Origin of the sequence: Leucobacter sp. cx-42 (assembly GCF_014529985.1) — a bacterium.
In the GTDB taxonomy this organism is placed as follows: domain Bacteria; phylum Actinomycetota; class Actinomycetes; order Actinomycetales; family Microbacteriaceae; genus Leucobacter.
This window is the reverse complement of record NZ_JACVMU010000008.1, coordinates 57,672-115,189: the sequence shown is the minus strand read 5'-3', so window position 1 is coordinate 115,189 and position 57,518 is coordinate 57,672. Positions and strand designations below refer to the sequence as shown.

General features: G+C 61.8%; 48 protein-coding genes, 1 tRNA gene, 1 other RNA gene and 1 riboswitch (2 of these 51 cut by a window edge). Of the genes, 25 read left to right on the top strand and 25 right to left on the bottom strand.

The features are described from left to right. Together ICM05_RS09575 and ICM05_RS09570 are read left to right on the top strand one after the other, a co-directional pair. On the top strand, nucleotides 1–1,006 hold the 3' portion of the coding sequence (locus ICM05_RS09575; protein ID WP_223160421.1) for a thiolase family protein. Its footprint begins 188 nt before the window's first position; only the last 1,006 of its 1,194 coding nucleotides appear in the window; the start codon falls outside the window, past its left edge; its stop codon occupies nucleotides 1,004–1,006. 5 nt (nucleotides 1,007–1,011) lie between these two features. Further along, nucleotides 1,012–3,144, top strand: coding sequence for a 3-hydroxyacyl-CoA dehydrogenase NAD-binding domain-containing protein (locus tag ICM05_RS09570; protein ID WP_188024359.1), 2,133 nt, complete (start codon nucleotides 1,012–1,014; stop codon nucleotides 3,142–3,144). Nucleotides 3,145–3,397: 253 nt separating this feature from the next. Here the strand turns inward: ICM05_RS09570 and ICM05_RS09565 are convergent, their stop codons facing one another. The 7 genes from ICM05_RS09565 to dut form a co-directional block, all read right to left on the bottom strand. Next, the gene (locus ICM05_RS09565) at nucleotides 3,398–4,576 is read right to left on the bottom strand and encodes an acyl-CoA dehydrogenase family protein (protein WP_188024358.1); all 1,179 of its coding nucleotides are present in this window, start codon (nucleotides 4,574–4,576) and stop codon (nucleotides 3,398–3,400) included. A 50-nt stretch (nucleotides 4,577–4,626) separates the two neighbouring features. Then, the gene (gene dxs / locus ICM05_RS09560; RefSeq protein ID WP_188024457.1) at nucleotides 4,627–6,531 is read right to left on the bottom strand and encodes a 1-deoxy-D-xylulose-5-phosphate synthase; all 1,905 of its coding nucleotides are present in this window, start codon (nucleotides 6,529–6,531) and stop codon (nucleotides 4,627–4,629) included. A 150-nt stretch (nucleotides 6,532–6,681) separates the two neighbouring features. Further along, a complete protein-coding gene (locus tag ICM05_RS09555) occupies nucleotides 6,682–6,918 on the bottom strand; it encodes an antitoxin (protein WP_188024357.1) in 237 nt (78 codons plus the stop codon). Between the two features lie 259 nt (nucleotides 6,919–7,177). Further along, nucleotides 7,178–9,847: an aconitate hydratase AcnA gene (gene acnA / locus ICM05_RS09550; RefSeq protein ID WP_188024356.1), complete on the bottom strand. Its 2,670-nt coding sequence runs from the start codon at nucleotides 9,845–9,847 to the stop codon at nucleotides 7,178–7,180. Between the two features lie 125 nt (nucleotides 9,848–9,972). Beyond that, nucleotides 9,973–10,719 carry a DUF3159 domain-containing protein gene (locus ICM05_RS09545; RefSeq protein ID WP_188024355.1) on the bottom strand — a complete coding sequence of 249 codons (747 nt, stop codon included), beginning with the start codon at nucleotides 10,717–10,719 and terminating at the stop codon, nucleotides 9,973–9,975. Between the two features lie 5 nt (nucleotides 10,720–10,724). Next, nucleotides 10,725–11,372, bottom strand: coding sequence for a DUF3710 domain-containing protein (locus tag ICM05_RS09540; protein WP_188024354.1), 648 nt, complete (start codon nucleotides 11,370–11,372; stop codon nucleotides 10,725–10,727). A 101-nt stretch (nucleotides 11,373–11,473) separates the two neighbouring features. Next, a complete protein-coding gene (dut, locus tag ICM05_RS09535) occupies nucleotides 11,474–11,911 on the bottom strand; it encodes a dUTP diphosphatase (RefSeq protein WP_188024353.1) in 438 nt (145 codons plus the stop codon). Nucleotides 11,912–12,012: 101 nt separating this feature from the next. On the opposite strand from dut, the gene ICM05_RS09530 reads away from it, so the two are divergent. Continuing rightward, a complete protein-coding gene (locus ICM05_RS09530) occupies nucleotides 12,013–12,459 on the top strand; it encodes a DUF3093 domain-containing protein (RefSeq protein WP_188024352.1) in 447 nt (148 codons plus the stop codon). A 901-nt stretch (nucleotides 12,460–13,360) separates the two neighbouring features. On the opposite strand, the gene ICM05_RS09525 is transcribed toward ICM05_RS09530, so the two are convergent. Further along, nucleotides 13,361–13,654, bottom strand: a complete 294-nt coding sequence (locus ICM05_RS09525; protein WP_188024351.1) for a DUF4193 domain-containing protein — start codon at nucleotides 13,652–13,654, stop codon at nucleotides 13,361–13,363. Between the two features lie 216 nt (nucleotides 13,655–13,870). Here ICM05_RS09525 and sepH point away from each other — a divergent pair, with 216 nt between their 5' ends. Then, nucleotides 13,871–15,337, top strand: coding sequence for a septation protein SepH (gene sepH / locus ICM05_RS09520; RefSeq protein WP_188024350.1), 1,467 nt, complete (start codon nucleotides 13,871–13,873; stop codon nucleotides 15,335–15,337). Nucleotides 15,338–15,412: 75 nt separating this feature from the next. Here the strand turns inward: sepH and ICM05_RS09515 are convergent, their stop codons facing one another. Further along, nucleotides 15,413–16,666: an alkaline phosphatase family protein gene (locus ICM05_RS09515; RefSeq protein ID WP_188024349.1), complete on the bottom strand. Its 1,254-nt coding sequence runs from the start codon at nucleotides 16,664–16,666 to the stop codon at nucleotides 15,413–15,415. Between the two features lie 10 nt (nucleotides 16,667–16,676). On the opposite strand from ICM05_RS09515, the gene ICM05_RS09510 reads away from it, so the two are divergent. After that, nucleotides 16,677–19,145 (top strand): DNA topoisomerase (ATP-hydrolyzing) subunit A, encoded by a 2,469-nt coding sequence (locus ICM05_RS09510; protein ID WP_188024348.1) that lies wholly within the window; start codon nucleotides 16,677–16,679, stop codon nucleotides 19,143–19,145. Between the two features lie 87 nt (nucleotides 19,146–19,232). On the opposite strand, the gene ICM05_RS09505 is transcribed toward ICM05_RS09510, so the two are convergent. Both ICM05_RS09505 and ICM05_RS09500 read right to left on the bottom strand, forming a co-directional pair. After that, on the bottom strand, nucleotides 19,233–20,117 hold the full coding sequence (locus ICM05_RS09505) for a hypothetical protein (RefSeq protein ID WP_188024347.1): 885 nt from the start codon (nucleotides 20,115–20,117) through the stop codon (nucleotides 19,233–19,235). 76 nt (nucleotides 20,118–20,193) lie between these two features. Next, nucleotides 20,194–22,287 carry a DNA topoisomerase IV subunit B gene (locus ICM05_RS09500; RefSeq protein ID WP_188024346.1) on the bottom strand — a complete coding sequence of 698 codons (2,094 nt, stop codon included), beginning with the start codon at nucleotides 22,285–22,287 and terminating at the stop codon, nucleotides 20,194–20,196. 191 nt (nucleotides 22,288–22,478) lie between these two features. Here ICM05_RS09500 and ICM05_RS09495 point away from each other — a divergent pair, with 191 nt between their 5' ends. Further along, nucleotides 22,479–22,724 carry a hypothetical protein gene (locus ICM05_RS09495; RefSeq protein ID WP_188024345.1) on the top strand — a complete coding sequence of 82 codons (246 nt, stop codon included), beginning with the start codon at nucleotides 22,479–22,481 and terminating at the stop codon, nucleotides 22,722–22,724. A gap of 8 nt (nucleotides 22,725–22,732) precedes the next feature. Beyond that, complete coding sequence (locus ICM05_RS09490) at nucleotides 22,733–23,746, top strand: sugar-transfer associated ATP-grasp domain-containing protein (RefSeq protein WP_188024344.1); 1,014 nt, start codon at nucleotides 22,733–22,735, stop codon at nucleotides 23,744–23,746. 362 nt (nucleotides 23,747–24,108) lie between these two features. On the opposite strand, the gene ICM05_RS09485 is transcribed toward ICM05_RS09490, so the two are convergent. The 3 genes from ICM05_RS09485 to ICM05_RS09475 all read right to left on the bottom strand — a co-directional run bounded on the left by ICM05_RS09485 (nucleotide 24,109) and on the right by ICM05_RS09475 (nucleotide 27,318). Continuing rightward, entirely contained in the window at nucleotides 24,109–24,804 is a 696-nt protein-coding gene (locus ICM05_RS09485; protein WP_188024343.1) for a coenzyme F420-0:L-glutamate ligase, read from the bottom strand. A gap of 62 nt (nucleotides 24,805–24,866) precedes the next feature. Continuing rightward, complete coding sequence (locus ICM05_RS09480) at nucleotides 24,867–26,240, bottom strand: RNA polymerase sigma factor (RefSeq protein ID WP_188024342.1); 1,374 nt, start codon at nucleotides 26,238–26,240, stop codon at nucleotides 24,867–24,869. A gap of 58 nt (nucleotides 26,241–26,298) precedes the next feature. Beyond that, on the bottom strand, nucleotides 26,299–27,318 hold the full coding sequence (locus ICM05_RS09475; protein WP_353055874.1) for a PAC2 family protein: 1,020 nt from the start codon (nucleotides 27,316–27,318) through the stop codon (nucleotides 26,299–26,301). Between the two features lie 179 nt (nucleotides 27,319–27,497). Between ICM05_RS09475 and lpdA the strand changes: the two genes are divergently transcribed. Further along, nucleotides 27,498–28,871 (top strand): dihydrolipoyl dehydrogenase, encoded by a 1,374-nt coding sequence (gene lpdA / locus ICM05_RS09470; protein ID WP_188024340.1) that lies wholly within the window; start codon nucleotides 27,498–27,500, stop codon nucleotides 28,869–28,871. A gap of 49 nt (nucleotides 28,872–28,920) precedes the next feature. Continuing rightward, nucleotides 28,921–30,582, top strand: coding sequence for a 2-oxoglutarate dehydrogenase, E2 component, dihydrolipoamide succinyltransferase (gene sucB / locus ICM05_RS09465; protein WP_188024339.1), 1,662 nt, complete (start codon nucleotides 28,921–28,923; stop codon nucleotides 30,580–30,582). A gap of 115 nt (nucleotides 30,583–30,697) precedes the next feature. Here sucB and ICM05_RS09460 read toward each other — a convergent pair whose 3' ends face one another. After that, on the bottom strand, nucleotides 30,698–31,165 hold the full coding sequence (locus tag ICM05_RS09460) for a hypothetical protein (RefSeq protein ID WP_188024338.1): 468 nt from the start codon (nucleotides 31,163–31,165) through the stop codon (nucleotides 30,698–30,700). A gap of 142 nt (nucleotides 31,166–31,307) precedes the next feature. Between ICM05_RS09460 and ICM05_RS09455 the strand changes: the two genes are divergently transcribed. From ICM05_RS09455 to glnA (ICM05_RS09445), 3 genes are read left to right on the top strand one after another with little or no spacing between them, the layout of a single operon-like run. Further along, nucleotides 31,308–32,003 (top strand): DUF4191 domain-containing protein, encoded by a 696-nt coding sequence (locus ICM05_RS09455; protein ID WP_188024337.1) that lies wholly within the window; start codon nucleotides 31,308–31,310, stop codon nucleotides 32,001–32,003. Between the two features lie 6 nt (nucleotides 32,004–32,009). Next, the gene (locus ICM05_RS09450; RefSeq protein WP_353055873.1) at nucleotides 32,010–32,435 is read left to right on the top strand and encodes an RDD family protein; all 426 of its coding nucleotides are present in this window, start codon (nucleotides 32,010–32,012) and stop codon (nucleotides 32,433–32,435) included. Between the two features lie 47 nt (nucleotides 32,436–32,482). Next, nucleotides 32,483–33,907, top strand: a complete 1,425-nt coding sequence (gene glnA, locus ICM05_RS09445) for a type I glutamate--ammonia ligase (RefSeq protein ID WP_188024336.1) — start codon at nucleotides 32,483–32,485, stop codon at nucleotides 33,905–33,907. 252 nt (nucleotides 33,908–34,159) lie between these two features. Here the strand turns inward: glnA (ICM05_RS09445) and ICM05_RS09440 are convergent, their stop codons facing one another. From ICM05_RS09440 to ICM05_RS09430, 3 genes are all read right to left on the bottom strand, one after another. Beyond that, a complete protein-coding gene (locus ICM05_RS09440) occupies nucleotides 34,160–37,210 on the bottom strand; it encodes a bifunctional [glutamine synthetase] adenylyltransferase/[glutamine synthetase]-adenylyl-L-tyrosine phosphorylase (RefSeq protein ID WP_188024335.1) in 3,051 nt (1,016 codons plus the stop codon). Nucleotides 37,211–37,215: 5 nt separating this feature from the next. Further along, complete coding sequence (glnA, locus tag ICM05_RS09435; protein ID WP_188024334.1) at nucleotides 37,216–38,553, bottom strand: type I glutamate--ammonia ligase; 1,338 nt, start codon at nucleotides 38,551–38,553, stop codon at nucleotides 37,216–37,218. Nucleotides 38,554–38,628: 75 nt separating this feature from the next. Further along, a complete protein-coding gene (locus ICM05_RS09430; RefSeq protein WP_188024333.1) occupies nucleotides 38,629–38,835 on the bottom strand; it encodes a methionine aminopeptidase in 207 nt (68 codons plus the stop codon). A gap of 50 nt (nucleotides 38,836–38,885) precedes the next feature. On the opposite strand from ICM05_RS09430, the gene map reads away from it, so the two are divergent. Next, on the top strand, nucleotides 38,886–39,755 hold the full coding sequence (map, locus tag ICM05_RS09425; protein ID WP_188024332.1) for a type I methionyl aminopeptidase: 870 nt from the start codon (nucleotides 38,886–38,888) through the stop codon (nucleotides 39,753–39,755). Nucleotides 39,756–39,881: 126 nt separating this feature from the next. On the opposite strand, the gene rnpB is transcribed toward map, so the two are convergent. The 6 genes from rnpB to ICM05_RS09395 all read right to left on the bottom strand — a co-directional run bounded on the left by rnpB (nucleotide 39,882) and on the right by ICM05_RS09395 (nucleotide 44,599). After that, an RNA gene (rnpB, locus tag ICM05_RS09420) (RNase P RNA component class A) lies at nucleotides 39,882–40,255 on the bottom strand. Nucleotides 40,256–40,315: 60 nt separating this feature from the next. Further along, nucleotides 40,316–41,047 (bottom strand): zinc ribbon domain-containing protein, encoded by a 732-nt coding sequence (locus ICM05_RS09415; protein WP_188024331.1) that lies wholly within the window; start codon nucleotides 41,045–41,047, stop codon nucleotides 40,316–40,318. Between the two features lie 41 nt (nucleotides 41,048–41,088). Then, nucleotides 41,089–41,919, bottom strand: coding sequence for a Nif3-like dinuclear metal center hexameric protein (locus ICM05_RS09410; RefSeq protein ID WP_370566780.1), 831 nt, complete (start codon nucleotides 41,917–41,919; stop codon nucleotides 41,089–41,091). Continuing rightward, the gene (locus ICM05_RS09405) at nucleotides 41,919–42,584 is read right to left on the bottom strand and encodes a methionine ABC transporter permease (protein ID WP_188024329.1); all 666 of its coding nucleotides are present in this window, start codon (nucleotides 42,582–42,584) and stop codon (nucleotides 41,919–41,921) included. Before ICM05_RS09405 ends, ICM05_RS09410 begins: the two co-directional genes overlap by 1 nt. After that, complete coding sequence (locus tag ICM05_RS09400) at nucleotides 42,584–43,615, bottom strand: methionine ABC transporter ATP-binding protein (RefSeq protein ID WP_188024328.1); 1,032 nt, start codon at nucleotides 43,613–43,615, stop codon at nucleotides 42,584–42,586. The genes ICM05_RS09405 and ICM05_RS09400 overlap by 1 nt, the downstream gene beginning before the upstream one ends. A gap of 93 nt (nucleotides 43,616–43,708) precedes the next feature. Beyond that, nucleotides 43,709–44,599, bottom strand: a complete 891-nt coding sequence (locus ICM05_RS09395) for a MetQ/NlpA family ABC transporter substrate-binding protein (RefSeq protein ID WP_188024327.1) — start codon at nucleotides 44,597–44,599, stop codon at nucleotides 43,709–43,711. Between the two features lie 257 nt (nucleotides 44,600–44,856). Here ICM05_RS09395 and ICM05_RS09390 point away from each other — a divergent pair, with 257 nt between their 5' ends. The 4 genes from ICM05_RS09390 (at nucleotide 44,857) to pnuC (ending at nucleotide 49,088) form a co-directional block, all read left to right on the top strand. Beyond that, complete coding sequence (locus tag ICM05_RS09390; RefSeq protein ID WP_188024326.1) at nucleotides 44,857–46,296, top strand: glyceraldehyde-3-phosphate dehydrogenase; 1,440 nt, start codon at nucleotides 44,857–44,859, stop codon at nucleotides 46,294–46,296. A 40-nt stretch (nucleotides 46,297–46,336) separates the two neighbouring features. Beyond that, entirely contained in the window at nucleotides 46,337–47,182 is an 846-nt protein-coding gene (locus ICM05_RS09385; RefSeq protein WP_188024325.1) for a universal stress protein, read from the top strand. Nucleotides 47,183–47,366: 184 nt separating this feature from the next. Beyond that, nucleotides 47,367–48,014: an MBL fold metallo-hydrolase gene (locus tag ICM05_RS09380; RefSeq protein WP_188024324.1), complete on the top strand. Its 648-nt coding sequence runs from the start codon at nucleotides 47,367–47,369 to the stop codon at nucleotides 48,012–48,014. A gap of 77 nt (nucleotides 48,015–48,091) precedes the next feature. Further along, a riboswitch (FMN riboswitch) is annotated at nucleotides 48,092–48,220 on the top strand. Between the two features lie 88 nt (nucleotides 48,221–48,308). After that, entirely contained in the window at nucleotides 48,309–49,088 is a 780-nt protein-coding gene (gene pnuC / locus ICM05_RS09375; RefSeq protein WP_188024323.1) for a nicotinamide riboside transporter PnuC, read from the top strand. Nucleotides 49,089–49,176: 88 nt separating this feature from the next. Here the strand turns inward: pnuC and ICM05_RS09370 are convergent, their stop codons facing one another. Continuing rightward, nucleotides 49,177–49,710, bottom strand: coding sequence for a flavin reductase family protein (locus tag ICM05_RS09370; protein WP_188024322.1), 534 nt, complete (start codon nucleotides 49,708–49,710; stop codon nucleotides 49,177–49,179). A 164-nt stretch (nucleotides 49,711–49,874) separates the two neighbouring features. Between ICM05_RS09370 and ICM05_RS09365 the strand changes: the two genes are divergently transcribed. The 8 genes from ICM05_RS09365 to ICM05_RS09330 form a co-directional block, all read left to right on the top strand. Next, nucleotides 49,875–50,336 (top strand): peroxiredoxin, encoded by a 462-nt coding sequence (locus tag ICM05_RS09365; protein WP_188024321.1) that lies wholly within the window; start codon nucleotides 49,875–49,877, stop codon nucleotides 50,334–50,336. Between the two features lie 71 nt (nucleotides 50,337–50,407). Then, nucleotides 50,408–50,484: transfer RNA gene (locus ICM05_RS09360), tRNA-Val, on the top strand. Nucleotides 50,485–50,834: 350 nt separating this feature from the next. Continuing rightward, nucleotides 50,835–53,561 carry a pyruvate dehydrogenase (acetyl-transferring), homodimeric type gene (gene aceE / locus ICM05_RS09355; protein WP_188024320.1) on the top strand — a complete coding sequence of 909 codons (2,727 nt, stop codon included), beginning with the start codon at nucleotides 50,835–50,837 and terminating at the stop codon, nucleotides 53,559–53,561. 15 nt (nucleotides 53,562–53,576) lie between these two features. Next, nucleotides 53,577–54,770, top strand: coding sequence for a CdaR family transcriptional regulator (locus ICM05_RS09350; protein WP_188024319.1), 1,194 nt, complete (start codon nucleotides 53,577–53,579; stop codon nucleotides 54,768–54,770). Between the two features lie 79 nt (nucleotides 54,771–54,849). Then, nucleotides 54,850–55,764: an ACP S-malonyltransferase gene (locus ICM05_RS09345; RefSeq protein ID WP_188024318.1), complete on the top strand. Its 915-nt coding sequence runs from the start codon at nucleotides 54,850–54,852 to the stop codon at nucleotides 55,762–55,764. Nucleotides 55,765–55,797: 33 nt separating this feature from the next. Next, complete coding sequence (locus ICM05_RS09340; protein WP_188024317.1) at nucleotides 55,798–56,802, top strand: beta-ketoacyl-ACP synthase III; 1,005 nt, start codon at nucleotides 55,798–55,800, stop codon at nucleotides 56,800–56,802. 88 nt (nucleotides 56,803–56,890) lie between these two features. Beyond that, nucleotides 56,891–57,139 (top strand): acyl carrier protein, encoded by a 249-nt coding sequence (locus tag ICM05_RS09335; protein WP_188024316.1) that lies wholly within the window; start codon nucleotides 56,891–56,893, stop codon nucleotides 57,137–57,139. 144 nt (nucleotides 57,140–57,283) lie between these two features. Next, nucleotides 57,284–57,518, top strand: partial view of a beta-ketoacyl synthase gene (locus ICM05_RS09330; RefSeq protein ID WP_188024315.1) — the 5' portion only. It continues 1,007 nt past the right edge of the window; 235 of the gene's 1,242 nt are visible here — the first part of the coding sequence; the start codon lies at nucleotides 57,284–57,286; its stop codon lies beyond the right edge, outside the window.

Genomic DNA, 57,518 nt, shown 5'->3' with positions numbered 1-57,518 from the left:
CGACCAGGGCCTCACGCTCGGTCGCACGGCGGCGATTCTCGCTGGCCTCCCCCAGACCGTGCCCGGCTTTGCGCTTGATCGCATGTGCGCAGGTGCAATGACGGTCACCTCGTTCCTGAGCGCAGCGATCATCGCCGGCCAGTACGACATCGCTGTTGCTGGCGGCGTCGAACACATGGGCCGTCACCCGCTCGGTCTTGACGCGGATCCCAACCCCCGCTTCATCGCCGAAAAGCTCGTGAGCCCGGATGCCCTGAACATGGGGGTGACTGCGGAGCGCCTGCACGATCGTTTCCCGCAGCTCACCAAGGAGCGCGCGGATCGTTTCGGCATGCTCAGCCAGCACAAGGTGCAGGCTGCCTACGATCGCGGTGACATTCAGGCTGACCTCATTCCTGTTGCCACCCGATCCGCCGCCGGCTGGGGCCTCGCCACCGAAGACGAAGGCCGTCGCCCAGAGACTTCGATGGAGGGACTCGCGGGCCTCAAGACCCCGTTCCGTCCGCACGGTCGTGTGACCGCAGGCACGTCCTCTCCCCTCACCGACGGCGCAACCATGTCGCTCCTCGCGGGCGCAGATACCGCAAAGGAACTCGGCCTCGCGCCGAAGATGCGCCTGGTCTCGTTCGCCTATGCTGGCGTGCAGCCAGAGGTGATGGGTCTTGGACCGGTTCCGTCCACAGAGAAGGCACTCAAGAAGGCCGGACTCACCATCAGTGACATCGGCATTTTCGAGCTCAACGAGGCGTTTGCGGTGCAGGTGCTCTCGTTCACCGATCACTTTGGTATTGCTGACGACGATCCGCGCGTGAACCCCTGGGGCGGCGCAATTGCGCTCGGTCACCCGCTCGCGGCATCGGGCACGCGCCTGATGATTCAGCTCGCGCGCCAGTTCGAGCAGCGACCCGACGTGCGCTTCGGCCTCACCGCCATGTGCGTCGGCCTCGGCCAGGGCGGCTCAATGATCTGGGAAAACCCCCACTACAACGGCAAGAAGGGCAAGTAAGCGCGATGACTGACTACAGCAAGATCGACTTCTCGCCGATCATCGATGCCTCGGCAGACGAGGTCGTCACCGAATCGTTCGTACGCGACGTGCTGCTCCCCTCGGGCGGCACCCTCGCGCTCATCACGCTCGACAACGGCCGCGATCACACGCGCCCGAACACTCTCGGCCCGCGCACCCTGCAGGCACTCGGTGCCGTGCTCGACGCACAGCGCGACCGCGCTGCGGCAGGTGAGATTCAGGCGGTCGCAGTGACCGGCAAGCCGTACATCTTCGCAGCAGGCGCGGATCTCTCCAAGGTCTCCACACTCGCCACCCGCGAGAACGCCCTGCTCATGGCGCAGCTCGGCCACCACGTACTCGGCAAGTTCAGCTCGCTCGGCGTTCCGTCGTTCGCGTTCGTCAACGGGCTCGCGCTCGGCGGTGCGATGGAGATCGCACTCAACTGCGACTACCGCACGTTGGACTCTTCGGCGGCTGCGCTCGCGTTCCCAGAGGTCTTCCTCGGCATTATTCCCGGCTGGGGCGGCGCAACGCTTGTCCCCAACCTCATCGGCATTGAGAACGCAATTGAAGTCGTTATCTCGAACCCGCTGAAGAATAACCGCATGCTCAAGCCGGCGCAGGCGCACGAGTTCGGCCTCTTTGATGAAATGTACGGCCCAGGTCGATTCTTGGAAGAGTCCATCGCGTGGGCGGATCAGGTCATCACCGGCGCAACCAAGGTTGAGCGCCCGCATGCCCCTGGCAAGCTCGAACGTCTCACCAAGTGGAACGTTGCGATAAAGATCGCGCGTGAGCGGCTCAAGGCCAAGATCGGCACCGCCGCGAAGTCGCCCTACGTGGCACTCGATTTGCTTGCTGCCGCGCGTGACAACGACCGCGTGCGCGGGTTTGAACGCGAAGACCTCGCGCTCGCTGAGCTCATCTCAGGCGACCAGTTCGCTGCTTCGATCTACGCGTTCGATCTCGTGCAGAAGCGCGCGAAGCGTCCCGCTGGCGCTCCCGACAAGGAGCTTGCCCGCCCCGTCCAGAAGGTCGGCGTCATCGGCGCTGGACTTATGGCGAGCCAGTTCGCGCTGCTGTTTGCGCGCAAGCTCCGCGTGCCAGTCCTCATCACCGACCTTGATCAAACGCGCGTTGACCGTGGCCTCGATTACATTCGCGGCGAGATCGACAAGCTCGCGGCCAAGGGTCGCCTGTCTGCCGACGACGCGAACCAGGTGAAGGCACTCGTGCAGGGCACGACCGACAAGGCCGACTTCGCTGACTGCGACTGGGTCATCGAGGCTGTCTTCGAAGAGCTCTCGGTCAAGCAGCAGGTCTTCGCGGAGGTTGAACCGCACATCTCCCCCGAAGCGATCATTGCGACCAACACGTCGTCGCTCTCGGTAGAAGAGATCGGCGCGAACCTCGCTCACCCCGAACGCCTTGTTGGCTTCCACTTCTTCAACCCGGTCGCGGTCATGCCGCTCATCGAGGTCGTTCGTACTCCCGCGACGAATGACGCATCGCTGTCCACAGCAATGGTCATCGCGCGCAAGCTCGGCAAGAGCGCGGTCATCACCGCCGACCGTCCCGGCTTCGTCGTGAACCGTCTCCTCGCAAAGGTGATGGGCGAGGCAGCTCGCGCGCTCGACGAGGGCACTCCGATGCCGGTCGTCGAGCGTTCACTCGCGCCGCTCGGCTTGCCTATGGGCCCGTTCGAACTCATCGACCTCGTCGGTTGGAAGGTCGCAGCCCACGTGCAGGACACCATGGTTGCCGCATTCCCCGAGCGTTTCTACGCGTCAGAGAACCTGCACAAGCTCGCTGATGTGACTGATCCACTCGTGAAGAGCAAGATCGGCAAGGTCGAGGATCTCTCAAAGGCAGGCCGCAAGGCCCTCACGCTCGGTAAGACGGCGGTGACCGAGGAGGTCATCCTGCAGCGCGTCGAGGATGAGCTCGCTGGCGAGATCAAGATCATGCTCGATGAGGGCGTCGTGCACGCCGCGGAAGACATCGATCTGTGCCTCATCTTGGGCGCTGGCTGGCCGTTCCAGGCTGGCGGATCGACGCCGTATCTCGACCGCGTTGGCGCGAGTGAGCGCGTATTCGGTGGGGCCTTCCATACGCCGCGCGTCGCCGGAGCGTAGGGCTTAGCCGCGGGCGCCCGTGCTTTTAGCCTCGGTAGCAAATCGAGCGTTGGTCAGACGTTTTCTCACGAATTCGTCTGACCAACGCTCGATTTCTGCGTTTAGGTCAAATCTCGGATGCGGGCGACCTTTGGCCACTCGTCGCAGATCTGGTTTCGCGCGTAGGTATGCTGTTTGGGGCCTAATTCGGCATATTTACGGTGGAAAGCATATCTGCGACAAATGCGGGCGCGGGGCGGGCGCCCCCGCGCGCCTAACCCTCGAACAACGCCGCCGCAAACATCGGGCGCGCAGCGTCCACTCCGGGCGGGTGGAACAGCGACGCTGCCGCATCCCGATACAGGCGACTCGCCTCATGCATCGCCCCGAACCCCGCGCCACCGGCACACGCCAGCGCTACCTCGGCGTTCCGCCGTGCAACATCGCCTGCGTTGATTCGCGCGTGAACGAGCAACAATGGCCAGCGCTCACCGTGGTTCGTGAGCTCATCGATGTCACGCGTGTACGCATCGAGCTGCGCGGCCACGGGCAGGAGAGCCATGTGCGCGTCTGCGATCCGCGCCCGGAATTCAGGTACTTCGGCAAGCGTGGTGCCAGCCTTCGCAGAGTTGCGATGCGCCAGTCCGGCCGCCGCGACCTCGAGCGCGCGGGCGGCAACACCGGCGTAGACCGATCCGACGAGCAACTGGAAGTGGCTCGCGATCGCAAAGACCAGCACATCGGCCGTGGGCCCGATGGGAAGTGTGCGGATCACCTGATCCGCCGCCATGACCGCGCCAGAGAGTCGCGTCGCGCGACTGTGGGACGCGCGCATGCCGAGGACATCCCAGTTTCCTGCCGACTGCACACCCTCGTCGGCGCGATCAAGGAAACCGAAGACGAGCTGCGGCTCCTCCCCTGACTCGTCGCGGCCATGCACGATGAGTTTGGTCCACGCGGGCGTGAGTGAGGTGAAAATCTTGGTGCCGGTGAGTGCGAATCCACCGCCGTCAGCTGCTGCGCGTGGGACCGCAACGGTCTTTGAATCAGCGAGCACGAAGTCATTTCCAGGCTCGCTGATACCGAAAGCGAAGATTTCTCCCGCGAGCGCCTGTTCAAACACGTAGTCGAGCGAATGATCGCCACGCTCGTACAACGCGCGTGCAACACCAACACACAGCAGGTGCATGTTGATACCCAATGCGGTCGCGGGTGCGGCGCCGGCGAGACGCTGCTGCAATCGCGACACCTGATTGAGGGTTAACCCGGGCCCGCCAAGCGATGCTGGAACAAACGTGGTCAGGTACCCCGTGTCGCGGAGTGCCGCGAGATCCGCCGCAAAAAACTCGTTCGCTCGATCGTGATCTCCCGCGCGCTCCCTGATTGCAGCTATGAGCTCATCGGGCAGAAAACGCTCGGCAAGCGTACGGTGCAGGGCTTCACGATCGGTCACAGAAAATCACCTCTCAGGTGTGAACGGGTCCTGCCGCCAGACTACTCCGGTTACTCAGGACGCGCGATGGGAATTCGCGTGCCGCGCACCTGATCGATGACGTTCGCGGCGATGCGCTCTGCCGTGAGTCCAGCGTCCGCAAGGAGCTGATCACGCGTCGCGTGCGGCGGGAATTCATCGGGTGTACCGAGTTCGCTCACAGCCGTGTCGACGGCACCGTCGCGGAGCGCCTGGCGGATCCGCGTGCCAACGCCACCCACACGAATGCCGTCCTCAATGCTCACAAGCAAACGATGCGAGCGCGCCATCTCAACGACGGAATCAGCGACCGGGACCACCCAGCGCGGGTCAATCACCGTGGCAGAAATTCCTTCGCCCGCCAGGATGTCGGCGGCATCGAGCGCGACGCGCGCCATCGGGCCGACCGTCACGAAGAGCACGTCGGCGGATCCCTGCGCTTCGCGCAGCACATCGACACCGTCGTGGGTGCGACGGATTGCAGGCAGGTCGGAGCCAACCGAGCCCTTGGGATAGCGGATCACGGTGGGCGAATCTTCGACCGCGGTTGCCTCGCCGAGGAGCTCGGTGAGCGTATCTGCGTCGCGCGGTGCGGAGATACGAATGCCGGGAACGATCTGCAGCATTGCGAGGTCCCAGACGCCGTTGTGGCTCGCGCCATCGGGGCCGGTGATGCCGGAGCGGTCAAGCACGAAAGTTACGCCCGCGTGGTGCAGCGCGACATCCATGAGCACCTGGTCGAACGCACGGTTCATGAAGGTCGCATAGAGCGCGACCACCGGGTGCAAACCGCCATACGCGAGACCCGCTGCAGAAGTGACCGCGTGCTGCTCGGCAATGCCCACGTCGTACACACGGTTCGGGAAGCGTTCGAGCATCGGCACCAGACCGACTGGCTCAAGCATTGCAGCCGTGATCGCCACAACCTTTTCGTTCTTCTCGGCGATGTCGACAATGCTCTCGCCAAACACCGAGGTCCAGGTGCGCGATGACCCGTTCGAGATCGGCTCGCCACTGTCGCGGTCAAACTGGCCGATTGCGTGGAACTGGTCACCAACATGATTCTCGGCGGGCGCGTAGCCACGACCCTTTTCGGTGATCACGTGCACGAGGGCGGGACGACCGTACTCGCGGGCCTGCGTCAGTACGGCCTCGAGCCCCGGCTCATCGTGACCGTCAACCGGGCCAAAGTACTTGATATCGAGGTTCGAGTACAGATGATCGTTGTCGCTCGCGCGGCTCAGGAAGCCGTGCAGCGCGCCGCGTGTACCGCGGTAGAGCGTGCGACCGGGCTTGCCGAGGCGTGAGAAGAAGCGCTCGCTCCCCTCCTGCAGATCACGATAGGTTGCGCGGCTCCGCACCGAGTTGAGGAAGCGAGCCATGCCACCGATGGTTGGGGCGTAGGAGCGACCGTTGTCGTTCACCACGATCACCAGGTTGCGATCGTTGTCATCGGTGATGTTGTTGAGCGCTTCCCAGGTCATTCCACCGGTGAGGGCCCCGTCGCCAACGACCGCCACAACGGTGCGATCCTGCTGACCGGTACGTGCGAAGGCTCGTGAAATTCCGTCTGCCCAGCTGAGCGAGCTCGAAGCGTGCGAGCTTTCGACGATGTCGTGCTCGGACTCCGAGCGTTGCGGATAGCCAGCAAGGCCGTCCCGCTGGCGGAGCTGTGAAAAGTCTTTGCGACCCGTCAAGATCTTGTGCACGTAGCTCTGATGACCCGTATCGAAGATGATCGGATCACGCGGGGAATCAAACACCCGGTGCAATGCAATCGTCAGTTCAACGACGCCGAGATTCGGGCCCAGATGGCCGCCGGTCTTCGCTACCTCACTGATGAGGAATTCGCGGATCTCTGCCGCAAGCTGAGCGCACTGTTCTGCGCTCAATGACGCAAGGTCTGCAGGGCCTTCGATTTGATCGAGGATCGCCACTCGCCACCCGTCCCTTCTCTCGCCGACGTGAACGCCGGGCATCCCCACAGTCTACCCGTCGGCAATGAGTGATTCGGTACATGGCGCACATAAGCGGGCTCCCCGCGCGATTCGCGTGGGGAGCCCGCTTACCGTCTCAGAACTCAGCGATTATTCATTGCCGATCGAGCCGTCGAGCTTTTGCTTGATCTCATCGATCTTGTCAGCGTGCTCGCCGCCCGTGACCTTGTTGGCAAAGCCAGCAAGCCCATCGAGCACCTTGTCGCTCACTGACTCAGCCTGTTCACTCTTCAGGGCATCCTTGACCTTGTCAGCGTTCTCAGACAGAAAAGCCTTTGCCTTCTCTGCAGCATCAGCGGCCTGCTTGCCCAGATCTTCGTTCGCCATGCGTTGATCCTTCCAGATTCAGCACCGAGCCATTCGGCACTGTCTGAATTATGCGCCAGTTTTTAACAGCCTGCAAGCATCCAATGTGTTACCAATTTGAGCGCGTGCCCTGGCCCCTGTGATCCCCACGAGCATTGGCCCCAAGTTTCAGTACACAGAACTGTGCCCCGTCCAGAAATCCACTGGACGGGGCACAACTCTTTCACACCGTTGAGCGCGGAAGCATCACTCGTCAGCTTCCGTGCTCAGCACGAGGTGCTTAGACGAGCGAACGCAGCACGTACTGGAGGATGCCACCGTTGCGGTAGTACTCAGCCTCACCCGGGGTGTCGATACGAACGACTGCGTCGAACGAAACGACCGAACCATCAGCCTTGGTTGCCTCAACTGCAAGAGTCTTCGGCGTGACGCCCTCGTTAAGCTGCTCAATGCCGGTGATCGAGAAGGTCTCGGTGCCGTCAAGGCCGAGGGTGTCAGCGTTCTGACCTGCGGGGAACTGCAGGGGCATGACGCCCATGCCGATGAGGTTCGAGCGGTGAATACGCTCGAAGCTCTCGGTGATCACTGCCTTCACGCCAAGGAGGCTGGTGCCCTTTGCAGCCCAGTCACGCGACGAGCCCGAACCGTACTCCTTACCGCCGAGAACGACGAGCGGGATACCCGCTGCGCGGTAGTTCTCTGCCGCGTCGTAGATGTACGACTTGGGAGCGTCAGCCTGGGTGAAGTCACGCGTGAAGCCACCCTCGACATTGTCGAGGAGCTGGTTACGCAGACGGATATTCGCGAAGGTACCGCGGATCATGACCTCGTGGTTACCACGACGCGAGCCGTAGGTGTTGAAGTCCTTCGGCGCGATACCGTTCTCGACCAGGTAGCGGCCTGCGGGGGTCTCAGCCTTGAAGCTGCCCGCGGGGCTGATGTGGTCAGTGGTGACCGAGTCGCCGAGCTTTGCAAGAACGCGAGCGCCCTTGATGTCGCTGACGGGCTCAGGCTTGAGCTTCATGCCGTCGAAGTACGGTGCCTTACGAACGTAGGTCGACTTCTCGTCCCAAGCAAAGGTGTTGCCATCGGGGGTGGGCAGCGAATTCCAGTGCTTGTCACCATCGAAGACGGTTGCGTACTTCGAGTTGAACATGTCGCTGTCGATCGAGTTGTCAGCGATCTGCTGCACCTCAACGGGGTCGGGCCAAATGTCGCGGAGGAAGACGTCGTTGCCGTCTGCATCCTGACCAAGCGCCTCGTTGTCGAAGTCGAAGTCCATCGAACCCGCAAGAGCGTACGCAACGACGAGCGGGGGGCTCGCGAGGTAGTTCATCTTGATGTCAGGGTTGATGCGACCCTCGAAGTTACGGTTACCCGAGAGCACTGCGGTGACAGCGAGGTCGTTGTCGTTGACAGCCTTCGAGATCTCCTGGTTGAGAGGACCCGAGTTACCAATGCAGGTCACGCAGCCGTAGCCAACGAGGAAGAAGCCGAGATCTTCGAGCTCAGTCTTGAGGCCCGACTTCTCGTAGTAGTCAGTAACGACCTTCGAACCGGGAGCAAGCGTGGTCTTCACCCACGGCTTCGCCTTCAGGCCCTTTGCGTTTGCGTTACGTGCAAGCACGCCAGCCGCAAGCATGACTGAGGGGTTCGAGGTGTTGGTGCACGAGGTGATCGATGCGAGGCTGACTGCGCCGTGATCGATCGTGAACTCGCGGCCCTGCTCGTCAACAACAGTTGCGGGGTTCGACGCGGGAGCGTAGTTCTTGAGGTCAACCTCGAACTGTTCCTTCGCGCTGGTGAGCTCGATGCGGTCCTGGGGACGCTTCGGGCCAGCGATCGAAGCAACCACCGTCGAGAGGTCGAGCTCGAGGTACTCGCTGAACTCAGGCTCAACTGCGGGGTTGTGCCACATGCCCTGCTCCTGGCTGTACGCCTTGATGAGCTCAAGCTGCTCTTCGGTACGGCCGGTGAGGCGGAGGTAGTCGAGGGTGACATCATCGATGGGGAACATCGCCGCGGTCGAACCGAACTCGGGGCTCATGTTGCCGATGGTTGCACGGTTAGCGAGCGGGACCGAGCCAACGCCCTCACCGTAGAACTCAACGAACTTGCCGACAACGCCGTGCTTACGGAGCATCTGCGTGATGGTGAGCACAACGTCGGTTGCGGTCACGCCAGCGGGGATCTGACCCGAGAGCTTGAAGCCAACAACGCGCGGGATGAGCATCGAGATGGGCTGGCCGAGCATTGCTGCCTCAGCCTCAATGCCGCCGACGCCCCAACCGAGAACGCCGAGACCGTTCTCCATGGTGGTGTGCGAGTCAGTACCGACACAGGTGTCGGGGTATGCCTGGAGCACGCCGCCAACCTCGCGAGCGAAGGTGATGCGTGCGAGGTACTCGATGTTCACCTGGTGAACAATGCCGGTCCCGGGGGGAACAACCTTGAACTCGTCGAATGCACCCTGACCCCAACGGAGGAACTGGTAGCGCTCACCGTTACGGACGTACTCGATCTCAACGTTCTTCTCGAACGCTGCAGCGTTGCCGAACGAGTCCGAGATGACCGAGTGGTCAATGACGAGCTCTGCGGGAGCGAGCGGGTTGATCTTGTCGGGGCTGCCGCCGAGATCAACAACTGCCTCACGCATGGTTGCGAGGTCAACGACACAGGGAACACCCGTGAAGTCCTGCATGATCACACGTGCGGGCGTGAACTGGATCTCGGTGTCGGGCTGTGCCGACGGATCCCAGTTGCCGAGCGCCTTGATGTGCTCTGCCGTAACGTTCGCGCCATCCTCGGTGCGAAGCTGGTTCTCAAGCAGCACCTTGAGGCTGAAAGGCAGGCGCGCCGCGCCCTCAACCTGGTTGATCTTGAAGATCTCGTAATCTTTCCCACCAACGGTGAGGGTGCTCTGTGCACCAAAGCTGTTTACCGAAGCCATGAGTCCTCCCAAAGTCTCTCGATGTCGAGATACATCTTACACTGTTTATACACGCGACAGAACGCGACGCGCGAGCGCCACTCCCCTGACTTTTCAAGGAAGTTCGGCGCAAATTCATCCGATGATTAGTCGGCGGATCGCGATTCCACCTCATCGGGTTTCGGCAGCTTGCGCAGCACAAGCCAAGTCACGACAATGCAGGCCGCAAACAGCGGGATGCCCATGACGATCCGCGCCACCCCAAGCATCTCGACCTGATTGGCCAAATACATCGGGAACTGGACCGCAAGTCGCCCGAGGAAGAGCAGCAGCCAGAGGGTCGTCAACCAGACGGCCGCGCGGCGGATGAACTTATCCTTGCGCCAACCGGTCATGTCCCCGCGAAGGAATCCGAGAATCAGCCCGATTGCCGGCCACCCGGCAATGATCGAAATCAGCAGGCCGAGCGACCAGGCCGCATTCACAATGAACCCAGACAGGAAGTAGTCAACGCCACGGCCCGTAATGAGCGTGATCAGCACAGCGATGCCAACGCCGAGCGCGCCAGAGAGCGCAGCGACAATCGTCTCGCGCTGCACGAGGCGAACGATGACCGCCACAATCGCGAGCGCGCCCGAACCCAGCGCTGCGGTGCGCGCCTCCTTGGTGATCGCGAAGACCACAATGAAGACAAACGCGGGAATAACGGTCTCCGCTACGCCTCGCCAGCCACCAATCGTGCGCATCACACTCTCAGCAGTGAGCTCCTCACCACTGGTTGCAGCTGCGACGGCGCGACCCATTGATCCGCCAATTTGACGTGGTTGACCAGTGGCCGAGGCCAGCTCGGGCGCAGCGTGGTCGTCGCCTGGGGTCTGCGCCTCGTCAGCCATGAACCTTACGCCTGCGTCTCGGTGGCACCGGCCTGGGCACCAGCGGGAACCTTGAGCGCCAACATCTCCCCGGGAGGGAGCGGCTGCTCGCCGCGAATCACAACGGTCTCACGGAACAGCTCAATGAGCTGGTCGTACGCCTCGAGATCCGAAGCGCCCTTACCCATGATGAGGCCGCGCAGCATCCAGCGAGGGCCGTCAACACCAATGAATCGAATCTCACGGGAGCCACCCTGGTCGGCAGCAGCAGGAGTCTTCACGAGAAGATCAGTGCCAAGTGCACCCTCAAGCTCAACAACCCTTGCGCCCTGCTGGGTCAGCTGCGCAGCAAGCTCCGCGCGGGTCTGATTCCAGAGACCGGTCGTCTTCGGGGCGGCGAACGCCTGGAGCTGCAGCTGCGACTCCGCGTAACCCAGCGTTGCGGCGACCACTCGCTTTGCGCGCTCGTCAACTTCAAGACGCATCTGCAGCCCCTCGCGAGGAGCCACCTTGATGCCCCCGAGGTCAACATACGGCCGCATTGCCGGAACCTCAGTGAAATCAAACGGGCCAGCCGTATCGCGGTCTGCGGGGGCAGACTTGCTGCGATCGATCTCGGCGGCCACCTGGCCTTCGACAGCCTCTACGGCGCCGCTCTGTTCTGCGTCAGTCATGCGACATCTCCTTTAATTACTTCAAAACTTTCGAGTGCGGTGAGCGGTGAGCTACTGAAGCAGTCGCGATCCGCCGCCACACCCGTGAGGCGCTGTGTGCGTTAGGCACTCACACCCGTGGAACCAAACCCACCGTCGCCGCGGCCGCTCTCCGAAAGCTCGGCAACGGGCGTGAACACTGCCTTCGAAACAGGCATAACGATGAGCTGCGCAATGCGGTCGCCAGCGACAACTTCGAATGGGGTCGCTGTGTCCGTGTTCAGCAGAACGACCTTGATCTCACCGCGGTAGCCGGCGTCGATCGTGCCGGGCGAGTTCACCACAGTGATGCCGTGCTTTGCAGCTAGACCACTGCGGGGCACCACGAACGCCGCGTATCCCTCGGGAAGCGCGATCGAGACGCCAGTGCCGACCATGGCGCGCTCACCAGGGCCAATGACCAATGACTCCGAGGCGCGCATGTCTGCGCCAGCGTCATCATGGTGCGCGTACGTAGGGACGGAATCACCGAGCAGGGGAATAGAAACGACATCAGTCACACGGCCAGGTTAGCGGATCGAGCGGTTTATCTGCCGATGCCACTCACATCTCCCAGGAGCCAACTTCCCATCTCCCAGGCGCGAAAGAGGATAATGGGGCTATGGTCACCTACCGCGAACGTCTTCTGCCCGGAATCGGGATCCTCACCGCGTGCTTGCTCTTCATCCCGGCAACCGCGCTCGTGCTCACCCCCGTGAATTCCGACATCGCTTGGCCGGTGGCCATTGCGCTGTACCTCATCATCGCTGCTGCGCTCGTGCTCATGAGTCCAGTCGTGCGGATCGCAGACGGCAAGCTCTACGCGGGTCGTGCAGCGATCCCGCTTGCCGACCTCGGCGACATCGAACTCCTCGGCGCAGACGCACTCCGCGACGTCATCGGCGCAAAGTCTGACGCGCGCAACTACCTGGTGGTGCGCGGCTGGATCCACCGCGGCGTACGCATTGAGATCACCGACCCCACCGACCCGACTCCGAACTGGATCATCACGAGCCGCAAGCCCGCAGCGCTCGCCGATGCGTTGCAGGCCGCACGCGTCGCTGCGTAGTTTGGCGCCCTGACTGCGGCGTCGCAGTCAGGTTGGTGCAGAAAGGCGCGCACTCCTCACGGTTGAGGAGTGCGCGCCTTTTTACTTGCCCAGCCCTGGTCAGGGGGTGGTTTTGCTTATTTACGTGTCATTTTGGTTCGCCACGGGGGCATGTAACAGTGAGGCTCTGTAATCATGTTGCGGGGTAAATATAGGGTTGTTGATACTTCAACCGCCACGGCTGGTGCGGCCTTGTTTTCAGGTGCTTTGGCAAGGCACTCGACAGGTACATTTTCTGCCGAAACGTACACCTCTAGTGCGCAGAGACTATGACTTCCAGGGGGAACAGAGCCGTCTCGCGAGGGTGCAGGCAGGATGCCAGCCCCCCCCATCATTCGAGAACCATCCGCTCCCCATCCCGATCGTGAACAAATTGGAAATCCGTGGCGCTTCTCGCCGCGCCTCACGGGAGACAGCCGCGCGATGCGCGCCCGTCAAACCGAAAACCCATTGCCGGGAGTTGGGGCATTCAAGGGCGACACCCAATTTGGCGCCTCCGCGCAGAGTTCACCGATAACTCGCCATCAAGCTCAAGCGTGAGCACTTCCCCTGCAGTGACGACGCAGGCCAGTAAGCGAGCGCACGCAAAGCCCACCCCAAAGTTGAGCCATAGTGAGCGCCATTGCTCGCCGTGTCATCGGAACCAGGGCCAAATCACGAAGCAAAAACCCCGCAAGAAGAGCCCTTTCTGCCGAAAAGGGCAGTTTCAGCGCGTAGAAACTATCGATCTCGGGGGAAAGGGCCGGTTTCGCGGAGTTGAGACCAAAACAGGAAACAACACCCCCGAACACACAAAAGGTCCCCGCCCCCGGCCCGAAGGCCGAGTCGCGGGGACCCGATGGTTTACGCTCTGAGGCTTAGATTAGCCAGCGCATTCGGCGCAAATCCAGCCGAATTCGCCCTTTTCTGCCATCTGCGAGCGGTGACGCACGAGGAAGCAGCTGGTGCAGGTGAATTCGTCAGCCTGCTGCGGAAGCACGACAACGTCGAGCTCGACGTCAGACAGGTCTGAGCCGCCGAGATCAAAACTCGGGTTATCTGCATCTTCCGAGTCGATGGAAGATGCGCCCTTAGCCGGACCGCGTTCCTTCAGCGCCTCGATTGAATCAGTCGCTTCTTCGTCACCCTTGCGCGGGGCGTCGTAGTCGGTAGCCATGATCTCCTACGGTTTTTGGTGGGAAATTACTCCTATTGAGCGGCCATAGTCTGCCTCATTAACGCACCCTGACGCAAACTCAAATGAAACTTTTCGAGCCTGTTCACAGCAAGCGAACACCTCATGACTCGGTTTGACACTCGCCCATATCAATACCGCGCGTGTCTATTTCGGTATGGCACCCTGTGATGAAGTGTGCCGAAGGGAGCCTCTGAAATGGATGAATTGCGCGTAGTACGCAGCGAAGAGCAAGCGCTCATTATCGCGGCGGACGACGGTACAGAATTCCGACTCGTAGTCGACGAAGTACTGCTCGCCGAAATTCGCCAGGTCTCCAAGCGGGAGCGCCGCAACACTGGTGCGCGCCCGCGCGAGATCCAGTCGCTCCTCCGCGCAGGCAAGAGCCGCCTCGAGGTGGCTCGTATTACCGAGCTCGACGAGCAGGACGTTGCTCGCTTCGAGGAGCCCGTGCTCGCTGAGCGCCGCTACATCCTCGACCTCGCCAAGGAAGTTGCCGTCCGTACGGATGGCGAACAGGGCGAGCAGAGCGCATTTGGCGATGCGGTCGAAGCCCGCCTCACGACGCTCGGTGCCGACGAAGTTGAGTGGCGCAGCTGGAAGGGTGACGGCGGCTCTTGGCACATCGGTCTCGCGTTTGCGACGAGTGATGCGATCCGAGATGCGGTGTGGGAGTTCGACCACAAGAAGAGCACCCTCCGTCCGCTGAACCCCGACGCAACCCACCTCTCCAAGCAGGGCGATGTTGCCGCACAGCTCATCCCGAAGCTGCGCGCTGTTGATGCACAGGCTCCCGAGCCTGTCGCTGCCCCCGAGCCCGAGTTTGTCGATCACGCTGAGGGCCTCAAGGAGACTCGCGAGATCACTCCTGTGTCGCCCGCACCTGCGGCGCCACTCGGCGACAGTAGCCCAACGCACCCAACGGCCGTCATCACCCCGGTGATCCCGCCCGCGGCACCCGCGCCTGCCAGTACCCAGACTGGCCCGCAGGACACCCCCGAGAACGACTATGAGCGCCGCCGCGAGATCGAAGACCGGGCGATGAACATGCCTGGCCGATCCGCGCCAGAAGAGCGCATCGATATGAGCCAGACTGCCGATCTCCTTGACGCGCTCCGTCGTCGCCGTGGTGATCGCGAGCAGAGCGCGCGTGAGGCCGCCCAGAACGAGGCGGCAAACGTCGCGGAGCTCGTGAGCGAGTTGCCCACCCCAGCCGTCGACGAGGGCGCGGATCAGCCCGAATCGCTCCCTGCTCCCCCGGTACTTCGCCCGGTTCCGCCGGCTCCCGATGCGCCGAACATCAGTGCCGCGTTCACCGGCCGCCCGAACCCCGCGGAAGAAGGCATCTCGCGCCCGGAGCCCGTTCCGAACGATCCGTATCTTGAGCTTCCCCCGCCCCTCTTTGATGACCCCATCGGCGGCCCGGTCGAACCCGCTCCCGCGCCAGCTCCTGCCGCGCCAAAGAAGTTGCGTCCCGCGAGCATCTGGCAGTCGAAGGGCGTCACTGACGACCCCAACGCAGCAATGGGCGAGCCTGCTGCGCTGCAGAACCTGTCGACGGACGAGCCCGAGAAGACCGATCGCGCAGCGAAGAAGGGTCGCTCGTCGATCCCGAGCTGGGACGACATTCTCTTTGGCACCCGCAGCGAGGACGATCCGGCGTAACGATCGCTGAGCGCATAACAGAGGCGGTGAGCACCTGATTTCTCAGGGCTCACCGCCTCTGTTATGTACTGGCATTTACTCGCTGGTAAACCGTGCGGCCGCAACCTTCTCAACGAGCTTCGCAAAGGAGGTTCCCGCGAGCGCGCCAGCGAGAATCAACGGAACACCGCGTTCCTCATCGGTCAGGCCACCGTGCTGACCGACCATTTCGAGCATGGCCGGATCCGCGGCGTCATCAAAGTACGCAACCTGCTTGCGCGCAATGAGCAAGACCTCGCCGAGGCGTTCGGCCACGCCTGGCGCGAGCGTCGGACCGAACATTCCGGTGGCGATGGCTTCGTCTCGCGTGAGCACGAGCGCGCGCTGACCCTCGTGCTCGCGAATGGCGCCTGCTACGGCCGCGGGATCAGCCCCTTCACGCAGATACAGCGAGCGGAAGCGTGGCTCACCGCCAATCTCCGTCACTTCAGCAAGCATCTCGTCATCTCGCTGCAGAATGATGCGCTGGTGTGGTTCGATATCAACCATGCCGTGATCGGCCGTGAGCGCGACACCTACGCCCTTTGGCAAGGCGGTCAGGAAGTCATGAAGTGCGCGGTCAAGTTGCTCGAGGCGCCGCGTCCACTGGTCGCCTTGCCAGCCGTCTCGGTGCGCGGCACGGTCGAGTTCGTCGACGTACACGTAGATGAGCGCGGGTGTCTCGTCCCGCAGCAAGTTTCGCGCGGCAACGAAGCGATCCTCAATGCGATCGCCATCGACGTACTCAGCGCCAGAAAGAATCGCCTGACTGAGCCCGCTGCCTGCGTGCGCGGCGCGACCGACCGTGTAGGTGCGAATGCCAGCCGTTGCTGCAGCGTGGAACAGCGGTTCGCTGAGCTGCCACGAGCGATGATCGTCGATCCCGTCCCACTCACGCAGCGGGCTGAGGATCCCGAGCTCCGGGTGGCGGATCCGATAGCCAATCATCCCGTGATCACCAGGCAACGTGCCCGTCGTAAACGAGGTCAGCGCTGCACTTGTCGTCGACGGGGCGACGGTGGTGATGCGGCGCTGCGCGAGCGAGGTCAGCGTCGGCGCGTGGCCGGCGCGAGCCTTGAGATTCGAGCTGCCGAGACCGTCCACAAGCACGACGACGAGCGACTGCAGTGCGGGGGTGAGATCGGCGAGCTGCACGGAGGCCGCCTGATCCGCGCGTGCGGCGCCGCTCGCACCGAGCGCGGTGGCCGTCATTTCGGCCGTGTCGGCCCCTCGTCCCTTGGCGAGTGCGGCAAGTCCACTTGGGAGAATTGCGGCAAGCCTCGCACCGTTGTCAGTGGCAGTCGGTAGCATGATTTCCATTATGACCGATGCCCCCGTGATCCCTGACACCGCAGGCGTGGCACACGAAGCTGCCAACGAACGGATCGAAGAAATCGACATCTCTCAGGAGATGGAAGGTTCGTTCCTGGAGTACGCCTACTCGGTGATCTATTCGCGCGCGCTCCCCGATGCGCGCGACGGCCTCAAGCCCGTCCAGCGACGCATCCTGTACATGATGACCGACATGGGGCTGCGCCCCGAAAAGGGTCACGTGAAGTCCGCGCGCGTCGTCGGCGAGGTCATGGGCAAGTTGCACCCGCACGGCGACTCGTCAATTTACGATGCGCTCGTGCGCCTGGCGCAGTCGTTCGCAATGCGTTTGCCGCTTGTTGACGGTCACGGCAACTTCGGTTCGCTCGATGACGGCCCAGCCGCATCGCGATACACCGAGGCTCGTCTCGCTGGCGCAGCACTCGCCATGACCGAGTCGCTCGATGAGGACGTCGTTGACTTCGTCCCCAACTACGACAATCAGCTCATGCAGCCCGAGGTGCTTCCTTCGGCGGTTCCGAACCTGCTCGTCAATGGTGCGGCTGGTATCGCAGTCGGTATGGCGACGAACCTCGCACCTCACAACCTCATCGAGGTGGTCGAGGGCGCGAAGCACCTGCTCTTCAACCCGAAGGCGACCGTTGAAGAACTCATGGAGTTCATTCCCGGCCCTGACCTTCCCGGCGGCGGCACCATCGTCGGTCTCGACGGCATCACCGAGGCGTACCAGACGGGCCGCGGCGCGTTCCGTACCCGCGCAAAGGTTGCGATTGAGCAACTGAGCCCCCGTCGCACCGGCCTCATCATCACCGAGCTGCCGTACCTGGTCGGCCCAGAGCGCGTGATCGAGAAGATTAAGCAGGGCGTCGACGCAAAGAAGCTTTCCGGCATCACCGATGTGGTCGACCTCACTGATCGCAAGAACGGCCTGAAGCTCGTCATCACGCTCAAGACCGGCTTCTCTCCCGAGGCCGTCCTCGAGCAGCTGTACCGCTACACCCCGCTCGAAGACTCGTTCAGCATCAACTCGGTCGCACTCGTCAACGGTCAGCCACAGACGCTCGGCCTCCTCGAGATGCTTCGCGTCTTCCTCGACCACCGCGTTTCGGTGGTTACCCGCCGTAGCGAGTTCCGCCTGCGCAAGCGTCGCGATCGCCTGCACCTTGTTGAGGGCCTCCTCATCGCGATCGTCGACATCGACGAGGTCATTCAGCTGATCCGCACGAGTGACGACGTTGACGGTGCCCGCAAACGCCTGAAGCAGGTCTTTGAACTGTCAGAGGCACAGGCCGAGTACATCCTTGAACTCCGCCTACGTCGCCTCACGAAGTTCTCGCGTGTTGAGCTCGAGACCGAGCGCGACCAGCTCAACGCAGAGATTGAAGAGCTTCTCTCGATCCTCGGCAGCAAGGTACGCCTGCGGAAGGTCGTCGCACAGGAGATGGACGACGCGGCAGCCGCCTACGGCACCCCGCGCCGCACGATGCTTACTGGCGCCGTTGCACGCCCCTCGCGCGCAGCCTCGTCGCCCGACGCGCTCCAGGTCGCTGATTCGCCCTGCACCGTCATGCTCTCGGCAACCGGTCGCGCCCTGCGCATCGACCGCGACCCCGAAGCGGAAGACCAGACTCGTCGCCCCGCACGTGCCACCAAGCACGGCGCGATCCTGTCACAGGTCGACACGACCGTACGCGGCGAGCTCGGCGCGATCCTCGAAGACGGTTCACTGCACCGCTTCTCCCCCGTTGATTTGCCGCTCGTGCCCGCGGCGTCGATCGCGTTCTCGGCTGGCGTGCGCCTGACCGAGTACCTCGGCCTGCCGAACAAGAAGGCAAAGATCGTTGGCATCGTGCCCCTCGAAACTGAGGAGCCGATCGGCCTCTTCACCGCAGCTGGCGTCGTCAAGCGCGTCGTACTCAACGAGCTTCCCGCAAAGCCAGACCTCGAGGTCATCACCCTCAAAGCTGGCGACCGTCTCGTCATGGCCGCGCCAGCTCCCGATGGCGCCGAGTTCGCCGCGGTGGCAAACAATGCACAACTGCTCCGCTTCCCGACGACCGCGGTCCGCCCGCAGGGTCGCCCTGCCGGCGGCATGGCGGGCATGAAGGTCGCAGCGGGCGCAGAGATCATCTTCGCGACGGCGGTACCCGAAGGCGCCGACGCTCACGTGGTGACGATCGCTGGCAGTTCGATCGCGCTTGAAGGCACTGAGTCTTCCTCGGCCAAGATTTCCGAGTGGGCAGAGTTCCCAGCCAAGGGTCGCGCCACAGCTGGCGTTCGCGCGCAACGCTTCCTGAAGTGGGAAGACCAGCTCACCGCGGCCTGGGTAGGTGTCGGCAACCCGCGCGCACTTGCCGCAGACGGCACCGCACGCGTGCTTCCGACCGAGATCGGCAAGCGAGATGGTTCGGGCCTGCCGCTCGACGGCGCGGCAGCCTGCGTCGGCCTCGCGCCGTAAGCTCTCCTTTACATTCAAGGCCGGGTGTGGATCAGTGATCCGCACCCGGCCTTGAATGTTCCTACCAGAACATCGCCAGACAGCCTGCTAGAAGCCGATCAGCACGACACCGGCCACAACCACGAGCGCAGCGAGAACGCGGGCCACAGGACGATCCTGGCCGAATCTGATCACGCCATAGAGACTCACGAGCACCACACTCACCTCGCGCATGGGAGCGACGAGCGAGACCGGTGCCATCGTGTTTGCGGTCAACACCAGGATGTACGACAGCGGCGAAATAATGCCGAAACCGAGGAGCTGCTTCCAGCTGCTCTTGAATGTCTCGCCGAGCTGCATGTAGCGCTTGTCGCGCAACAGCAACAGCGAGAAGAACGGCAGTTCTGCGACCAGGAAGCCAACCATGTACGGCACCGGCGGCAACGCGAGCTCGTTCACGGAATACGCGTCCCACAGCGAATATGCCGCGATGGCGACACCGGTCAGCAAGCCATACAGCAAGCCTGGATCGATCCGCCGTCGCTTACTTATCTGCGCGCTCGCGGTCTTCGGGCGACCGATCAGGCCGATCGCGACCACGCCAGCGACAATAAGCGCGACACCACCGAGCGCGATTCCCGAGGGCCGCTCGCCGAACAGCACCAGCGCGACGATGACAGTGAGGATCGGACCCGATCCGCGTGCCGTCGCGTACACGGTCGCAAGATCCCCCGCTGCGTACCCGCGTTGCAGTACGAGCATATAGATGACGTGAACAATGCCGGAGATGCCGACGCCAATCAGAAAGTCAGTCCAGCTCGCGCCGCGCAGGCCACCCGTCAGCGGGATCACGCCCACCCAAATGGTCGACGCGAACACCGCACCCCACCAGAGGAACGGTAGACCCGACTTACTCTTACCCGCGGCGATAATGTTCCACGCAGCGTGGGCCACGGCGGCCCCGAGAACGAGTACAAGAGCAAGTGTGGACATGCGCCCCTCCTGGCGTGCGAGCCGCTGCGCTCGCGGTCAGCGTATGAGCCCGACACCGAGGCGCCGTGGCCTGCAGTTATGCGTCGATGCGCTCGCGGTCGAGACCGTCAGCGTTCTCGACGATGAACTCCTTACGCGGCGCAACCTCGTTACCCATGAGCAGCTCAAACACGCGCGAAGCCGCCTGAGCGTCTTCAACCCGGACACGACGCAGCATGCGATGCTCGCGGTCCATCGTGGTCTCTGCGAGCTGATCTGCGTCCATTTCACCGAGGCCCTTGTAGCGCTGGATCGGCTCCTGGTACTTCTTGTTGCGACGCTTCAGGTCAGCAAGCAGCTCCTGAAGTTCACGCTCACTGTAGGTGTAGATCACGTCGTTGGGCTTGCGGCCAGCGTTCTGGACGATCACGCGATGCAGCGGAGGAACAGCAGCGTAGACGCGGCCGGCTTCCACCATCGGGCGCATGTAGCGGAAGAACAGCGTCAGCAGTAGCGTACGAATGTGCGCACCATCAACGTCCGCATCACTCATGAGGATGACCTTGCCATAGCGCGCCGACGCGAGATCAAAGTCACGGCCAGAACCGGCACCAACGACCTTGATAATCGCGCCACACTCGGCGTTCGAGAGCATCTCAGCAAGCGACGCCTTCTGCACGTTGAGAATCTTGCCTCGGATCGGCAGCAGCGCCTGGAACTCGCTGTCACGTGCGGGGCGCGCAGTACCGAGCGCGCTGTCACCCTCGACGATGAAGAGTTCGGTGCTCTGCACGTCCTTTGAACGGCAATCGATGAGCTTCGCGGGCAGCGACGAGCTCTCGAGCGAGCTCTTCCGGCGCGCGGTATCACGCTGCGTGCGCATCGCGATGCGCGACTTCATCTCAGACACCATCTTCTCGAGGAGAAGTGCCGTCTCAGCCTTGTCTTGCTTCTTGGTTGACTCAAAGCGCTCAGTCAGCGCGGCGTTCATTGCCTTCGAGACGATAGAGCGGATCGGGGCAGTGCCCAGAACCTCCTTCGTCTGCCCCTCGAACTGTGGTTCGGGGAATCGGACGGTCACAACGGCGGTGAGGCCGGTGAGGATGTCGTCCTTCTCAGGTTTATCGCTGCCAGCCTTGAGCTTGCGTGAGTTCTGCTCAATCTGCTTACGGAAGAACTTCGTCAGACCCTGCTCGAAGCCACTCAGGTGGGTGCCACCCTTTGGCGTCGAGATGATGTTCACGAAGCTCTGGATCTCGGTGTCATAGCCGGTGCCCCAGCGGAGCGCGACGTCGACCTCACACTCACGCTCGACCTCGCGGGACACGAGATGACCCGTTTTCTCGTCCATGACGGGAACAGTCTCGGTGAAGGTGGCCTTACTGATAACGCGCCAGGTCTCGGTGACGGGGGCGTCGGGTGCAAGGAAATCTACGAATTCGGAGAGGCCACCCTCGTACTGGAAGCGATGTACGGGCGCTTCGCCAGTTTCGCTCAGCGACTCCGGGCGCTCATCAGTGATGTCGAGCGCAAGGCCGGGTACAAGGAACGCGGTCTGGCGCGCGCGTGCAACGAGCGACTCTGGTTCGAAACGCGCGGTGGGAAGGAAGATCTGCGGATCCGCCCAGTACCGAACACGGGTACCGCTGACAGCCTTCTTGACCTTGCCGACGACCCGCAGCTCAGATGCGTTCTCGTACGGCGTGAACGTGCTGTCGGGACCATCGCCGTCGAACACGCCCGGCTCGCCGTGCTTGAATGACATCGCCCAGGTCTTGCCATCGCGATCAATCTCGACGTCGAGACGCGAGGAAAGCGCGTTCACCACCGATGCACCAACGCCGTGCAAACCACCAGAGGACGCATAGCCCCCGCCGCCGAACTTGCCGCCTGCGTGCAGCTTGGTGAAGACAAGTTCAACGCCGGTCAGGCCACTCTTCGGCTCGATATCAACCGGGATACCACGGCCATTATCGGCCACCGTGACGCTCCCGTCAGCGTGCAGGGTGATACCAATCTCGTCACCATGACCAGCCAGTGCCTCATCGACAGAGTTGTCAATGATTTCCCAGAGGCAATGCATGAGGCCGCGTGAATCAGTCGTACCGATGTACATACCGGGACGCTTACGTACCGCCTCAAGACCCTCGAGTACGGTCAAATGCCTCGCGGAGTAACTGGATTCAGCCACGCATAACCTCGTTTCACTTCGTACCCCATCAACTGTAGGCCACCCCTCCGACACTCGACACGATCCAGCCCGGCGATTACGATCTCGGACCCAATTTGCTACGCGTACAGCGAAACCGAGAGCTCCCAGGGAGACGAGTCTCCGGGAAGGTGGTTGGATAGATGGGAATACACCTATTGAAGGAGGCCACCATGACGACACTTGAGCAGAACCCTTCGCTCAATGCCGACGCGACCGCCACTGATTCGGCAGCGGATCGGCCCCTGAGCGCACTCGATCGTTGCGATAGCTGTGGCGCACAGGCGTACGTCCGCGCAATTCTCGGTGGTAGTGAACTGCTGTTCTGCGGCCACCACGCAAAGCGCCACGAAGAGAAGCTTCGCCCGATGGCTGAGGCTTGGCACGACGAGACCTCGCGTCTCTCAGAAACTCGGTGAACCGCACAATGGGACTCGGAGCTCGCCGCCGCCTCAACTACTTTTTTGACCGCGTAAAAGCGGTTGACATGCCCCGCCTCTGGGGGCTTGCAGGGTCGATGTCTAAGGACGCGCGTAAGCCGCGCCTCGTCATCCTCTGCGACATGATGTACAGCTCAGCGCGGTACGAGGTTGCGTTCCAGGACTACCAGGACTGGGACTTCTTCATGCTGACGCGCGCAGAGCGCAGCACCTTCATGACTCACCCGAAGTCGAATCACCTCGCTCAGAAGCTCAACCAGCCTGAGCACCGTGCACGTTTCGCGGACAAGTCGAACTTCAACCGAGAGTTCAACGACTACATCGGCCGTGAGTGGCTCGACCTGCGCGAGTCAACCCCCGAGCAGCTCGAAGAGTTCGTGACGCGCCAGGGTGCGGTCATGGCAAAGGTTCCTGACAGCCTCGGCGGCCAGGGCATCGGACGCCTCGAAGCGTCTGACATCACCGACTACCCGAAACTGCATGCTGAGTTGCTTGCTGGCCGCCAGTTCCTTGTCGAGCAGGTCATTCCCCAGCATCCCGAGATGTCTCGCCTCTACGACCGCAGCGTCAATACCTTGCGCGTCGTGACCTACTTTGACGGCACTGACGTTCACGTGCTCGCCAGCGTACTCAAGGTTGGCAACGGCGGCGCCGTTGATAACTTCAGTCACGGCGGCATGTACACGATGCTCGATGACCACGGCAAGGCACACTACGCCGCGTTCGACGGCGAGAACCGCACCTTTGAGACCCACCCCATTTCGGGTGTGTCTATTGTCGGTTTCCAGGTACCGGACTTTGACAAGGTACTGCAGCTCGTCGACCACCTTGCGCGCATCGTGCCCGAGATTCCCTACGTTGGCTGGGACATCGCGATCTCCCCTGATCGCCCCGTCGTCATCGAAGGCAATTACAACACCGGCGTCTTCCAGTCGAAGCCGAGCGTCTCAGGCGTTCGCACTGGCCTGCTCCCCCGGTACCGCGAGGCTATCGGGTTCTAGGCCGCCTAGGCCGCCTGCGGGCCCAACCCCGCGAGAATGGCCCTTCCTCTCGAAAACCCCCGTTTCATACGCATGAAGCGGGGGTTTTCGGCAACAACGGGTCTTTTTACAGGGTTGAGGGCTTGCGACGTACACGGGGTGCCGCGCGCAAGGGCTCACGCCCGCAAGATCGACGCTTTCCCCTGAGAACGAACGTTTCACGCGGATGAAACGGCCGTTCTCGGCAGGAGTTCCCCTGTTCGCGAGGCTGGGCGCACCGTAACACCCTGCACGCAAAAGCCCCCGTTTCACACGTATGAAACGGGGGCTTTGAGCAACAGATCCCCCGTTCGAGGGGTGCGGCTACTGGGCGATCGTTCAGCTTATGCTTCGCGAATGATGCCCATCGGGGTGCTCTGGGTACCCTGGCCGAGCGGGTTGTCGCCAAGGATCTTGGCAACGAGCAGCTCGTGCTCGGGGGTCGAGTTCGAACCGAGGATATTGCCACCAAAGTCGTTGATGTCAGCAATCATGACGGTGATGTTCTTACCGAGCTCACGCTGTACCGAACGCGCTGCGTTGTCGGGGTCAAGCGGAACCAGCACGACACGGTTGTCATACGGCGGGATGGTGCCGTTCGTCGGACCATCGATGCCACGTGCCTTCGGGCCGGCAATGCGGTAGAAGTCACCTTTGCGACCGAACGCCTTGGTGATCGCTGCCACAACAGCTGCAAACACAATGCGCGGGGTACCGCACTCGCGAAGCGCCATCTCCATGGTCTCAGGCATACCGAGGCCAATCCCGTAAGCGGTCTTCGTTACATACTTCGACAGGAACGTCGCCAGCTTCCGCGGCTTGATGTCGTCGAGCTTGTACGAACGACCCTGCATGATCGCAACGATCTTCTCGGTGATGAAGAGGGTGTCCCCATCCTCAACAACGTCCTGAGCGTACTGCTTCACCACCGGAAGAAGCTGGTCATCAGGCATGATGACGTGCGTCTTGATGGGGATGCGCAGGTACTCAGTTCCACCGACAGTCGTCGTGAGCTGCTTGCCTTCATTCGGCTGGATCATAAAAGGTTTCTCGTTTCGCGTAGTGAGATCGCGGCGTTGCGGTCAGCGTCGATGTTGTCGATTTACTCGAGGTAGTCGCGCAGCTGCTGGCTACGCGACGGGTGACGAAGCTTCGCCATCGTCTTCGACTCAATCTGGCGAATACGTTCACGGGTCACACCGAAGGTGTCACCGATCTGGTCGAGCGTCTTCGGCATACCGTCGCCGAGACCGAAGCGCATCTTGATAACGCCTGCCTCGCGCTCCGAGAGCGAGTCAAGGAGCTGCTCGAGCTGCTGCTGCAGCATCGTGTAGCCAACAGCGTCAGCGGGAACAACTGCCTCGGTGTCCTCAATGAGGTCACCAAACTCGCTGTCGCCGTCTTCGCCAAGCGGCGTGTGGAGCGAAATCGGCTCGCGGCCATACTTCTGCACCTCGATGACCTTTTCAGTGGTCATATCGAGCTCGCGGCTCAACTCTTCAGGAGTTGGTTCGCGACCGAGGTCCTGGAGCATCTGACGCTGCACACGTGCAAGCTTGTTGATGACCTCAACCATGTGCACGGGGATACGAATCGTACGCGCCTGGTCAGCCATTGCACGGGTGATTGCCTGGCGGATCCACCACGTTGCATAGGTCGAGAACTTGAAGCCCTTGGTGTAGTCGAACTTCTCGACCGCACGAATCAGACCCAGGTTGCCTTCCTGAATAAGGTCAAGGAACTGCATGCCGCGGCCGGTGTAACGCTTTGCGAGCGAAACCACGAGACGGAGGTTAGCTCCGAGCAGGTGGCTCTTTGCGCGCTGGCCATCACGGGCAACCCACTTGAGCTCACGGGTGAGCTTCTTGGGCAGGTTGGGCTCGGTAGCGAGCTTCTCCTCTGCGAACAGACCGGCCTCGATACGCATTGCGAGCTCGACCTCTTCGGCCGCGTTGAGCAGTGCAACCTTGCCGATCTGCTTGAGGTAGTCCTTCACCGGGTCAGCGGTAGCACCCGGAATCGCGGTCGTGACCGCAGGGACATCCTCTTCGTCGCCCGCCTTCAGCACAATCGCGCCAGTGGGCAGCGGCTCGATGGTGACCGGCTTGGTCTGGGTGTCTTCTTCGGGGACGTCCGGCGTTGCCTCAGCCTCGGCAACCATTGCGTCTACTTCATTCACCTTGCGGCGACGCACTGGCTTCTTAGCGGCAGGAGCCGTTTCGTCAGCGGCAGCAGCCTTCGTCGCGGTAGCCTTCTTGGCTGCCGGCGCCTTCTTAGCCGCGGTCGTGGTCTTCTTCGCGGCAGCGGTCTTCTTAGCCGCTGCCGTGGAGGTCGAGTTCACCTTGTCGGTCGTCTCAGCGCTCTCAGTAGGGTCAGTGCCCTTCGTGGATGCAGTTGCCACGCAACCCGCCTCTCTCGATGTCGTCTGAGGTCTGCACGTTCTCAACGAGAATGTGCATACAGTGCGAAAACCCATGTCAAGTCCGTGAGCCAATTTCTTGGTCGCGAATCAATGAATGGGTATACGCGTCCTATTATTGCACGTCCCCGGGCGACCCGTCGCCATTGGGTGGTTCTGGTGGGTTGTGGCCCAGATTCCAGGTTTCCCCCGGTTCGTCATCGGGTCCAGGAATCTGTCCGGCAAGGAACTGTTCGAGTTCACTCGCAAGCTGATCCGCCGTGGGTAGGCCGTCGATATCGTCGCCAGTCACTTCCTCGCCATCAACACTGACTGAGCCCGCGCCTTTCTCAGCGTCACGCACATACTGGTCGTAACGCTCTTCAAGGTTCTGCACCATCGAAACGGTCTCGTCGTTTTCGCCGATCTGTTCGTCAACGCGCGTGCGGAACTTCTGGGCTTGTTCGCGTGGCGCCTCCGTGGAGAAGAGTTTTCCCGTCGCTGCCATGAGGTAATCAAGCGCGCCAACGAGTCCGGCCGGGTATTCATTCCCCGCCAAATAGTGAGGAATCAGCAACGTGATTCCCGCCACACCCTCCCCCATGCCAAAGAGTCGATATTCAAGCAGGTGGACCGCAGTTGCCGCGATGCGGGAAGTTGGCTGCCAAATCGAGTGCTCCTCGATGAGGTCTTCTCGCGATCCGCTGATGGTTGCGCGCAAGTCCCGGGTATGCGGAACCGGCATCGGCAACGCATGCACCCAGGCAGTCGTAGAAACTTCGAACTCATCGACGAGGAACAACATCGTGTCGACCCAGCGTTCCCAGCGGAAGTCGGGCTCAAACCCACTGAGAAGCAAGAATGGCTCACCAAGGGCATCACTCGCGAGACTGAGCGTGAGCGTCTCCGGCTGATAGTCCTCGAAGTGGTCCTTATTAAAGGTAATTACCGGCCGGCGCGCACGATAGTCCAGCAGCACGTCGGTATCGAAGCGGATCACCTCACGGGGCGAACTGTGTTCGTCGAAGTATGCACCTAGTTGACTCACCACACCACCGGCATCGCTCACGCCGGATAGGACGACAACCATGGGCAGGCCGCGGGGAACTTCCGCGCGCAGCTGCGCGTTGTCCTCAGAAATTACAGACTCGCTCACAGCCCTCATTCTACGGAGGCTTGCCTCAGAACGACCGAGCATCCGCCACCGGCGAACACCCTGCAATCAATCTCCTCCCCGAAGGCACTGCGAGTAGTAGGCTGAGAGGGTGCGCGCTTACCCGGCGCAATCGATACACGAAGATGTAGTACACGAACGCTTTTATAAGGAGTGCCCACGTGACCGAACAGCAATTTGACGTCGTCGTTCTCGGCGGTGGCAGCGCAGGATACGCAACCGCGATCCGCGCACGACAGCTGGGCATGACCGCAGCGGTCATTGAGAAGGACAAGCTTGGTGGCACCTGCCTCCATCGTGGCTGCGTGCCAACGAAGGCTCTCCTCCACTCGGCTGAGATTGCTGATGTGGCTCGCGAAGGCGCGGCATACGGCGTCATTTCGAACGTTGCTGGCATCGACATGGCTGGCGTGAACGCATTCCGCACCAATCTTGTGGCAGGTAAGCACAAGGGCTTGCAGGGCCTCCTCAAGGCAAACGGCGTGACCGTTATTGCCGGCGAGGGTCGCCTGGTTGCGGCGAACACCGTACAGGTGGGCGCGGATCAGATCATCGGCAAGCACGTTGTTCTCGCCACTGGCTCGTACTCACGCTCGCTCCCCGGCCTCGAAATCGGCGGCCGCGTGATCACCAGCGAGCACGCACTCGAGCTCACAGAGGTTCCCAAGAAGGTCATCGTCCTTGGCGGCGGTGTCATCGGCGTTGAATTCGCAAGTGTCTGGCGCTCGTTTGGCGCAGAGGTCACCATCATCGAGGGACTTCCCCGCCTCGCTCCGAACGAGGAGGAGTCGGTATCGAAGCAGCTCGAGCGCGCATTCCGCAAGCGTGGTATCGATTTCAAGACCGGCATTCGCTTCCAGTCGGTAACGCAGGACGCTTCGAGCGTCACCGTCACCCTCGAAGACGGCTCGGCAATCTCGGCCGACTACTTGCTCGTCGCCGTGGGCCGTGGCCCCGCCACCGCAGGTCTTGGCTTCGAAGAGGTTGGCGTTGCAATGGATCGCGGCTTCGTGCTCGCAAATGAGCGCCTCGCGACCAACGTCCCCGGCGTCTACGCAGTTGGTGACATTGTTCCCGGGCTGCAGCTCGCACACCGCGGCTACCAGCAGGGCATCTTCGTCGCAGAAGAAATCGCTGGCTTGAACCCCGTCATCGTCGAAGACGTCAACATCCCGAAGGTCACGTACTGCGACCCCGAGATCGCATCTGTCGGCCTCACCGAAGCAGCCGCGAAGGAAAAGTACGGCGCTGACAAGGTGACCAGCTACGAGTACAACCTCGCAGGCAACGCGAAGAGCTCGATTCTTGGCACCGCCGGCTCGGTCAAGGCAGTTCGGGTCATTGACGGCCCCGTCGTTGGCGTTCACATGATTGGTGCTCGTGTCGGCGAACTCGTTGGCGAAGCACAGCTCATCGTGAACTGGGAGGCGTACCCCGAGGACGTCGCTCCCTTCGTTCACGGTCACCCGACACAGAACGAGACCATCGGCGAAACCATGCTGAAGCTCGCTGGCAAGCCCCTGCACGCAATCTAAGCGTCGCACCACAAACTTTTACGAAGCATTTTTAGAACGGAGAATCACGATGAGTGAATCGGTAGTCCTCCCCGCACTGGGCGAGAGTGTCACCGAGGGTACTGTTACCCGTTGGCTCAAGAACGTTGGCGACACTGTTGCAGTTGACGAGCCGTTGCTCGAGGTCTCGACCGACAAGGTCGACACCGAGATTCCCTCGCCCGTTGCGGGCGTAATCGAGGAAATCCTCGTACAGGAAGACGAGACCGCAGAGGTCGGCGCCGTACTCGTACGCATTGGCGACGGCAGTGGCGCGGCTGCGCCTGCAGCTCCCGCACCGGCCGCTGCAGCACCGGCGGCAGCCCCCGCCCCCACAGCTCCTGCAGCAGCAGCCCCCGCCTCCGCGGCAGCAGCTCCCGCAGCAGCGAGCGCAGATGCACAGGACATCGTGCTCCCCTCGCTCGGCGAGAGCATCACTGAGGGCACGGTCACTCGCTGGCTGAAGGCTGTTGGTGAGACCGTTGCAGTTGACGAGCCACTCCTTGAGGTCTCGACCGACAAGGTTGACACCGAGGTTCCCTCGCCCGTTGCTGGCGTACTCCAGGCAATCCTCGTGGAAGAAGATGAGACCGTTGAGGTTGGCGCAGTGCTCGCACGCGTCGGCAGCGGTGCTCCCGCACCTGCAGCAGCACCCGCCGCACCCGTAGCAGCGCCTGCGGCACCTGCAGTCGCTGCTCCCGCAGCAGCACCCGCGCCCGCAGTGGCACCCGCGGCAGCAGTTGCGCCTGCACCCGCAGCAGCAGCAGCGGCACCCGCATCAAACCCGAACTACGTAACGCCGATCGTGCGCAAGCTCGCATCTGAACTCAACGTAGACCTCGAGCAGGTTACTGGCACTGGCGTTGGCGGCCGCATCCGCAAGGAAGACGTCATCGCTGCCGCGCCCAAGCCGGCTGCAGCTGCGACTCCTGCAGCCGCTGCCCCCGTCACGGCACCCGCAGCTCACGAGGTTTCGGAGCTTCGCGGCACCCGTCAGAAGATGACCCGCCTCCGTAAGGTGATCGCAGAGCGCGCCGTAGCTTCGCTGCAGGCAACCGCTCAGCTCACCACCATGGTCGAGGTTGACGTGACTCGCGTCGCTCAGCTCCGCCAGGCTAAGAAGGATGAATTCCTGCAGAAGACGGGCAACAAGCTCTCCTTCATGCCGTTCTTCGCCATTGCAGCAGCAGAGGCCCTCCAGACCTTCCCGATCATCAACTCGACCGTTGAAGAGAACGAGATTGTCTACCCCTCGACTGAGAACATTGCGATCGCAGTTGACACCGAGCGTGGTCTCTTGACTCCCGTCCTCCGTGACGCAGGTTCGAAGAACATCTCGGCAATTGCCGCTGATATCGCTGACCTTGCTGCGCGCACCCGCGACAACAAGCTCACCCCGGACGAGCTCAGCGGTGGCACCTTCACCCTGACGAACACCGGTTCGCGCGGCGCACTCTTCGACACCCCGCTCGTCTTCCTCCCCCAGTCGGCCATCCTTGGCACCGGTGCGGTTGTGAAGAAGCCCGGCGTTGTATCGACTCCCGAGGGCGATGCAATCGCGATCCGCTCGATGGTGTACCTCGCACTCTCGTACGATCACCGCACCATCGACGGCGCAGATGCCGCACGCTTCCTCAGCCAGATGAAGCAGCGCCTCGAGGCAGGTAACTTCGAGAACGACCTCGGTATCTAATACCCCCGTTCTCTCACTTGAGCCCCCTGGAACCCCAGGGGGCTCAAGTGTTTTCTCGGGAGACTATGTGCCGCGTGCCTCCTCCCTGCACATGTGGCACGCATACACTCACCCCTTACCAAGTGAGTCGTGAGCACACCTCGTGCGACAGCAACTCAAACAGTCCACAACCGTGCGGCACTCCCCCAGAATCAGCAAGCTCGGAGACGCACACACGCACGCCCTCAAGCAGGAATTCAGTGACATCGCACTCGTCGTGGATCGCGAGGAACCGTTCAAGTTCTGCAAGCGACACTCCGATAGCCTCACATCCAAGGTCATGCCCCGACCGAATGTGAGCAACACTCATCTGGGTGATCCGCGCCCATCTCCACCAGCCACGCATGCCGGCTGAGGAGTTGTGCTGTAGCAACCGCGTTCCCTCGGCTGCTGCACCCTCGCGCCGGCTCCGCACACTCAACCGCAGCTCGAGACGCGCACCCAGACACTGGTCGCGCTCTGCCGCCGCTGCCGCGAGCCGCAACACCTCGAGAATCAGCCCCGCGTGCCACGCTGCGGCCCCCTCACGCGACTCACCAGCCATGATGCTCTCCCTTCACGAAAGCGCCCAGTTTCGCGAAATTCAAGTCACTTGGCAACGAGTAAAAACCAGCGCTGTGGAAAGAACCGGCGGCTCGGAACGAACGTGTCAAATCCGTGCACGATTACGCGGTACTCTAGAAGGTATGGCAAAGGAAAAGCAGCAGAAGGCACCGGGCCGCATCAAGCAAATGGTGCAGGTTTACCAGAACACGCGCGTGCATGATCGGGCGCTGACGCCCCTCATGATCGTGTCGTTCGTTGGCCCGATCCTCGCAGGCGTGCTTGTCGCACTCCTCCTGCACTCGAACTGGATCGGTTGGATCCTCTGGTGCGTCACCGGCGCGCTCGTTGGTCTCCTCGTCGCGATGATCGTGCTCGGTCGCCGTGCAGAGGCAATGGCATACAGCCAGATCGAGGGCCGCGCAGGTGCGGTCGGCGCAATCGTCCAGAGCGCACTTCGTCGCAGCTGGCGCGGTTCTGAGGTTCCCGTCGCTATCAACCGCCAGCAGGACGCGGTCTACCGCGTTGTTGGTCGCGGTGGCGTCGTGCTCATTTCTGAAGGCTCGCTGCAGCGCACCCGCCGCATGGCTCAGGAAGAAGAGCGCAAGGTCAAGCGCGCACTCATGAACGTTGAGGTGGTACACCTCTACGTTGGCCCCGATGAGGGTGGCATCCCTCTCGCAAAGCTCTCAAAGACGCTCACGAAGCTGAAGCCGAAGCTGAACCGCAACGAGGTCCAGGCAGTCTTCAACCGTCTCTCGTCGCTTCAGGCGTCGCCGGTTGGCATCCCCAAGGGCATGGACCCGAACCGTATTCGTTCCGCAGGCCGTCCCCGCTAAATCGTCGTGGCACAGCAGCAGAAGTTCGGCGACCTCGCACCCAGTACGTGGCCCGGTGAACGGCTCGGTCTTCCCGAGTCGGGCCCCAGGTCGGTTGGGCGCGTAGGTCGCCGTTTGCTTGCAATCTGTATTGACTGGGTGCTTGCAGCTATCCCCGCTTACCTGCTTATCGGCGGCGAGCTTGCAAGTGTCTGGAACCTTGTGTTCTTCGCACTCATTCAGATTGTTTTCATTCCCACTATTGGCGGATCCCTCGGCCATCGCCTTACTGGCATGCGGGTGGTTTCGCTCAATGGGACCTGGGTAGGACTTTGGCGCCCCATCGTGCGTACGGTCTTGCTCGTCCTCGTGATTCCCGTGCTGGTTTGGGACTCAGACCAGCGTGGATTCCACGACAAAATCGCGGGCACGGTACTCATCCGTACCGCGTAACTGTAAGCTAGTACCGACGCGTACGTCTTCAGATGCTAAGGAACCACATGTTCAAAACGCCCCAAGAAGTCATCGATTACATTCAGGAAACGGACGTCAAGTTCCTCGACATTCGTTTCACAGATCTCCCGGGCGTGCAGCAGCACTTCAACATCCCCGGCGTAGCTGTTGATGAAGACTTCTTCGAAGTTGGACAGATGTTCGACGGTTCGTCGATTCGCGGGTTCGTAGGTATCGCAGAGAGTGATCTGCAGCTGATCCCCGACGTCACCACCTGCTACATCGACCAGTTCCGTGCCGAGCGCACCCTCATCATCCTCTGCGACATCTTCAACCCCCGCACGGGTGAGATCTTCTCGAAGGACCCCCGTCAGGTTGCGAAGAAGGCGGAGCGCTTCCTCGCTTCGACCGGCATTGCAGACACCGCGTTCTTCGCGCCGGAGGCCGAGTTCTACATCCTCGACTCGGTTCGTTACGAGACCAAGCCCAACCGCACGTTCTACGAAATCGACTCGGAAGAGGCGTACTGGAACTCGGCAGCTAAGGTCGAGGGCGGCAACCTTGGTAATACGACTCGCCTCAAGGGTGGCTACTTCCCCGTGTCGCCCGTCGACAAGCAGGCTGATCTGCGTGACGACATCTCGGTTCGCCTCATCGAGGCTGGCCTGAAGCTTGAGCGCGCACACCACGAGGTTGGTGCTCCCGGCCAGGCAGAGATCAACTACCGCTTCGACACGATGGTGAACTCGGCAGATGACCTGCTCAAGTTCAAGTACATCGTCAAGAACACCGCAGAGCTCTGGGGCAAGACCGCGACCTTCATGCCAAAGCCCGTCTTCGGCGATGCAGGTTCGGGTATGCACACCCACATGTCGCTCTGGAAGGACGGCGAGCCGCTGTTCTTCGACGAAGAGGGCTACGCTGGCCTCTCCGACATCGCTCGTTGGTACATCGGCGGCATTCTGCACCACGCACCGTCGCTCCTCGCGTTTACGAACCCGACCATCAACAGCTACCGCCGTCTGGTGAAGGGCTACGAGGCTCCCATCAACCTCGCGTACTCGGCCGGTAACCGTTCGGCAGCAGTTCGTATCCCCCTCACCGGCTCGAACCCGAAGGCAAAGCGTATCGAGTTCCGTGCGCCTGACGCGTCGGGTAACCCCTACCTCGCGTTCGCAGCTCAGCTCATGGCTGGCATCGACGGCATCCGCAACCGCATTGAGCCGATCGCTCCGATCGATAAGGACCTCTACGAGCTGCCTCCCGAGGAAGCTCAGAGCATCCCCCAGGTTCCGCAGAACCTTGAAGCAGCACTCAGCGCGCTCGAGGCAGACCACGCGTACCTGCTCGAGGGTGGCGTGTTCACCGAAGAGCTCATCAAGACTTGGATCGATCTCAAGCGCGAGACCGAGATTGTCCCGATGACGCTCCGCCCCCACCCCTACGAGTTCGAGATGTACTTCGGCTGCTAAGTAGGGTGCGCTCTCACGTAGCGCATAACGAGAAAGCCTCGTGGTTCACTTCACTGTGAACCACGAGGCTTTCTCGTTTGTCGGGAGAGCGTTCACGCTCAGGCCTCTGCTTCGTCGGCGACCTCATAGTCCGTTTCCGCGAGCAGCGCTTCTAGGATTTGCTGCAAATACTTCATGCTCCCCACAGTAGGCGGCACACGGAGGAAAGACCAGACCCCGAAGGTAACTGGTCGCCAAACAACTGGTGTCGGTTCAGTACGCCGTATAGAGCGGCGGCTCGGCATAGCCGAAGAACTCGCGCTCGAACACGACTCGTGCACGCCGTGACAGTGAGAGCCAACGTTCGCTCAGCTCCGAGGTTTGGTCACGTGGGTGCCCGAGGATTCCCGCAACACCAACGAGCTGTCCCCAGTCGACCGGCAACACGTCACTTGCCCGTCCAGAGGAGAGCTTGAGCGCGGATCGCACCGTGCTCGCGTACTCCCAGGCTTCCCGCAGAAGCTCGGCGTCGCCCGCCTCGATGAATCCGGCGTCAACCGCCGCACTCAGCGCTTCAAGCGTCGCAGAGGTTCGCATTGCCGGGGTTGCGGCGCCATGCTGCAGCTGCAGCAGCTGCACAAGCCATTCGACGTCGGAAATACCACCGGGGCCGAGCTTCAGGTGCAGCTTCGGGTTAGCTCCCTGCGGCAACCGTTCCGCCTCGACGCGCGCCTTGATGCGACGCACTTCGCGCACCTGAGCATCGGTGAATACTTCGGGGTATCGAATCTCATCGGCGAGTTCGATGAAGTCCTGACCAAGATCGGCATCACCGGCGACCGCACGAGCGCGCAGCAGCGCCTGGGCCTCCCAGTCGACCGACCACCGCGTGTAATAGCTGCGGTAGGCGCTCAGGCTGCGCGCAAGTGGGCCGTTCTTGCCCTCGGGACGGAGGTCAAAGTCAAGATCGACTGAGAACCGCGGATCGGACACCAGCTGCTTCATCTCGGTTACAAGCTTGATCGCCGCGCGCTGTGCTTTGTCCCCCGGCATGCCCTCGGGTGCACGGTACACCGCAAGCAGGTCGATATCTGAAGCGAAGCCGAGTTCACCCCCGCCGTATCGACCCATTGCGATGAGCGAGACTTCGAGCGAAGCGGCAGTTTCATCGCTGTGCTCGCGCACTGCGAGCAACAGGCTGTCCAGCAGTGCGGTGTGTGCCGCGTCGAGTCCGAGTGATACCTCGCGTTCGGTGAGCACGCCAACCGTGCGCCCCATTGCGATGCGAAGCACCTCGCGACGGTGCACGTTTCGAAGCGCGCGGCCGGCATCGTCGAGTGTTGCCCGTCGCGACGTCAGGGCACGCATTTCCCCGCGTAACTGATCGAGCATGAGCGGTTTCAGTTGCTCGTCGCGTTCCAGCCACGAGACGGCATCAGGTGTCGTTTCGAGGAGATCCGCGATGAATCGCGAGTTGGAAAGCACACCCGTCAGCCGTTCAGCTGCCTCGTAGCCATCACGCAGCAGTCGCAAATACCACTGCTTGTCTGTGTTGGCCTCACTCACACGTCTGAACGCGAGCAGGCCAAAGTCAGGGTCGGTGCCGTCTGCGAGCCACTGCAGGAGCACCGGTGCGAGGTTTCGGTGAATCTTTGCGCGCCGCGATGTACCGCGGGTGAGCGCAGCGAGGTGACGGAACGCCCCGTCTGGATCGCGGAACCCAATGCTCTGCAACCGGGCACGAGCCTCGTCCGAGCCAAGCACGAATTCTTCGTCTGGCAGCTCAGACACCGCACTGAGCAGCGGCGCGTAGAAGATCTTCAGGTGCAGTCTGCGTACGTCGCGCTTGACCTGCTCCCACGACTCGATGAGCGCGTTTGCGCCATCTGCGAGCCCGCTCGCGCGGGCGAGCACACGCAACTCGTCCTCATCGCGCGGCATGAGTGCGGTTCGACGCAGATCCCGAAGCTGCAAGCGGTGCTCGAGCACCCGCAGGAACTGGTACGCCTCGCTGAGCCGATCCCCGTCGCTTCGCGCAACGTATCCACCGGCGACGAGTGCGTCGAGCGATTCAAGTGTGCCGCTCAGCTGCAGTCGATCGTCATACTGCCCGTGGACGAGTTGCAGGAGCTGCACACTGAACTCAATGTCACGCAGGCCACCTGGACCGAGCTTGAGCTGGTGTTCAACGTCTTCAAGCGCGATGTGTTCAGTGACGCGCTCGCGCATTCGCTGCACTGAGCCAACGAAGTCTTCGCGACCGCCTGATGCCCACACCATCGGCCGCGTGAAATCAACGAAGGCCTGGCCAAGTTCGCGGTCGCCAGCGATCGCGCGCGCTTTCATGAGCGCCTGGAACTCCCATGCCTTTGCCCACCGTTCGTAGTACGCGCGCATCGATCCGAGTGTGCGGACGAGCGCGCCCTGCCGCCCCTCGGGACGCAGGTTCGGGTCAATTTCCCACAACGCCGGTTCGAGTCCGGGTTCGTGGATCACCCGCATGAGCTCACTCGCGAGCTTCGTGGCGACGCGGATCAGCGCGTCGCCGTCCAGCGTCTCTTCATCTGCTGTGCCCGCGACGTAGATGACGTCCACATCGGAAACGACGTTGAGCTCGCGTGCTCCGCACTTTCCCATGCCGATGACCGCGAGCTGCAGTGCATCGAGCCGTTTCCGTGAGACCGGTGTACTAGTGGAGCCAGCTTCGAGCGCAGCACGCGCAACGAGTAGGCCGGTCTCGATGGCTGATTCCGCCAGAATCGTCAGCCCCTCGGAGGTCGTGCGTGATGCCTCGAGTGCGCGGCCCGCTGCGCTTTCGCACAGGTCCCAGAGCATGAGTTCTGCGAGGAGCACCCGGTAGGCGATGCGCAGGGCGCTACTCCCCTGCTCGCCTTCCAGAATCGTCACACTGTCTGGTGACGTCACCGCCGCACGCAGCTCGCTGTTCGCCTGTTCGAGCGTCGGTCGCGCCCCGTCCTGCTGGGTCACCCTGGCGATGTGGCCTGGCTGCCGGTAAAAGAATTCACCGAGCGCAGCCGATGCGCCCGTCAGCATCCACCAGCGCCGCCACCGATCCGCGTCATCTCCGAGGCAGTCGAGTGCCCCGGGCTGATCGGTTGCGAGCCGCTCCGTCAGCGCGAGCGCGCCATCAGGATCAGCTGCCCATGACGCGCCATCGAGCAGCGCAGGCACATCGACCTGCACCGCCTCAGCCACTTCGGTGAGCCGCTCACGCGCCTCGCTCAATCGGTCAAAGCCGGCTTTCGCGAGCGCGCCGAGCGTTACTCCGGTGGTGCGGCCACGGGCAGGATCCTGCGTGCTCATCGCGCTTAGATCGTGTCCAACATGGTCTTGAGTTCGTACTGCGTCACCTGACGGCGGTACGCCTCAACCTCTTGCCGGCTATCACGCAGCAGGTACGCGAAGACTTGCTCGCCGAGCGTCTCGGCGACGAGCTCTGAACGCTCCATAACCGCGAGCGCGTGCTCGAGGCTTTGCGGCAGCGGGTCAAAGCCCATCACGCGACGCTCACCCTGGCTCAGCTCCCAGATATTCTCCTCGGCCTCCGGCGGCAGCTCGTACTCCTCGCGAATGCCCTTCAGACCTGCCGCGAGCAGCACCGAGAAACCGAGGTAGGGATTCACGGCGGTGTCCATTGCGCGATACTCGATCCGCGCCGCGTTGCCCTTGCCCGGCTTGTACAGTGGGACGCGCACGAGCGCGGATCGGTTGTTGTGACCCCAGCTCACGAACGAGGGGGCCTCATCGCCGCCCCACAGGCGCTTGTAAGAGTTCACGTACTGGTTCGTCACCGCGGTGATTTCCGGGGCGTGCTTGAGCAGGCCAGCTACGAATCGGCGTGCGGTCACCGACATCTGGTACTTCGCGCTCGGGTCAAAGAAGGCGTTCGTGTCGCCTTCGAAGAGCGAGAGGTGCGTGTGCATGCCAGAGCCCGGCTGACCCGCGAGCGGCTTCGGCATGAAGGTCGCGTGCACGCCCTGCGCGATTGCCACCTCCTTCACGACCGAGCGGAAGGTCATGATGTTGTCGGCGGTCGTGAGCGCGTCTGCGTAGCGCAGATCGATTTCATTCTGGCCGGGCCCGGCTTCGTGGTGACTGAATTCGACAGAGATGCCAAGCTCTTCGAGCATGTTCACGCTCTCACGACGGAAATCGTGCGCCGTTCCGCCTGGCACATTGTCGAAGTAGCCTGCGCGATCGACCGGGATGGGACCGTCGGGACCAAATTCCTTCGATTTGAAGAGGTAAAACTCGATCTCAGGGTGCGTAAAGAACTTGAACCCCATGTCTGCCGCTGCTTCAAGCTGTCGCTTGAGGACGTTGCGCGGATCGGCAACTGACGGCTCACCGTTCGGCGTATGGATATCGCAGAACATGCTCGCGGTTGGTTCGGCCTCACCGCGCCACGGCAGCAGCTTAAATGTTGAGGGGTCAGGAATCGCGATGAGGTCAGACTCATACGCACGCGTGAGTCCCTCAATCGCAGAACCGTCAAAGCCGATGCCCTCGGTGAAGGCTACCTCGACCTCTGCGGGAGACAGCGCGACAGATTTCAGCGCGCCAGCGACATCGGTAAACCACAGACGCACGAACTTTACGCGTCGCTCTTCGATTGTGCGCAGGACGTAGTCACGCTGCTTGCTCATATTGATTCCTTGCAGTGTCTCAGTGCGGGGTGCGGATCGCCGCTGCGCGACCCACGAAAACTCTTGGCGGGCGCCTTAGAAGTTGTCTTCCTCTTCTTCAGCTGCCCACTGACGAGCGCGTTCCGCGAGGGTCTCCTTCGCGTGCGCAGCCTCTTCAGCTGTCCTGAACGGGCCGACGCGATCGATTCCCATCGACTGCGGTCCGAATTCAACTTCACCAGTCTTGTCGTTGAACCAGTAGGTGTCGCCCGAATCGTCGACGCCCCAGTCTTTCTTGCTCATGACAGTCTCCTCTGAGTCGGTTGTGGATCCTTAACTCCTAGACTAGAGCCATGCCGTTCGATAGTCATGGTCATATTATTCCCGGCGCGTATCCTGCTCCGCGCACCGTTCCCGCAGATATTCAGCGCCCGCCGTACGTGGGCCTGAAGACGCCGCCCGCATACACGGGCGACAATACGTACACCGAGGCCGAAATCGACCTCATTCGTGCAGCTGGTCGAATCTCGTCTGGTGCGCTTGACGCGGTCGGCGCAGCGATCCGCCCCGGTATCACGACCGCAGAAATCGATCGCATTGCGCACGAGTATGTCGTTGCTGCTGGCGCGTATCCGTCGACGCTCGGCTACCGCGGCTATCGCGCATCGTCATGCACCTCGGTCAACGAGGTCATCTGCCATGGCATCCCCGATGACACGGTGCTGCGTGAGGGCGACATTGTGAACGTCGATGTCACGTCTTACCTCGACGGGTACCACGGCGACACGAACCGCACGTACCGCGTTGGTGAGGTCTCGGAAGAGGTCGATCTCCTTATCGAGCGCACCCACGAAGCAATGATGCGCGGCATTAAGGCCGCACGGCCCGGTCGCGAGGTCAACGTCATCGGTCGCGTCATCGAGACCTATGCGAAGCGCTTTGGCTACGGCGTCGTGCGTGATTTCACCGGCCACGGGGTTGGCTCGTCGTTCCACTCGGGCCTCATCATCCCCCACTACGACTCGGCACCCAGCTACGCAGACATCATCAAGCCGGGCATGGTCTTTACCGTTGAACCGATGCTCACGCTCGGTACGCACGAGTGGACCCAGTGGAATGACGGCTGGACCGTCACCACGCGCGACAAGTCGATCACGGCACAGTTCGAGCACACCGTCGTCATCCGCGAGGACGGCTTCGAGCTGCTCACGGTTTCGGAGTAACTCCCGAACCGCAGGCACAAAAATAGCGCGGGAGTCGACTTCGGTCGGCTTCCGCGCTGTTGTTTCTCCACGCACACGTCGTGCACTGCACCCACCGGGGGCGGGTCCGCCACACGCGATGAAAAAAGGAATGGGCCGACTATAAGCCGGGTCCTGTACTGCGCCGAAACGCGGTGACGGTCATCTCTCTCGACCGGCCGTTGCCGACCGGCTCTAGCAGCCTACCCGTAGACTCAGCGGGACGCCTCATCGCCTACTATCTGGCCTTGCTCCGAACGAGGTTTACCTGGCCGCCCATGTCACCACAGACGCCGGTGGTCTCTTACACCACCTTTTCACCCTTACCCGAACTGGTGAACCAGTCCTGGCGGTCTACTCTCTGTTGCACTTTCTCGCGGGTTGCCCCGAGTGGACGTTATCCACCGTTCTTCCCTGTGGAGCCCGGACTTTCCTCGGCACATGGCGCAAGCACCACATGACGCGACCGTCCGTCGGCCCATTCCAGGAGTCAGTTTACTCCACCTGGCGGGCCGATGCGGACGGTCGGTACAGCGTAAGGCTTAGTCTTCGTCGGTGACGCGCACGAGAATCGCACCCGAACCGGGGCAGAAGATGACATCGTCAACCTGCGCCGCATGCACGTTGCTCATCTCTGCAGGCGAGAGCGCCATGTTGCTGCCCTCAGAGACATTGCCACGCAAGCGCGCCGCGCCGATTCCTACCTGGGCACGAGTCTCTTCGTACAGCGCAAGGAGGTCACCCTGTACTTCGGCGGCGAGGCCGGCACGCGCCTCCTGTGCCTCCGCGAGATCTGCGGCAATCTGCTGCTCAGCTGCGGCGAGTCGCGCCTGTACCGCGGCACGACGCTCATCAATGCCGTTGTACGCTGCCTCAGCAGCAGCAAGCGCATCAGCGGCAGCCTCAGCAGCCTCAGTTGCAGCAAACTCCTGCTCCTCGAGTGCAGCCTGACGACGAATCAGTGCATCGATCTCACTCTGGATCGCAACCGCGTGCTTCGGGTCGGTCGCCTCTGCGAGCAGCTTCTCGTCGTGCGCGCGACGCTCAGCAGCGAGCTTGACGTCAGAGGCGAAGCGCGTGAGTTCAAGCGCTACCGTGTCAGACTCGCGCTGTGCTGCGAGGTACGCGTCACGTGCTGCGACGCGCTCCCCCTCGATCGCTGCGAGCTCTGCACGTTCCGGCAACTGGCCGGGCATACGATGCAGTCGAGCGAGATTGTGGTCAAGAGTCTGGAGATCGAGCAGCAAGTGCTGCTGACGCGGGAGAGCCTTCATGCGGTCAATCCTACCGCGCCAGCGGCAAAGTGCCTGGAAGATTAGTGCTCTGCACCCACCGCAAAGGTCCACGGATCGGTGCGCAGCGTGCTCACCTTGAACTCCACACCGGGGAGTCGCTCCCCCAAACGCTCGGCTGCGCCAGCGAGCCACAGGGACTCACTCGCCCAGTGCGAAACGTCAATCAGTGCCGGACCTCCGACCACCGCAGCTGCCTCGACGGCCTCCTGCACCGGATGGTGCCGCAAGTCACTCGTCACATACACGTCGGCGCCGAGCACCGCGGGGTGACTCAGCAGGCTGTCGCCTGCACCGCCGCATAGCGCAACACGGCTGATCTTGCGCTCCGGATCGCCAGCAACGCGCACGCCGCTCACGGTCTGGGGCATGACGTTGTTCACGCGATCCGCGAACTCACGCAGACTCACGGGAGCGACGAGATCACCAACACGACCAATGCCAGCTGTCGGATCCGCTCCCGGTTCAATCGGTGACACGGCAAGCAAGCCCAGACGCTGGGCAATCACATCGGACACCCCGTGCTCGGGAGCGTCGGCGTTCGTGTGCGCCGCAATCAGCGCACATTCGGCGCGAATCAGCCGAGCCAGCAGGGCGCCCTTCGCCGTGTCTTCTGCGACGGTATGGATTCCGCGCAGCAGAAGCGGATGGTGCGTGATGAGCGCGTCAGCACCCCACGCAATCGCCTCATCAACGGTTGCCGCAACGGCATCAACCGCGAGCAAGACGCGCCTCAAGGGCTGCGCGTCGCGACCGGTCACCAGACCGACCTGGTCCCAGGACTCGGCAGTTGCAACGGGCCAAAAATCTTCTGCGACCGCGCGCAGATCGGCAAGAACGGGAACCGACATCATTACCTCCTGAGGAGCTTGCGTGCGAGCCAGTTACCCAGCAACTGCACGACCTGTACGAGCGCAATGATAATCAGCACAGCGGTCCACGTCACCCACGGGTTGAACTGACGATAGCCGTACTGCAGGGCAAGCTGACCGAGGCCGCCACCGCCAATTGCACCGGCCATTGCCGTCATATCAACGATCGCGACGAACGCGAACGTGTAGCCAAGGATGAGCGGACCAAGGCCCTCAGGAATCAAGACCGTGAAGATGGTGCGGATCGGGCCAGCACCCATTGCGCGGGCAGCTTCGATGACACCGGGCGACACCGTGAGCAGGTTCTGCTCAACGAGACGGGAGATACCGAACGTCGCAGCAAACGACAGCACGAAGATGAGCGCTTTGTCGCCAATGCCGACACCGACCACCAAACGCGCAAGCGGCTGGAGGGCCGCAATCAACACGACGAACGGGATCGGACGGAAGAAGTTCACGAGGAAGTTCAGCACCCAGTAGACCGGGCGGTTCTGCAGCAGACCACCCTGGCGGGTGACCGTCAGGAGCACGCCAAGCAGCAGACCAAGGAAACCACCGACACCCAGCGCGATCGAGACATACGTCAGGGTTTGGACGACAGCTTCGAGGAGCTTGCCGTCAGAAATCAGATCAAGAAGCCGATCCATTAGACAAGCACCTCCAGTTCAGCAACCTGGCCGAGCGCGGCCACAGCGTGTTCGACGCGAACATCGTCACCGATAAGTTCAAGGGTGAGGCGACCGAAGCTCCGGCCACCAACGTCAGTGATGCCGCCGTGAATGATGTTCACGCCGACGCCGCGATCTGCGAGCGTCTGGAAGACGACGGGCTGATCCACATCGCCATCACGGAACTTCAGCGAAACGATACGGCCACGGTGCCGCTCTTTCAGTTTGTCGAGGTGCGCCTGATCGGGCAGCGTCGGCAGCGCGGTCGACACAAATCGTCTCGTCGTCTCAGCCTGCGGGTTTGAGAAGACCTCGTACACCTCGCCCTGCTCAACGGCGACGCCGCCAGACATGACCGTCACTCGGTCGGCGATCTCGCGCACCACTTCCATCTCGTGCGTGATGAGGATGATCGTGATGCCAAGTTCAGCATTCACACGCTTAAGGAGCGCAAGGACCTCCTGCGAGGTCTGCGGATCAAGCGCGCTGGTCGCCTCATCAGCAAGCAACAGACCGGGCCGCGTTGCGAGGGCGCGCGCGATACCGACGCGCTGCTTCTGGCCACCAGAGAGCTGATCGGTGTACGAATCAGCTTTATCTGCCAGCCCGACGAACTCGAGCAGCTCGGCGACACGCGCCTGCCGGTCGACCTTCGGCACGCCGGCAACGACGAGCGGGTACTCGACGTTCTTCGCCACCTTCTTCGAGTGGAAGAGATTGAACTGCTGGAAGATCATGCCGATACCGCCACGCACGTCACGCAGCTTCGACTCGGAGAGGGTGGTGATCTCCTGACCGTCGACGGTGATGCTGCCTGCAGTTGCGCGCTCAAGCCCGTTCACGAGACGCAACAGCGTGCTCTTTCCAGCGCCGGAGTATCCAATGATCGCGTGAATCTCACCCGATGCGACGTCAATAGAGACGTTGTCGACGGCGAGAACGGGGTCGGCGTCTTTCGATCCGCGCCCCGGATATTGCATCGATACATCTGTGAGTGTGACGCGTGTCATTGGCGTCTCCTTTCGTGCGAGCCACAAACGGCGGAACGGGGCGCCCGGTTACCCGTGCACCCCGCCAGCCGATATTGCAGCGTGAGTTCGCGATTACTTCTGCGAAGCGCGGACGTCTTCTTCCGCGGTCTTCAGAATTTCCGCAAGCTCAGACTTGGAAAGCTTAACTGCTACCGCGCCCTCACCGACGTAATCCTTGAGTGCTGCCTGAACATCTGCGTTGTTCTGGTAGATGTCGACGAGCTTGTTGTAGGTCTCGTTGTCGAGATCTGCAGCGCGTGCAGCGAAGATGTTGATGTAGGGCTGCACCGACTCGTCCTCAACGCCATCAGCGCCGAGCGAATCCTTGAAATCAAGGCCAGCTGGCTCAACGTAGTCGTTGTTCACAACGCCTGCGTCAACGTCGGGAAGCGACGAGGGGATGAGGTCTGCAGCGAGGGTCTGGACCTTGACCTTCGACTTGTCCGCGAGGACGTCGTCAGCGGTCGACGTGTTCGAGCCGCCATCCTTGAGCTCGATGAGGCCGAACTTCTGGAGCACAAGAAGCGCACGTGCACCGTTCGAGGGGTCATCAGGCACGGCGATTGTTGCGCCAGCGGGGATCTCTTCAAGGCTCTTGTACTTTGCCGAGAAGATGTTCATCGGGTAGATGAAGGTTGAGCCAATGATCGAGAGATCATCGCCCGAAGCAACGTTGTGCTCAGCGAGGTACTGAATGTGCTGGAACTGGTTGAGGTCAAGCTCGCCCTCGGTCAGTGCGGGGTTGGGCTGGGGGTAATCGTCGAAGTCGACGATCTCCACGTTAATGCCCTCTTCCTTTGCCGCGTCGACGAAGGTGGTCCAGTACGGCTGGCCGCCGGGGACGACGCCAATCTTGACCGTTGCAGCTTCAGCCTCGGTCGATGCGCAACCGACGAGCGAGGTGGTGACGAGTGCGAGTGCTGCGACGGATGCAGCGAGAAGGCCGCGCTTCTTCAATGACATTGCAGTCCCTTTCGTGAATATCGTGAAATCAGTGTGGATCCTCACGAAATTCACTACGTCTATGAGTAAAAATCTATGCGGAAGATCCGTGTTGTCCTCAAGTTTCCCCCGAATACGCAACTTCCGACGAATCGCGGTGTCATATTCCGTCACTCTCTCGTCCGACACATGGGATACTGGAGGGAGACTGATATCAGTATCCGGCGGGGAAAGTGTTTACCTCCGCCAACCCACCCGGGAAGGAACCCCTCGTTCAGATGAATCAGCCCGCAGCTACTCACCTCGAGTCCTGGAACGCGAAGCAGGAGCTCGCCGAACGGATGATCCCGATGATCGGTCAGCTGTACCGCGATCACGATGTGGTCATGTCGGTACACGGCCGCAGCCTCGTAGGCCAGTCGGCGATCGACATCATTCGTGCGCACAGCTTCGCCCGCAAGATCGACGTCAATGAGCTCCCCCTCACTGAGACCTTCGCGATCATCGAGACCCTCGCTGCAATTCAGCCTGGCCCCGCATCGATCGACCTCGCACTCCTCGCAGCGGCATTCCGCGCGACCGAGTCGGACGACCTTGAGTCGTTCCTTCGCGAGCAGCTCGCAGGCAACGCTGACACCGCTCGCACCGCTGGTAGCGACGTTGTCCTGTACGGCTTCGGCCGCATTGGCCGCCTGCTCGCGCGCATCATCATCGATCACTCGGGCAGCGAGAACGGCCTGAACCTTCGCGCAATCGTCGTGCGTAAGGGTTCGGAAAACGACCTCGAGAAGCGCGCAAACCTCCTCCGCCGCGACTCGGTGCACGGTCCCTTCAACGGCACCATCAGCATCATCCCGGAAGAGAACGTCATCCTCGCGAACGGTGTTCGCATTCAGGTGATCTACTCGAACGATCCCGCAAGCGTTGACTACACCGCATACGGCATCAACAACGCGATCCTCGTTGACAACACCGGCCGCTGGCGCGATGCAGAGGGCCTCGGCCAGCACCTGCAGAACAACGGCATCGCACGCGTACTCCTCACCGCACCCGGTAAGGGCGACATGCTCAACGTTGTCTACGGTGTCAACAACGACAAGATCACCGACGCTGACACCATCCTCAGCGCAGCTTCGTGCACTACGAACGCGATCACCCCCGTACTCAAGGTCATCAACGACGAATACGGCGTCAAGCAGGGTCACGTCGAGACCGTACACGCGTACACGAACGACCAGAACCTCATCGACAACTTCCACAAGGGCGACCGTCGCGGCCGCTCGGCAGCACTCAACATGGTGCTCACCGAGACCGGCGCAGCGAAGGCTGTTGCGAAGGCACTCCCCGAGTTCGAGGGCAAGCTGACCGGCAACGCTATCCGCGTTCCTACCCCCGACGTCTCGATGGCTGTACTCAACCTGCAGCTCGAGAAGGAGACCACCCGCGAGGAGATCAACGAGCTCCTTCGCCAGGTCTCGCTCACCGGCGCGCTCCGCACTCAGATCGAGTACGTCGAGTCGTCTGAGATCGTGTCGATGGACTTCGTCGGCTCGAACCGCGCTGGCATCGTTGATGGCCTCGCAACCATCGTGACCGGCTCGACTGCGATCCTCTACGTTTGGTACGACAACGAGTACGGCTACAGCTGCCAGGTTGTTCGTATCATCGAGCAGCTCGCAGGTTCGCACCCGGCACAGGTTCCGGCACGCAACGCCTAACACCCCACAAATAGACGAAACATGCACAAGGGAGAGCATCATGTCTGAGAAGTTCCTTATCGGTGTCGACGGATCGGAACAGAGCCGCATCGCGCTTGCGTGGGGCCTGTCGCGAGCAAAGGATCGCAACGCATCTGTCGAGCTCCTGCACGTAGCTGACGATTCTTTCCTTTCGGAAAGCGCCGTCTTCCTCTCTGAGGCGCAGGACGCCTCTCAGCAGATGCTCGATATCGAAGCAGAGTATGCACGCAGCATCGGCTTCGAGGGCGAGATCACTGGCACCGCTGTTGTCGGTCACCCCATCCTTGAGGTGGAGGAGGCCTCGAAGCGCGCCGACCTACTTGTGCTCGGCGCACACGAGGGCAGCAAGTTCGCTGGCTCCTTCTTCGGCACCCGTGCCGTCAAGGTCGCGGCGACCGCACACTGCCCCGTCGCTGTGATCCCCGGCACCGAGGTCGATCCCACCGCGGGCATCGTTGTCGGCGTCGATGGTTCTGAGGCTTCACAGAAAGCTGTGGACTACGCGGCTGAGATTGCATCGTTCCGCGGTGTTCCGCTCATCGCTGTCTACGCCTGGATGCCGCCCCTGACCCCGGGCCTCGAGTACCTCTGGAGCGAAGACCTCGTCAAGGCGCAGCAGGCTGCGGCTGAGGAGGCAATCGCCATTGGCACCGCTGGTCTCGCATCCCGCTACCCCGATCTCACGATCGAACGCCACATCGTCCAGGCTCCCCCGGTCGCCGCACTCGTGCAGGCTGCTGAGGGCGCACAGATGATCGTGGTGGGCAGCCGCGGTCGCGGTGGCCTGAGCCGCCTGCTTCTTGGCTCGGTCAGCCACGGCGTGCTGCAGGCACTCCCCGTGCCGACCATCGTCGTGAAGCCGTAAGGTTTCGTTCCTCAGCGGGCGGCCCTCAGATGTTCAATCTGGGGGCCGCCCGCTTTTGTGCGCTTATCCACAGATTCTGAGATCAGGTGCAATTCGTTCCGCAACGGGATACGCTCAAGAGAGCACCTTCGATGGGCGACGAAGGCTGGAACTGACGATTTTCGACAGCACAAGGAGAGATCGCATGGGCGAGGCTCGTATCGAACAGGTCATCACACGTGGGCGGATCGGCGCAGGTTTGCCAGGTCGTCCAGCAGAGGGCCTGGAACTCGAGAACAACGTGTGGCTACTGGGCGACGACGCCGAGGTGCTCATCATCGATGCCGGTCATGACGCACAGGCCATTGCCGATGCGGTCGCTGATCGCAACGTACTCGGCATTCTCCTCACTCACGGTCACGAAGACCACGTGAATGCGGCGCTCGAGCTTGCAGCACTCGTAGACACGCACATCTACTTGCACCCAGACGACCTCTTCATTTGGGCTGACACGCACGGCGAGGCCCTCCCCGACTTTGAGCTCGCCGACGGCGCCCTGTTCGCCGCAGCTGGCCTCGAACTCCTCACGCTGCACACGCCGGGCCACACACCCGGCTCCGTCAGCTTTGCCGTTCCCGCACTGAACATCGTCTTCAGTGGTGACACCTTGTTCCAGGGCGGCCCCGGTGCCGTGCGGTGGGACTACTCCAGCTGGACACAGATTCTCGACTCGATCGATGCACGCCTCCTGTCACTCCCGAGTGACACCGCAGTGCTCCCTGGTCACGGTGCGCTCACGACCGTCGCAGACGAAGCGCCGAGCATGCCGGCTTGGCGACTGCACAGCGCGTAACGCTCGTTCCACGCTTTCGCCCTAAGCAAACGGAATTTTAGTTTCCGCGCAAGGGGTTTACACTGGAGAGCGAACACACTCGTGCTCCGGGGTCGGTGAAATTCCGAGCCGGCGGTTATAGTCCGCGACCCGAGGCCATCTGGCCGAGGTTGAACCAGTGAAATTCTGGTACCGACAGTTACAGTCTGGATGGAAGAAGCACAGGCGTGTGGCCTATTTGGGGTATCGCTATTCTCAGCGGTCCCCTGCGCTGCACGTTCTCCCTCGGCAGTATCGATCGAGAGGAGAAACGGAATGAACATTTTTCACTGGCTCGTCGAGCTTTTCAATGCGCACTGGCAGCTCCCTGGCGGGCAGTCACTGCTCGTACGCGAGGTCGTAGGAAACGTTTTCGGACTCGCTTCCGCGCTTGGCGGCATGCGTCGCCGCATCTGGGCTTGGCCCGTTGGTATTGTCGGCAACCTGCTGTTGCTCACAGTGTTCCTTGGCTCGATCCTCAATCCTGACCATGAGCTTCCGAGCTTGCTTGGCCAGGCGGGGCGGCAGGTCATGTTCATCACCGTCGCCGTGTATGGCTGGGTGCGTTGGAAGAACGCGAGCAACAACGGCAATGGCCAGGTGACCCCACGCTGGGCATCGAACTCGACCCGTATCGGTCTCGCACTGACAATGGTGCTCGGCACGGTCGCACTCACTCCCCTGTTCCGCGCGCTTGGTTCTTGGGATCCTGTGTGGGCCGACGCATGGACCTTCGTCGGTTCACTGCTCGCGACCTATGGCATGGCGAAGGGTTGGACTGAGTTCTGGCTCATCTGGATCGCGGTCGACCTCGTTGGCGTGCCCCTGCTGTTCAGCTCCGGCTACTACGCCACGGCATTCATGTACGTCTTCTATGGCGCGTTTACCGCAGTCGGCTTCGTGGTGTGGGCTCGCGCGAACAAGCACGAGAAGCCCTGCATCGATGCGGTGATGCCCGATCCGCGCGTCTCGCCAGCTACCAACCTCGCAGTCGATAGCGACGCGCAGGGAGCCACAGCCGTCACCGCGGCCGCTGAGCCAGCGAACGCAAGCTAGCGCGTATGTCGAGCAACGCAGTGAGGGCCGGCACCGAAACGAGTCATCGTTCCAGGTGCCGGCCCTCACTGCGTTGCGTATGCGCGCTTTAGTCGCGCGCGACCGGCTCGCCCAACTCGCGGAACTCACGGTTGTAGTACGCCATCGGCGCGTGGGTGTCACCCTGCACCGAGCCGATAACCTCAGCGACGACGACCACTGACGAGCCAACGGTCTCAGTGTGGAGCGCCCGGCAGCGCAGCGCAGCGCGCACGTCACGCAGGTACGGCTCGCCAGTCTCCAGCTCAGCCCAACCCTGCTCGGCGGTAAATCGCTCCGTGCCAGACACCGCGAACGTGCGCGCGAGATCCGCGTGCCGCGAATCAAGCAGGTGTACGAGGAACGAATCTGCGCGCAGAATGCCACCCGCGCTGCCCGTTGCTCGGGTCACAGAAAACACGAGGGCGGGCGGATCGACGCTTACTGAAGCGACACTCGATGCCGTCAGTCCGACCGGTCCCTCATCGGTCTGCGCCGTGATCAGCGACACGCCTGCTGGGTGGTCTCGAAACGCGAGTTTCAGGGCGTCTGCCGTAGCTGCAGTTGATTCAACGACAACGTTCTCCGACTTCGTAGCGCTCATTCCCGATAACTCCTTGCTTCACAATGTTGTTCTTCGTTCACCCTATCCAGGCTTCCTTTCGGAAATCCGAGAGATGTCTCAATGTGACGCTGCGATACGCTTGCATCAGCTCTTCGGCAGCAGCCGAGCTGAGCGCAGAACGACTGAATACAAAGGAGTCAAAGATGGTCCTCGAGGTTGGCACAATCGCACCCGATTTCACCCTGTCCGATCAGAACGGTGAGGAGCTGACCCTCAGCGAGCTCGTCACCGAGTCGCCGGTTGCACTGGTCTTCTTCCCTCTCGCATTCTCGGGCATCTGCACCGGTGAACTCTGCGAGCTGCGCGACAACATCGCAATCTTCGAAGATGCGAAGGTTCGCGTCCTCGGTGTCTCGGTTGACTCCGTGTACACGCTGAAGGCATGGGCGGATCAGGAAGGCTACAACTTCTCGGTGCTCTCGGACTTCTGGCCGCACGGCGCAGTGTCGAACGACTACGGCGTATTCATCGACGAAGCAGGCATTGCAACACGCGCGACTTTCCTCATCGGTGAAGACCGCAAGATTCTCGCTTCGTTCGCAACAGAGCCTGGTCAGGCGCGAGATTTCGCCGCTTACCGTGACGCCGTAGCGAAGCTTGCGTAAGTTTTAGGCGCGTTCGATTCGCGGTCGGCTGTCGATCTGTTCTATAGTTAACAGGTCGCAGTCGACAGCAAGCGCCCTTAGCTCAGTTGGTTAGAGCATCTCGTTTACACCGAGAGGGTCGGGAGTTCGAGTCTCTCAGGGCGCACCACCTACAACCCGGTCAGAAATGACCGGGTTGTTTTGTTTTCCAATCAGCTTCACACGCCACACCTCGTGTTACGATTTATCCAGCACCGAATATCCGAGCGCTTGAACGCCCACTCTGTGGGAATCGCCTCTTGATTCGCGGGGTGTGAACTCGATTTTCACCCAACTCCCCCACGTGTGCGCCGCAGATTGTTCAGTTTCCACAGGAAATATCGCACAATCGCCCGTTTTCTCGTATAAACCCGATAGTCTGGGGTGGTGTTGGCGAATCCGCCGACTCGGTTGTGCACGCAAATCGATGATCACCCTTGTCGTCCCGTTTGCGTGCCATGGAAAGTATTGGAGCTTCCTGTGGCGGTTAACACCCAAGACCCGTACGCACCGGATCACGACGACGTCGATCCGGCCGAGACCGCTGAATGGCGAGACTCACTTGACGCTGTAGTAAAGGAACGTGGCGCAGCCCGCGGCCGAGAGATCATGACCGATCTGCTTGACCGCTCACGTCAGCTCCACCTCAACGTTCCGATGGTTCCGACTACGGACTACGTGAACACCATCGCAAGTGCCGATGAACCGGAGTTCCCTGGCGACCACGATGTCGAACGTCAGTACCGTTCATGGATCCGATGGAATGCGGCCATGACCGTGCACCGCGCACAGCGCCCCGGCATTGGCGTCGGCGGCCATATCTCGACGTACGGCTCGGCCGCGTCACTTTACGAAGTTGGTTTCAACCACTTCTTCCGCGGCCAGGACCACCCCGGTGGCGGCGATCAGATCTTCGTACAGGGCCACGCGTCGCCCGGCATGTACGCTCGTGCATTCCTTGAGGGCCGCCTCAGTGCGGACCAGCTCGATGGCTTCCGTCAGGAGAAGTCGCACGCTGCAGGCAGCCTCCCCAGCTACCCGCACCCGCGTCTCGCACCCGAGTTCTGGCAGTTCCCGACGGTGTCGATGGGCCTCGGCCCGATCAATGCGATCTACCAGGCGCAGGTCAACAAGTACCTGACCAACCGTGGCATCAAGGACACCTCAGACCAGCACGTCTGGGCGTTCCTTGGCGATGGCGAGATGGACGAGGTTGAGAGCCGTGGCCAGCTGCAGGTTGCGGCAAACGAGGGCCTCGACAACCTCACCTTCGTGGTCAACTGCAACCTGCAGCGCCTCGACGGCCCGGTTCGCGGTAACGGCAAGATCATCCAAGAGCTCGAGAGCTACTTCCGCGGTGCCGGCTGGAACGTCATCAAGGTAATCTGGGGTCGTGAGTGGGATGACCTCCTGCAGCGTGATGAGAGCGGCGCACTGCTCAACATCATGAACACCACTCCTGATGGTGACTACCAGACCTACAAGGCTGAGAACGGCGCATTCGTTCGCAATCACTTCTTCGGCAAGGACGAGCGCGCGCTCGACCTCGTTAAGGACTACTCAGATGATCAGATCTGGGGCCTTCGCCGTGGCGGTCACGACTACCGCAAGGTGTACGCTGCCTACAAGGCTGCCATGGAGCACAAGGGTCGCCCGACCGTCATCCTCGCGAAGACCATTAAGGGCTACGGCCTCGGCCCGCACTTCGAGGGGCGTAACGCTACGCACCAGATGAAGAAGATGACGTTGCAGGACCTCAAGCTCTTCCGCGACACCATGCACATCCCCATTACCGATGCGCAGCTCGAAGAGAACCCTGCTCTCCCCCCGTACTACCACCCGGGCGAGAACAACGAGACGATTCAGTACATGCACGAGCGTCGTCGCGACCTCGGCGGGTACCTGCCAGAGCGTCGCTCCACACACGTCGACCTCGCTGTGCCAGAAGAAAAGACCTACGCGATCGCGAAGAAGGGTTCTGGCACGCAGGAAGCTGCGACGACCATGATCTTCGTGCGACTACTCAAGGACCTCATGCGCGACAAGGGCATGGGCGACCGTTTCGTGCCGATCATCCCCGATGAGGCGCGTACGTTCGGCATGGACTCGTACTTCCCCACGAAGAAGATCTACAACCCGCACGGCCAGAACTACGTTTCGGTCGACCGGGATCTGCTTCTTGCGTACAAGGAGAGCCCGCAGGGCGTCCTTCTGCACGTTGGCATCAACGAGGCAGGCGCAGCGGCAGCAATGACCGCCGTCGGCACCTCGTACTCGACGCACGGCGAGCCGCTGATCCCGATCTACATCTTCTACTCGATGTTCGGCTTCCAGCGCACCGGTGATGCAATCTGGGCCGCAGGCGATCAGATGACCCGTGGCTTCATGATCGGCGCGACCGCTGGCCGCACCACGCTGACCGGTGAAGGATTGCAGCACGCTGATGGCCACTCGCTGCTCCTCGCTGCAACGAACCCGGCCGTACTCTCGTACGACCCGGCATACGGCTACGAGATCGGTCACATCATGCGCGCGGGTATCGAGCGCATGTACGGTGGCGAGCACGAAGATCCGAACGTCATGTACTACATCACCGTGTACAACGAGCCGATCATTCATCCCGCAGAGCCCGCAGATGTCGACGTTGACGGCATCATCCGCGGCATGCACCGTGTGGCACCCGCTCCCGCGGGCGAACTTGGCGCACAGATCCTCGCATCGGGTGTTGCGGTTCCGTGGGCAATTGAGGCGCAGCAGCTCCTCGCCCAGGACTGGAACGTTGCGGCAGACGTGTGGAGCGTCACGAGCTGGGGCGAGCTCCAGCGTGACGGCTCAGCAGCAGAGAAGCACAACTTCGAGAACCTCTCGGCAGCTCCCAAGCAGTCGTACGTCTCGGAGCGCCTTGCTGGCGCGAACGGCCCCGTCGTTGCAGTCAGCGACTGGTCAACGCAGGTCCCCGAGCAGATCCGCCCCTACGTCCCCGCCGATTACTCGGTGCTCGGCGCAGATGGCTTCGGCTTCTCGGACACCCGCGCAGCAGCTCGACGCTTCTTCCACATCGACCGTGAGTCGATCGTTGTGAAGGTGCTTCAGCGCCTCGCCGCGCAGGGCAAGATCGACGCAAGCATTCCCGCACAGGCAGCAGCCAAGTACAAGCTCGACGACGTGAACGCTGGTACCACCGGCGGCGCGGGCGGAGACGCCTAGAGCGAGGAGTAACTGATGACAGGAACCAAGGACCAGGAACTCTCCTGGCTACGGACCATCGCGGGCGAGCTTGCAACGCAAACCATCGCCCGTCTTGAAGAAACCCTTCCCTGGTACGGAAGCATGCCTCCGAGCCGCCGATCGTCCGTGGGCTTGGTCGCCCAGACCGGCATCAGTTCCTTTATTCAGTGGTACGAGGATCCATCCTCAACCCCGTGGGTCGCGTCCGATGTGTTCGGCGCGGCCCCGCGGGAGCTCCTCCGCTCGATCAGCCTGCAGGAAACGCTGCAGCTCATTCGCGTGGTGGTCGGCGTCGTTGAAGAGCGCGTCTCCCCTCGCAGTGAGCAGCTTCGTGAGGCTGTCTTGCATTATTCGCGTGACGTCGCGTTCGCAGCCGCCGACGTATACGCACGTGCCGCCGAGGTTCGTGGCCTTTGGGACGCGCGCCTCGAAGCGCTCGTTGTCGACTCGATCCTGACGGGCGAATCTGACGACGAACTGCCGAGTCGAATTGCCGCACTTGGCTGGCACGGTGACGGTGAGGCTGCGGTGTTGGTCGGCAGTGCGGATCACAACTATGACATCGACCAGTTCCGTCGCATTGCCCGCCACCACGGCGCTGACGTGCTCATTGGCCTCCAAGGCAACCGCTTGGTGCTTGTCATCGGGCGCATTACGGCACCGCGGCTTGAGGGTGCTGCGCCGTTCGAACCCATCCCTTTCCTTGAGCTCGCAACCCTGCTCAGTGCAGGCTTCGGTCCCGGCCCGCTGGTACTTGGCCCGTCAGTTGACACCCTTGTCGAGGCGTCGCGCAGCGCGCGTGCCGCGCTCGCCGGTGTTGCCGTCGCTCGTTCGTGGCGACATGCCCCGCGTCCTGTCTTCGCCGATGACCTCCTTCCAGAGCGTGCACTCGCCGGCGACGGTCTTGCACGTCGCACCCTCATCGAGCAGATCTACGATCCGCTCATGAATCACTCAGGCGAACTGCTGGAGACGCTCTGGTGCTACCTCGACAACGGTCGCTCACTTGAGGCAACCGCGCGTGAGCTATTCGTGCATCCGAACACCGTGCGCTACCGCCTAAAGAAGGTTTCTGAAGTCATCGGCTGGAACGCCACTGGCGCCCGCGAGGCACTGATTCTGCAGTCAGCTCTCATTGCTGGCTCCATTGCAAACCAAGGCCAACGGAAAACTTCCGCGCGCGTTTAGTGGATACCTACAAGCATTTCGCTAAACTGTGATGGAATACATGCGGCTCTTCGCATGCTGATTTGAGAAACTTATTCACGTGATTGTTATCGCTTGCCCCGGACAGGGCTCACAGACCACCGGATTCCTGAACGAATGGCTCGAACTGCCAGGCGCTCGCGAATTCATGCAGGCCGCTGGAGAAGCAGCCAAGGTTGACCTCATTGCGCACGGCACCACGAGTGACGCTGACACGATTCGCGATACGAAGATCGCACAGCCACTCATCGTCGGCGCGTCGGTACTCGCATGGAACGCACTCTCGGCGCGCGCGGATCTCGCAAACGCCGGCGTCGCAGGTCACTCGGTTGGCGAGTTCGCTGCCGCAGTGGTCGCTGGCGTCCTGGATCCCACCGACGCTCTGCGCCTGGTCGGCGTTCGTGGCCGCGCCATGGCTGAGGCTGCTGCTGCGGTCGAGACCGGTATGGCAGCTGTCGTCGGTGGCGTAGAGGAAACCGTGCTTGAGGCAATTGCAGCCGCAGGCCTGACTCCCGCAAACCGCAACGGTGGCGGCCAGATCGTTGCTGCTGGTGCAGTCGAGAACATCGCCAAGCTTGCTGAGAACGCACCCCGTGGCGCTCGCGTGATTCCGCTGCAGGTCGCTGGCGCATTCCACACCTCCTACATGGAGAGCGCGATCCCCACGCTCGCTGCAGAGACCGCAGACGTTTCGGCAACTGACCCGATCCGCCCCCTCTGGACGAACGCTGATGGCAGCATCGTCACGAGCGGATCCGCGTATCTCGAATCGCTCGTTTCCCAGATTGCGCAGCCAGTTCGCTGGGACGCATGCATGAACGGGTTTACGGAGTCCGGTATTACTGGTCTTATTGAACTTGCACCCGCAGGAGCACTCACGGGCATCGCCAAGCGCGGCCTGAAGGGAATTCCGACGGTGGCAGTCAAGTCGCCCGCCGACCTCGATGCAGCTCTCGAGCTCATCGCCGCGGCGTAACTCTCCCCACATTCCATAGACCGAAGGATTTCGATGTCTCCTCTCGTACAGCCCACAGGCCCCGCGCACACCCGAATTCTCGCGGTTGGCGCGTCACGCGGCGACCTCGTGGTACCGAACGACGACATCGTTGGCCCCATTGATTCTTCGGATGAGTGGATCCGCCAGCGCACCGGCATCGTGACGCGCAAGCGTGCGAGCGCAGAGATTCTCGCGGTCGACATGGCGGTAGCAGCTGGCGAAGAAGCGATTCAGCGCTCGGGGCTCGATCGCGCCGACATTGATGGCGTGATCATCTCGACCATTTCAAACGTTGCAGTGACCCCCTCGATGGCAGCCCTCGCTGCGCACCGCCTCGGCCTCACCCCCGCAGCAGCATTCGACATCTCGGCAGCATGCGCTGGCTACGTCTATGGCGTTGGCCAGGCAGACTCGCTCGTTCGCTCGGGTGCATGCAAGAACGTGCTCGTGATCGGTGCTGAGAAGATGAGCGACATGATCGATCCGACCGATCGTTCGATCTCGTTCCTCCTCGGTGATGGCGCAGGCGCAGTTATCGTCGGCCCGAGCGACCACACCGGCATCGGCCCCACCGTGTGGGGTTCGGATGGTTCGAAGTGGGAGACGATTCGCGTCACCAACACCTTCAACGAATACCGCGAAGCTGCCGGTGAACTCGACTGGCCCACGCTGCGCCAGGATGGCCAGACGGTCTTCCGCTGGGCAGTGTGGGAGATGGCAAAGGTTGCACGTCGCACGCTCGAGGAGTCGGGCATTGCTCCTGAGGAGCTCGCCGCTTTCATCCCTCACCAGGCGAACATGCGCATCATTGACGAGTTCGCGAAGCAGCTGAAGCTGCCCGAAAGCGTCGTCATCGCGCGAGACATTGAGACCCAGGGCAACACGTCTGCGGCATCGATTCCGCTCGCAATGCACGCCCTCCTCGAAGAGCATCCCGAGCTTTCTGGCGGTCTCGCGCTTCAGATCGGTTTCGGCGCTGGCCTCGTGTTTGGTGCGCAGGTCGTCGAGCTGCCGTAAGATCGATTGGTCGCATGGCGTACGCCAATTGCGGCCGTGAAGGCTTACCCTTTCTTTTTTCATTCCCACAATTACCAAGGAGAAACCCATGGCTTACAGCAACGAAGAGATCCTCGCAGGCCTCGCAGAACTCATTAACGACGAGACCGGCATCGCCGCTGACGTTGTTGCACTCGACAAGTCGTTCACCGACGACCTCGACATCGACTCGATCTCGATGATGACCATCGTCGTCAACGCAGAAGAGAAGTTCGACGTCAAGATCCCTGACGAGGAAGTCAAGAACCTCAAGCTCGTCGGCGACGCTGTCACCTTCATCGAAAAGGCACAGGCGTAATCGTCTCCCCCCTTCGAGTCGTAAGACTCACGGTCTTCGGACCCACCGGTGTCGATCCGCGCCATTTTCCGCACGGATCGACACCGATTTAGACTTCCGGGCGTACGCCCGATTCATCCCTTCACGAGTAGCGGAGCACGCAACATGAGCAAGAAGATCGTCGTCACAGGTATCGGCGCCTCCTCACCCATCGGCGGCACCGCCAGCGAAAGCTGGGAAGCACTCCTCGCTGGCAAGTCCGGCGTACGTACCCTCGAGCATGACTGGGTCGAGAAGTATGAGCTCCCCGTCACGTTCGCTGGCCAGGCTGCAGTCGAACCCACTGAGGTTCTTGACCGTCCGGTAGCTAAGCGCCTGGACCCTTCGAGCCAGTTCGCGC

What these genes read in the sequence shown, in the direction of transcription:
- ICM05_RS09570 (WP_188024359.1), top strand. Translation starts at nt 1,012, where the DNA reads ATGACTGACTACAGCAAGATCGACTTCTCGCCGATCATCGATGCCTCG.
- ICM05_RS09555 (WP_188024357.1), bottom strand. Translation starts at nt 6,918, where the DNA reads ATGGCGAACGAAGATCTGGGCAAGCAGGCCGCTGATGCTGCAGAGAAG.
- acnA (WP_188024356.1), bottom strand. Translation starts at nt 9,847, where the DNA reads ATGGCTTCGGTAAACAGCTTTGGTGCACAGAGCACCCTCACCGTTGGT.
- ICM05_RS09545 (WP_188024355.1), bottom strand. Translation starts at nt 10,719, where the DNA reads ATGGCTGACGAGGCGCAGACCCCAGGCGACGACCACGCTGCGCCCGAG.
- ICM05_RS09540 (WP_188024354.1), bottom strand. Translation starts at nt 11,372, where the DNA reads ATGACTGACGCAGAACAGAGCGGCGCCGTAGAGGCTGTCGAAGGCCAG.
- ICM05_RS09530 (WP_188024352.1), top strand. Translation starts at nt 12,013, where the DNA reads ATGGTCACCTACCGCGAACGTCTTCTGCCCGGAATCGGGATCCTCACC.
- ICM05_RS09525 (WP_188024351.1), bottom strand. Translation starts at nt 13,654, where the DNA reads ATGGCTACCGACTACGACGCCCCGCGCAAGGGTGACGAAGAAGCGACT.
- sepH (WP_188024350.1), top strand. Translation starts at nt 13,871, where the DNA reads ATGGATGAATTGCGCGTAGTACGCAGCGAAGAGCAAGCGCTCATTATC.
- ICM05_RS09515 (WP_188024349.1), bottom strand. Translation starts at nt 16,666, where the DNA reads ATGCTACCGACTGCCACTGACAACGGTGCGAGGCTTGCCGCAATTCTC.
- ICM05_RS09510 (WP_188024348.1), top strand. Translation starts at nt 16,677, where the DNA reads ATGACCGATGCCCCCGTGATCCCTGACACCGCAGGCGTGGCACACGAA.
- ICM05_RS09505 (WP_188024347.1), bottom strand. Translation starts at nt 20,117, where the DNA reads ATGTCCACACTTGCTCTTGTACTCGTTCTCGGGGCCGCCGTGGCCCAC.
- ICM05_RS09495 (WP_188024345.1), top strand. Translation starts at nt 22,479, where the DNA reads ATGACGACACTTGAGCAGAACCCTTCGCTCAATGCCGACGCGACCGCC.
- ICM05_RS09490 (WP_188024344.1), top strand. Translation starts at nt 22,733, where the DNA reads ATGGGACTCGGAGCTCGCCGCCGCCTCAACTACTTTTTTGACCGCGTA.
- ICM05_RS09485 (WP_188024343.1), bottom strand. Translation starts at nt 24,804, where the DNA reads ATGATCCAGCCGAATGAAGGCAAGCAGCTCACGACGACTGTCGGTGGA.
- ICM05_RS09480 (WP_188024342.1), bottom strand. Translation starts at nt 26,240, where the DNA reads ATGGGTTTTCGCACTGTATGCACATTCTCGTTGAGAACGTGCAGACCT.
- sucB (WP_188024339.1), top strand. Translation starts at nt 28,921, where the DNA reads ATGAGTGAATCGGTAGTCCTCCCCGCACTGGGCGAGAGTGTCACCGAG.
- ICM05_RS09460 (WP_188024338.1), bottom strand. Translation starts at nt 31,165, where the DNA reads ATGGCTGGTGAGTCGCGTGAGGGGGCCGCAGCGTGGCACGCGGGGCTG.
- ICM05_RS09455 (WP_188024337.1), top strand. Translation starts at nt 31,308, where the DNA reads ATGGCAAAGGAAAAGCAGCAGAAGGCACCGGGCCGCATCAAGCAAATG.
- glnA (WP_188024336.1), top strand. Translation starts at nt 32,483, where the DNA reads ATGTTCAAAACGCCCCAAGAAGTCATCGATTACATTCAGGAAACGGAC.
- ICM05_RS09440 (WP_188024335.1), bottom strand. Translation starts at nt 37,210, where the DNA reads ATGAGCACGCAGGATCCTGCCCGTGGCCGCACCACCGGAGTAACGCTC.
- glnA (WP_188024334.1), bottom strand. Translation starts at nt 38,553, where the DNA reads ATGAGCAAGCAGCGTGACTACGTCCTGCGCACAATCGAAGAGCGACGC.
- ICM05_RS09430 (WP_188024333.1), bottom strand. Translation starts at nt 38,835, where the DNA reads ATGAGCAAGAAAGACTGGGGCGTCGACGATTCGGGCGACACCTACTGG.
- map (WP_188024332.1), top strand. Translation starts at nt 38,886, where the DNA reads ATGCCGTTCGATAGTCATGGTCATATTATTCCCGGCGCGTATCCTGCT.
- ICM05_RS09415 (WP_188024331.1), bottom strand. Translation starts at nt 41,047, where the DNA reads ATGAAGGCTCTCCCGCGTCAGCAGCACTTGCTGCTCGATCTCCAGACT.
- ICM05_RS09410 (WP_370566780.1), bottom strand. Translation starts at nt 41,919, where the DNA reads ATGATGTCGGTTCCCGTTCTTGCCGATCTGCGCGCGGTCGCAGAAGAT.
- ICM05_RS09405 (WP_188024329.1), bottom strand. Translation starts at nt 42,584, where the DNA reads ATGGATCGGCTTCTTGATCTGATTTCTGACGGCAAGCTCCTCGAAGCT.
- ICM05_RS09400 (WP_188024328.1), bottom strand. Translation starts at nt 43,615, where the DNA reads ATGACACGCGTCACACTCACAGATGTATCGATGCAATATCCGGGGCGC.
- ICM05_RS09395 (WP_188024327.1), bottom strand. Translation starts at nt 44,599, where the DNA reads ATGTCATTGAAGAAGCGCGGCCTTCTCGCTGCATCCGTCGCAGCACTC.
- ICM05_RS09390 (WP_188024326.1), top strand. Translation starts at nt 44,857, where the DNA reads ATGAATCAGCCCGCAGCTACTCACCTCGAGTCCTGGAACGCGAAGCAG.
- ICM05_RS09385 (WP_188024325.1), top strand. Translation starts at nt 46,337, where the DNA reads ATGTCTGAGAAGTTCCTTATCGGTGTCGACGGATCGGAACAGAGCCGC.
- ICM05_RS09380 (WP_188024324.1), top strand. Translation starts at nt 47,367, where the DNA reads ATGGGCGAGGCTCGTATCGAACAGGTCATCACACGTGGGCGGATCGGC.
- pnuC (WP_188024323.1), top strand. Translation starts at nt 48,309, where the DNA reads ATGAACATTTTTCACTGGCTCGTCGAGCTTTTCAATGCGCACTGGCAG.
- ICM05_RS09370 (WP_188024322.1), bottom strand. Translation starts at nt 49,710, where the DNA reads ATGAGCGCTACGAAGTCGGAGAACGTTGTCGTTGAATCAACTGCAGCT.
- ICM05_RS09365 (WP_188024321.1), top strand. Translation starts at nt 49,875, where the DNA reads ATGGTCCTCGAGGTTGGCACAATCGCACCCGATTTCACCCTGTCCGAT.
- ICM05_RS09350 (WP_188024319.1), top strand. Translation starts at nt 53,577, where the DNA reads ATGACAGGAACCAAGGACCAGGAACTCTCCTGGCTACGGACCATCGCG.
- ICM05_RS09340 (WP_188024317.1), top strand. Translation starts at nt 55,798, where the DNA reads ATGTCTCCTCTCGTACAGCCCACAGGCCCCGCGCACACCCGAATTCTC.
- ICM05_RS09335 (WP_188024316.1), top strand. Translation starts at nt 56,891, where the DNA reads ATGGCTTACAGCAACGAAGAGATCCTCGCAGGCCTCGCAGAACTCATT.